Genomic DNA, 47,427 nt, shown 5'->3' on the forward strand with positions numbered 1-47,427 from the left:
AAAAAATGAAGTTAGTTTGAACTTTTATTAATTCTCGGTCTCAATAAATTTTTTATCTGTATGTTCAGAAGTAGGAATGCGAATTCTATGCCCTCTTCGGTCAAGTTCAATTTCTTCATGCTTAGGACCGATGTTATCTTCAGGATCTTCAGGATTAATATAGAGTGAGTTGACCAGTTCGTCATAAAATGACTGCATTGCTTCTTCATATAGGGCATCCTTTTCTGAAGTTGGAATAATTAAAGAATCGAATGCGGAGAGTGATGAGATAAAAAATGTACTAAGAACAAAAACTAATATACCTGTTACATATGCTTTCTTTTTCATATTTTTCTTTAGAAGAATTTATTTTTATGAATATATCGTCAAGAGAATTTTCCTTGTCAATAAAAAATAAAAAAAAACGGATTTTTGGATAAAAACCATATAAGTTACAAAATCGTTAACTATAGGAAAAATTTATTCCTCAACTAAAGCAATATCTTCTGCGTTAACCTCAACTGCAACTGCTTGTCTTATTAAATCTATATTGAGAACTAATTTATATGTTCCCCTTTTATAGGAAATCTTACCGATGTAATTTTTGAAAGGTCCCCGAACAATCCGTACTTTTCTTCCACGAGTAAGATATTTATGCGGAACAAGTTTTACTCCCTCATTTCGCACATTATGTATTTGTTTCAATTCACGGATGAGCAATTCCTGGTCTGGTGCAGGTATGAACGAACAGAGTAATCCTGTTCGATAAAGGTTGGTTTTTTGATCATGAGAACAATTACAAAAAATATAACTTGAGAATAATGGTTTAGTGAAAGTGATTACTCGATTCTGATAATATCGCACACTATCCTGCAAGGGTAGATAATATGAAATCCCATAGTCTATACAACTTGCAGCTACTTTCTTCTCATGCCGAGGTTTTGTATACACTGCATACCATACGCTCTCCTCGGTGAGTTTCAATTCGCCATATAACTCGCGAGTATCATTTTTATTACATGTCATATTAGATTATCCAGCATTTAAGAATGAGAACTTTTTCCGCTTGTTTTTCTGTCAATAATTGCCTGATAATTTCATTAAAATACGGCATGACCAATTCTTTGATCATGCCGCTTCTGTGACAATACGTGATTCTTTATCTTCTAAAGTTTCTTCGATTATCTCTTTTAGGTCGTGCTTCATCGATTTTCAGGGATCGACCTTTAAGATCTTTTCCGTTCAAATCATTCATTGCATTTTCAGCTTCAGATGATTCTGACATCTCAACGAATCCAAACCCTTTTCCGTCAATGACAGTAACCTCAACCACTTCACCAAACTCAGAAAACATTTCTGAAAGTTCGTCTTTTGTGACTGAATAATCAAGATTACCTACATAGAGTTTCTTGCCTTGCATTCTTTCTATTCTCCTATGTTATTTGTTCTCATATTAAATCATGAAGAATAGATGATACAAAGATCTACTTTCACTATTATAATATGTTGAACGTATCGTATTTTTACGATTAAGACATTCATAATTTTCCTAATAATAAAGTCAAGAAGTGTAAAAATATTATTACAAAATGGCGGAGAGAGTGGGATTCGAACCCACGGTCCGCCTTGCGACGGACAACGGTTTTCGAGACCGCCCCGATCGACCGCTCCGGCATCTCTCCATTAAAAAAATGGCGGAGAGGGCGGGATTCGAACCCGCGGTAGACTTGTGATCTACACACGCTTTCCAAGCGTGCTCCTTAAGCCGGCTCGGACACCTCTCCGTTGTTCTTTGTTCGTTTCTGTTGAAAAAATCTACTTAATATCTCCCCACACTTATCAGCTAAAATCCCACTCGTAACTTCGGGATTATGGTTCAACCGCGTATCATAAAGAATATTATATAAAGAACCGCATGCGCCATTTTTTTCATCGAATGCACCAAAAACTACTCTATCGATACGTGAAAGAACAAGTGCTCCAGCGCACATTGTGCAGGGTTCGAGGGTTACATACAGCGTGCATCCCTGTAGCCACTTACCAAAAACTCTTTGAGCACTTTCGATAGCACATTTTTCTGCATGAGCAAGTCCATCTTGCAGATGTTCGGTCGAATTATGTGCTCTGGCTATGATTTGACCATCTTTAACGATCACAGCACCAACAGGAATTTCATTCTCACGATATGCCTTTATCGCTTCTTCGAGGGCAACCCTCATCCAGTCTTCATCACTATGTGCTTTCATCGAATGTGCTTGTTTATTTTGAGGTGGTTTTCATTGTCAATTTTTCCTCATTCACACCAAAAACCCAACAAGCGAATAAAGATATTGACCAATTTTAAACTCATTTTCCAAACTAACAAAAACTTTTTCAAAAGGATGTTCAATGTCATCTGTATTTAACTGGCTCACCACCTCATTTGAATTCATCATGACTGCGATCCGTAACCTGGTGAGTCACCACATCCTTTTTGCAATCGGCATCGTTCTCATCGTTGGTTACCTTCTTGGAAAATTAGCCGATAGGCTCAAACTCCCCGTTGTTACAGGATACATTATTGCTGGTATTCTCCTTGGAGAATCAATTGGGAATGTGATCGAACTGAAAATGGTTCACGCATTGCGTCCCATAACAGAGATCGCACTCGGACTTATCGCTATAGCGATCGGAGGTGAATTCTCACGATCTAAACTAAAATCAATCGGCAAAGAAGTGATCATCCTGACCTTTTTCCAGATAGGACTCACTTTTGCACTCGTTTCCGGTGCATTAATGCTTTTTGGTTTTAAATATGAGTTCTCACTTCTCCTTGGTGCAATTGCAACTGCTACCGCACCGGCTGCAACCGTAGCGATCGTGCAGGCACTGCGTGTAAGAGGAAAATTCATTGATTATCTCTATGGACTTGTTGCGCTCGATGATGCTGGTTCGGTTATTCTTTTTGGACTTGTATTTGCCTTTGTTGGTCTGACATTACCGAATATCAGTGGTATAAAAAACAATCCGATGATAATGATATTCACTGCACTTGGTGAGATATTCCTCTCGATAATTATTGGTATCGTTGTTGGATTTATCCTTCATAAGACAACACATAAAAAACAAAATAAAAGCGAGATCATGATTATTGCACTGGGTATCATTTTTATTGTGATCAGCCTCGCCCATCCGCTTCATATTTCTCCTTTGATAACAAACATTATTATCGGAGCGACACTTGTAAATCTCTCACCAAAAAATCAAAGAATATCCAGGATACTCGAAGGATTGACCCCGCCGATCTATGCTTTATTTTTTGCAATCGCAGGTACTGAACTCCAGCTTGGTATTTTTACCCAACCGGGTATTCTTATTCTTGGGGTTATCTTTGTAATTGCACGTATGATAGGGAAATATTTTGGTGTGTATCTCGGTGCCATGACCTCTCATTCTGATGAACCGACAAAGAAGTATCTCGGTATATGCATGTTCCCGCAAGCCGGTGTCGCTATCGGTCTTGTTCTCATGATCCAAGCTTCTCCAATCATAGCAAATGCAACCTTTGAGATGCAGCACCTGGCCATCAATATGGTCAATATCGTTATTTTCTCGGTGTTCATAAACGAACTTATCGGACCTGTGCTTTCAAGATGGGCAATCATAAAAGGCACAGGTATAAAGTTATAGTGTGAGGTAAAAAATGTTTTTACTAAGTAAATTATGCAGAGAAAGTTGTGCAACCTCTTTTTATACGAAAAACAAGGAGGAGGTATTGCGCGAACTCGTTGTTCTCGTTAAGAAATGCCCGAAACTAAAAGATATTGATTCGGCAAAAATATATACAGCATTGAAAGCGAGGGAGAAGCTTGGAAGCACAGGATTGGGCGGCGGTATTGCCATTCCACATGCTAAGATCGAAGGACTTGATGACTTTGTCCTTGCACTTGCCACATCCAAGAAGGGTGTTCCTTTTGAAGCAATTGATAACAGGAAAGTGCATATATTTTTTGTGCTGCTCGGTCCATCAAATTCACCCAATGAACATCTTAAAATGCTCTCGGCAATTTCGCGAATGCTCAGAGATGAAGATGTGAAAAATGAACTTATCGCAGCCCGTTCCGGAGAATCCATCTATGAAACGATCGCTATGTACAGCGGTGAAGAAGCTAGAAAGGACCTTCCCCAAGAAAAAAAGAAGCTTCTCATGATCATTCTTTACGAACAGAAATTTCTTGAAGATATCATGGAACTCTTTCTTGAACTCGGCGTGAAAGGTTCAACGGTGATCGATTCACAGGGCATGGGTGGAATTCTCACAAAAGTCCCGCTCTTTGCCGATTTTATAAATTTCCTTGGTGAAAATAAAAATTACAGTAAGACCATCTTTGCAATTATCAGCGAATCTGAGCTTCACACGATCATACGCAGTGTAGAAAATCTGCTTGGAGACCTTGATAAACGCGGAGGGGCATCCATCATTGCGCTTGACATTCATTTCGTCAAAGGCACGATGGAATATATGTAAAAAAAAAATAGGAGCGTCATGAAAAAATTATTTCTTATTGCAACCTTAATACTCATACTACAACCCTTGCAAGCAGATCCACCTGCAACATACGATCTTCGCGATGTGAATGGGCAAAACTATGTGACTACTGTAAAAAACCAGACCGGCGGCACGTGCTGGACACATGGTGCAATGGCATCCATCGAAGGAAATCTTTTGATAACAGGCATCTGGGCTGCACACGGTGAAGTGGGAGAACCGAATCTTGCAGAATATCATCTCGACTGGTGGAATGGATTTAATCAGTTCAATAATGATGACCTTATCCCACCATCCGGAAGTGGATTGGAAGTGCATCAGGGTGGTGACTATCGAGTGACAGCAGCGTACCTTTCACGCGGTGAAGGGGCAGTGCGTGATATCGACGGTCAATCCTATTCAACTGCACCGTCGCGCTCCGAACCAAGTTACCACTTCTACTACGTAAATGATATCGAATGGTATGTTGCGGGAAGCGATTTGAGTAATATCAATACGATAAAAAATAAAGTGATGGAATATGGGGTCATGGGCACCTGTTTATGTTATGACTCACAATTCATAAGCAGTTATATACATTATCAACCTCCAACATCCTCTCTCGATCCGAATCATGCAGTTGCTATTGTCGGCTGGGATGATAACAAAGTAACGCAAGCTCCTCTTCCAGGTGCATGGCTGATAAAGAATAGCTGGGGTGCAAGCTGGGGACTCAGCGGCTACTTCTGGATATCCTATTATGATAAACATTGCGGACAAAATCCCGAAATGGGCGCAGTCTCACTGTACAATGCCGTACTTCAGCCATATAATAGAATTTATTATCATGACTATCACGGATGGAGAGATACGCTCACACAGTACAATCAAGCATTTAATAAATTCATAGCGCAAGATGACGAAGTACTCAAAGCTGTTTCCTTTTTCACCGCAACCGATGATGTCGATTATACGATAAAAATCTATGATGATTTTCAGAGTGGAATCCTCCAAAACGAACTCACATCTCAAATAGGAAATATCGAATATACCGGCTTTCATACTATCACATTAGACACACCAGTCATGCTCGAAGATGCTGATGATTTCTATGTTTATATCATGTTTTCAGACGGCGGACATGCTATCGACAGAACGTCAGAAGTTCCGGTTCTTCTCGGAGCAGATTACCGAACAATTGTTGAATCCTCTGCAAATCCCGATGAAAGCTATTATCATGATGGATTCAGCTGGCAGGATCTTTATAATTACAATTTTACGAATCCTTCATGGGATGAGACAGCAAACTTCTGTATTAAAGCGCTGACAAAATCGAGAGGTATAAAAGTAATTCCCGAAGAATCATTCGACTCATCAGGTCCGGAAGGCGGTCCCTTCTCCCCTGTTGAAAAAACATATTCTATAATAAATAATGAAGCCACAACGATCTCTATCGAAGTTACTCACGATCTCTCATGTGACTGGATAACACTTTCGGGGGACATCTTCTGCATAGTTGCCCCAGGTGATACCGCAGAAATAACAGTTCAGATTAACACTAATGCAAACATGCTTCCGAGCGGTGTTCATTCAAAGGCACTATACTTCACGAATCTGTCTAATCATTATGGTGATACAGAGCTCGAAGTGAAACTCGCAGTCGGTGAACCAACGCTCCGATACAGCTGGTATATGGACCTTGATCCGAATTGGAACATGGAAAATCAGTGGGCATTCGGACAGCCAACTGGCGGCGGTGGTCAATATGGAGGACCCGATCCGACAGCAGGATATACCGGCAATTATGTGATGGGTTATAACCTCTCCGGAGACTATCCAAATAATCTCCCGGAAACAAATCTAACAACTACTGCAATTAATTGTTCGGACATGTATGGTGTGACATTGAAGTTCTGGCGATGGCTCGGCGTCGAACAGCCGCAGTATGATCATGCATACGTGCGTATCAGTAATGATGGAATGAACTGGTATACGATCTGGGAAAATGAGGAAACGATCGAGGATGAAGCTTGGTCACAGATGGAGTTCGATATCTCCGAATATGCAGATGACCAACCAACAGTATATCTCCGCTGGGTTATGGGTCAAACAGATGGCGGTTGGCGCTACTGCGGATGGAATATCGATGATATCGAGATATATGCGTATGATGAAGTATTTTCCCCAATAGAACTTTCATCCTTCGAAGCTGCATATGCTGACTCAACAGGATCGGTTCATCTAACATGGGTCACACTCAGTGAAACCGATATTGTTGGCTATAATTTGTATAGATCAGTTACAGATGATTTTGCTACTGCTTACCAAATAAATACTTCCATAATTCCCGGTCATGCACCAACGACTAATCCTCATATATATGATTTCAATGATGAAACTGCAAGTATAACTACCCTATATTATTACTGGTTGCAAGCGCTTGGTTTCGGAGGATACAACGAAATCTACGGCTCATTCATCTATGAACCAAATGTCAGTAACGATAACGAACCGGAACAGCAATATCTGAGTATGAAAAACTTCCCAAATCCCTTTTCCGGTTCAACAGAAATATCCTTTGCGCTCGCAAGAACGGAAAAAGTTCAGCTTCAAGTTTATAATCTCAAAGGACAGCTTGTTGACATAATACTTGACGAAATCAAACCAGCTGGTAATCACACATGTGTCTGGAATGCAGAGAATTCTACATCAGGCATCTATTTCATAAAGCTCTCTTCAAAAGAAGTGTCAAAGGTTCAAAAAGTAATTCTGATAAAATAAAAAAATTGCCCTCGGGCAAAAGGGGTAACATGAACGTTAAGAAAACAAAAGGTGGTCTTGCTTTAATTATTTTCTGTGCACTTGTTATAACAATTTCTACCACCACTCTTTGTGCAGAAAATGAAATCGTAACTAAAATTACACGTGTCGATACCACACAAACATTGCAGAGTTTTGATCATATCGGCGAATTCCACACGATCGACTTTGTCGGTGATTATCAATATCTCCTCGATATTGTGAACAATTGGTTTGCAGACGGAAAAAATCAAAATACCAACAATTATTTCTGCAGTCTCTTCTCTGCACTCGGTAATGTAGATGAACTCCTCATGGGCAGGAATTTCGATAATCCCTATTGTGATATTCTCGTCGGTCGATATAATCCGCCTGATGGCTATTCAAATATTGCTCTTAACCGTTTGGCAGACATCGGGCTTCCTGCTGGAACGAATTTTCAAAATCTTTCATACAACCAAAGCCTGAGGTTGCTCTTTTCTCCCTATTTTGCTGCAGATGGCGTGAATGAAGCTGGTCTCGCCATTGGTATAGCATACGTGCCGGGTGTTCAAATCCAGGTTGATCCAACCAAGGAAAGTGTATGGGTAACTCGTGTTATTAGAGAAGTGCTAGACTATGCAAGTACGGTCGATGAGGCACTGGCAATCGCAAACAGCTATAATGTCTTTGATACCGGAACAAATAATGACATCCTTTCACACCACTACATCGTAACCGATGCAAGCGAAGCATCATATATCCTCGAATATGTTGTCGACCAGTTCGTAGCGATCGTGCCGACAGTGGATTGGCAGGTACTGACGAACTCACACATCTATAACATCCCGCTATACCAGCTTTTAAATGGATGTTGGAGATACAATATCCTGTATACATCTCTTCAAAATTACGGTGGATGTGTTGATTTTCGTGAAGGTTTTGAATTGCTTTCCAATGTTTCATGGGGTAATCAAACAAACGGAACTCAGTGGTCAACAATGTACGATATCAATAATTGTGGGACATTCATCTCAACATATCGAGATTTTGAAAATCTTGTGTATGTCGACGTTGCAAATTTCGAATTTCTCAACTACAGCGGATATGATATTTTGAACTTCTCGTATCAAGACGATAATGCTAATTACATAATCGAATCCGAAGAATCAGCAGAATTCTATCTCATGTTCGAACCTGCCTTTACAAGTACTGGCGTAACCGGTATTCTGCATACAGATGATCCCGATGTTGACATTCTTAATGATGAAGTCGATTTTGGAACGGTCAACGCAGGTAATTTCGGATATAATGGTGGTGATCCTTTTATTATCCAGGCAGTGACTGACATGACACCGCACACCGTTGATTTTTCAATAACACTTGTAACAGATTATGATTTCGAATACGTATATGACTTCTCTGTATTCATTGGTTCAGGAAACTTACTGCTGGTAAATGATGATCCCGAAAACAACTACTCCTCATTCTATCAGGACGCACTCACTGAGCATAGCAGGACAGGTCATGAGTGGGATACATCCTTTCTTGGAGAAATTCCTATCGCTCTTTGTGATGCCTACGGATCACTCATCTGGTTCACCGGAGATGCTAGCGAAGATATACTGAGTCCGGTTGAAAAAATGCTGCTCAAAGATTTTATGGATTCAGGTGGAAATGTATTTCTCACCGGGCAGGATGTGTGTGAGTGCATCAATGGCACTGACCTCTTTTCTGATTATTTTCATGCCCAGCTCGAACTCGAAGCATGGCCATTTTATGACGTTTCCGGATTGGATGCCGATCCGGTCGGTGACGGAATAACATTCTCTATTTCAGGAGGTAATGGCGCGAATAATCAGATTACACAAAGTGCAATTTGTGCTGACGCACAAGCAGTAACCTGTTTGACATATGATGGATGTCCGGTCAGTTGCGGTGTTCGATATGATGGATTATATAAGAGTGTACTCATGAGTTTTGGCTTTGAGGGTATTTCAACCCTTGCAGACAGAGCAGAAGTAATGAATAGGATCATGGAATACTTTGAAGTTCCCGTCAGCAATGATCCTCAGAATCCTGAACAGGATATAGTTTCTCTTTCACCTGCTTTCCCCAATCCCTTCTCATCCTTAACAAATATCTCTTTTTCTCTCCCCCATCCCGAAAAAGTGAAAATTCAGATATATAACTTAAAAGGACAGCTTGTCGAAACACTCCTCGATAAACAAAAACCTGCAGGAAATCATACAATGGAATGGAATGCGGAGCAAATGAGTTCAGGGATATATTTTATAAAATTAATAACAGAAGATAAACATATCATACAAAAGGTGGTTGTGATAAAATAACATCTGCACCATTACGGAGGTCTGCGACCATCCGTAAGGTTTTTAACCTTCGCAATGGTTAAGGAACGAAACCTTGCGAATGGTTATCCGATATATCATTTTGATATACAATATATCAATCAAAATAGGTAAAACACATAAATCCTACAATTTGATTTTCTGTAAATTTAAGCTAACTTACACTATGCATGTAGATTATAGAATTTGCGGAAATTTTTGGCACAGAACTTGTAAAGTATAAAAGGAAAAAGTACATAGAGGTGTTCACATGAAGCATAGTTCAATTATTTTAATATGGAAACATAGAAAAAAGCTATATAACCTCCCTAAGAAATAACATAGCTTCACATAGGGAAGCACCTCTTCCTCTCAAACGGAAGAGTCCCCCGCTTCCCTCCCTTTTTCAAAAAATTCGTATTAACGAAAGGAGAAACAAGATGAAAAAGTTAAGTGTTATCCTGGTTGTATTGCTCCTTGGAGCAACAACCATACTCAATGCAGACCATCCATTTACGTATATGGTTGATGGATGGGGACAAGAAGATGTTGACATCAACATTGACCTATCTGAACTCAAGGACCTCAAGAAATTGCAGGAAGAACAAATCAAGAAATCAATCCAGATCTCAATGGGAGATTATAGTGAAGATTCACCACTTCTTGGTGTTTACCTTGCAGATTTGACATTCAAAGAAGCCTATGAAATGCACTATGATTATAATTATGGTGTTCTTCTTTCTGGTGTTGTTCCGGGTGGAGCAGCTCAACAAGCAGGTTTGATGAAAGGTGACATAATTATGGAATTCGCCGGTCAAAAACCACGCTATGAAGCTCAGCTTTCAACAATGATCAAGAGCCAAAAAGTCGGCGATGCAGTTGATATTGTCTTTTTCAGAAATGAACAAATTTATGAGACTGTTGCAGTTCTTCAATCACGTCAAAAACCTAAAGTTGATGAAACAACAGGCCAGATGATTATACCCCAAAAGCCAAAATTGGATGCAGGTGGAGGCGGTGGCAGCTGGATACCTATGTGGTTCGTTGACAAAAATAAATTTGAAGACGTAAACAAAATCATCAAAGCATTCGGTTTTGCACCTCTTCGAGAAGACGGCATGTTCCTGAATGGCTTTGGTGGTAAGGGTAATATTGGCAAGAATTGGTTCCTTGGCGGCTTGGGTGAGTGGTATGATATCGACAGAAAGATGATCGATACTACTGGTGTAAAACGCATGAAATATAGTCTTGGATTTGGTGGTGTTACACTTGATAAGCGCTTAATGCTCAGCAAGAACCTTGCTACATCCCTTGGCTTTATGCTTGGCTGGGGAGGTCATACACTCGAACTTTCTCATGTTGGTGATAACTATGATTGGAACCAGCTGAACACTCAACTTGCAAGTTCTAATAATAACTATGTAAAACTTGAGAAAAATTACATTCTGTTCCAACCAAAATTTGAAGTACTATATCGCTTAACAGACTGGCTTGGTATTCGTGCAGCAGTTGGATATATGCTCAGCTACTCATACCATAGCGGCTGGAATGCAAATATCTGCGATGACATCTTTGAAGTGAAGAATTCACCTGAAACCAAACTTGATGGCCTAACGATCAGCGTTGGTCCATGGTTCGGATTCTAAAAGGTTTATATAAAGCCCCGCCATTATCGACGGGGCTTTTTTAAGGAGTCATTCATGAAAATAATTAAGCTACTCATCGTACTTATACTCATTCCTCTGCTATTCGCATCCTGTGAGATCCGCTTCGATGGCGATAAAATACGCGTGAAAGGCATTACACTTGAACATTCTCGAGTTATCACGCTTACAGATAGTAAAACATATGATACATTCACTGTTGAAGCTCACTCGGGAAATATTTCTCTTAAAGGCGATTCATCCTATCAATTAGAAGTAAAAGTATGGGAACGATATGAGAATGATGTAATGTTGTCATTAGAAAATGGTAAACTAGTTGGCGAAACAGCTTCAGGAAAACCATTTGCCATTGCATCGATCGAAGGAATCATACCTTCAAAATCTTCTATTGATATAGAAACAGGTGCTGGAAATATCCTGATTGATAACATCGAAGGAAAAGCCTTTGAGGTAGAATCCGGTGCAGGAAATCTGAATTTCAGTAATTGCACGTATCCGTTTATGGAGTTCTCAACGGGTGCCGGGAATATAATGGTTACCAACGCTGAAACCGATGCAATAGAAATGAATACAGGTGCTGGAAATATCCTTATTAAATCCCTTATCACAGAAAGACTTGATTGCAATACAGGAGTAGGTAATATTGATGTATATAACTCAACGGCAAAAGTGGCAGAGTGCAACTCAGGTATTGGAAATATATCCGTATCAGAATCTCAATTTGAAAAACATGACCTTAATACAGGCATTGGCAAGATTAACTATCGTAATAATGGGAGTTCTGTCGAACTATAAACATAGCAATTGAAAGAGGATAGGTTCCAACCAAACTTATCCTCTTTTTTTATTATAAACTTGCCATAATTTTATGAATAGCCAGGAATGTAAACACGTAATGTCAGGAGTATACTAATGCTCGGATCTTTATCGAAAAAAATAACATCTTTAGTCATAGCCGCCAGCTCATTGTTCTCTTCGCACCTAACCCCTATATTCGAAAACTGCACCTATCGCCTGCAGGATGATGTGTTGATATTCACAGGACAATTATCCAATTGCTATAATAAAGATATTGAACAGATCATGCAGTCCGGGCAAAGAATTTTGTTGGAATTTACCTACAGGATACATGAGCAGGGTAACAATATCCCGCTTCATGTCAACTCAGAAACACATGTCATCACCTATGATGTTGTGGACAGGGTTTATACTATTGATTTTACTGAAAATGGGGAAAGTACCATTTATCTTGATTTCCTGGAAGCAAAAAGACATTTCGTCCGGCTTGAAGAGTTAGCTATCCAGCATATTGATTTTTTTGAAGAGGGAAGAAGGTACTTTTTTGAGATCACTGCTACTCTAAAACCGGTGTATCTTGAGGAAATGGAAAATAATATCGAGTTGATGAAATACTGGAATAATTCACCTCCCTCATATTCTTCACCATCCTTTTCCCTACGCGAACTCGAATCATGAAACTTCCTTCTTTTAAAATACAGATCATTGTTATCATGTTCATCCTTCTGGTGCTGTCCGGGCTTTTCACCAGATATTTTTTCATGACTCAATTCAATGACTATTCTAAGGATATCACCTCACTCAAACTGTATGATCAAGTACATAATCTATACAGCAATCATAAAGATAGTATAGACAAAGAAGAAGTCTCCAAGATCCTAACTGATATTAACAAAATCGAGCTAACAACCTATCTTTTCCAAAAGGATATGACCCTTTATTCTACCCTGTATGTTGTTATATCAGGACTCGTCGTACTTATTATTATGCTCATTGTGCTTACGCTTATTACCAGACCGCTCAACCGGCTGCAGACAGGAACTAAAAAGATCGCTGGTGGAGATTTGAAAGTAAGAGTTCGTGAATCTCGTTTTTCTCCTATTAATGGACTGATCGTTTCCTTTAACAACATGGTGGAAGAACTCGAGAGTAATAGAGATAAATTAGTCCAGGCGGAAAAAGATATGATGTGGCGTGAAATGGCTCAGGTTATGGCGCATGAAATCAAAAATCCACTTACCCCGCTTCGGCTTTCTGCCGAACGAATGGAGATGAAATATTGGGGAAAAAGTGAGAACTTTGATAAAATTTTCCAAGATTCGATGGAAGTTATCAATGAGGAAATTAACAATCTTCAGCACCTTGTGAAGGAATTCTCGCGGTTTGCCCGAATGCCCTCCGCAAATTTCGAACATTACGACATCAATGAGCAGATACGCGACATCATCGCACCCTATCGCACAAAAGCAGATATCACACTCTCCCTCGATCCGGAGCTCCCTGAATTCTATGGAGATAGAATGCAGATGAAGCAGGTTTTTGTGAATCTAATCCAGAATGCGATCCAGGCATCTTCCTCTCGAAGTATTATCGAAATATCTTCAAGGACTGATGGTGCTTTATTCATATTTTCCATCAAAGATTCAGGTGAAGGTATTTCTCCAGAGGATATGGAACGTATCTTCCGCCCCTATTATACGACAAAGGAAAAAGGAACAGGACTGGGGCTTTCAATTGTGAAGAGGATGATAACCCAGCATCAGGGCACGATTGAGGTTGACAGCAAAAAGGGTGAAGGTACAACATTTACAATAAGAATTCAGATACAAAAGAAACATAAAGAAGCAGAAAATGAAGATTTTAGTTATTGACGACGAAAAAAATATTCGACGCACACTGACGGATATTCTTGAAGATGAGGGCTATACTGTCCTCGATGCTGTATCGGGGGAAGAGGGATTGCAGGTTCTTGCCCGGGAAAACATCGATCTCCTTCTTCTCGACGTGAAACTCTCAGGTATGGACGGCATTGAAGTGCTGAAAAAAGTACGTAAGGATTTCCCCTCTCTCGACGTGATCATGATTTCAGGTCACAGTACGATCAAAACTGCAGTTCAAGCAGTACAGATGGGTGCTTATAACTTCCTCGAAAAACCGCTTTCTCTGCATAAAATTATTGTATCAGCTCGTAATATCGCTGACAAGATCAAACTCTACAAGAAATATAATGAAGAACAAAAGGATATTGAATCCCATTATAAGATGATCGGCATCTCACCTGAATTTGAAAGAGTGAGAAGTCTTATAGAGAAGGTCAGCAAGACGGACAGTAAAGTCTTGATACGTGGTGAAAGCGGAACAGGTAAAGAGCTGGTTGCCTATGCAATTCATAATAAAAGCGAGCGTAAGAATGGACCGTTCGTAAAATTTAACTCAGCTGCTATTCCAAACGAACTGGTCGAGAGTGAACTTTTCGGTCATGAGAAAGGTGCCTTCACCGGCGCTGAGGATAAGAAACTCGGAAAGCTTGAAGTTGCACATGAAGGAACCCTTTTCCTCGATGAGATCGGAGACATGAACCTGAATGCACAGGCAAAAATGCTTCGTGTGATCCAGGAAGGAAAATTCGAGCGCATCGGGTCTAACAACATCATCGATATCGATGTACGTATCCTTGCTGCAACAAACAAAAACCTCGAGCAAATGGTGCAGGATGGTACGTTCCGGGAAGACCTTTTCTACCGACTCAATGTGATCCCCATCATCATCCCGCCGCTGCGGGAAAGAATATCGGACATCCCCGTTCTCCTTGAGTATTATCTTGATTACTATGCAGTTGAACTAAAAGATCATCCAAAGAAATTTTCATCGCAGGCGATGCGGCTTCTGCAAAGTTATCCATTCCCGGGAAATATCAGGGAATTGAAAAATCTTATTGAGCGACTGTATATTATTTCACCAGAAAAAATTATTACCGAATCAGATGTCGCACCCCAGATAAAAATGCTTCCTGCAAAGGCAAAAGCAGAGACGCATCTTTTTGAAATCAATAATTTTACAGACGCCAAAAAACAGTTTGAAATAGATTATTTGAAAGAACAGCTTGACAAATATAATTGGAATATAAGTCTTACGGCTGAAAATATCGGTCTTCAGCAATCAAATCTTTCACGTAAATTGAAGGATCTCGGGATCGATAAAGATTAGAGGCTATGTAGGACTATGTATGAATTTTGAGATATTGAAGCTTATCTTTCTATCGATAGCTGGTTACCTGATCGGCTCTCTCTCTTTTAGCGTGATCGTCACGAAATTAGTTGCAGGACGGGATATTCGAAATATCGATTTTAAAAATGCGGGTGCATACAATGTTTTCAAGAACATCGGCAGCGGCTGGGGATGTGTCGTCGCTGTACTGGATGGTCTCAAGGGATTTTTCCTTATCTGTATTGGTTTTCTTCTTAAAATGGATGTCCCCCACATCATAATTGCTGCATCCTTTGTGATAATCGGGCACTGTTTCCCTGTGTATTATCATTTCTATGGCGGTCGAGGTGGAGCTCCGGTCATTGGTATTTTACTTCCATTTCTGCCCATCGAGCTCGCAATCTGGTTCATACCTGCTATCCTGCTCGGATTATTCATCAAACGGCTTGGATTCTTTCCTGTTTTCTGGCTCTTTTTCGTTTTGATGACCATGCTGATCTTTAACTGGTCGAATCAAACACCTGCTGCAGTTAACGCACTGCTCTATGTTATGCTCCTGACCGGTGTGCTGAATACTGTTATTATCCTCTCCCGCAGAGATGCCAGAGTCGTAGAAGAATAACATTATGCTAAGCATTCACCTTCGATTCTACGAAGAGCTGAATGATTTTCTCCCTGAAGAAAAAAGAAAAGTTAGATTTATTCACACAATTCCTATTCGAACCTCTATAGAAGACCTTATCGAATCGTTCAATATACCCCATACTCAGGTTAGTATGATACTTGTGAATGATGAACAAAAAGATTTCTCCTATCTTATTGATGATAATGATCGAATAAGTGTGTATCCTTTCTTTCATTCTTTTAATGTAACGTCTGTAACCCGCATTCCTCATAACGTTCCTAAGAAAATTCGCTTCATCGCAGATCAGCATCTTGGAAATCTTGCCCGGCATCTCAGATTGTGTGGCATCGATACAGAATTCAATGAAGGTTTTCACGGACATGAGCTTGTTGAAATTGCAAATAAAGGTGACAGGATTCTCCTTACAAAAAGTCATAACATCCTTAAAAGGAATGACCTCAAATTTGGTTATTTTGTTTATGCTTCTGATCTAGAAGAACAACTCGATGAGGTTATTCTACAATATAATTTGAAAGATGGTATTGTACTTTTCTCGCGATGCATTGAATGTAATACTCTTCTTATACCTATTGATAAATCTGTAATCGAGGATCGGCTTCCTGAAAAGGTAAGAAAGCTGCATGATAATTTTACCTATTGCAAAAAATGTGATAAAATCTACTGGCAGGGCTCTCACTATCAGAAAATGAAACAGAAGATTAATACTATATTATAAACCACGAAAAACATAAAATAAAACAAAGAAAGTTTTTAGGGAGGTAAAATGCAAAATGCAAGTAATTTGAATATTGGAGTGGTTCTAAGTGGATCGGGATGGAAGGATGGGTCGGAGATCCATGAAGCAGTATGCACACTGCTGGCTCTTGATAAAGCACATGCCGGAATTATCATAATGGCTCCGGATAAGGAACAACTTGATGTTGTTAATCATTGGACCAATCAACAAGTAAAGAATGAAGAAAGAAATGTCATTATTGAATCTGCTCGAATTGCACGTGGTAATATCCGAACAATTAAAGATTTTAGTGCAGGTGAACTGGATGGGTTGATCTTACCCGGGGGTATCGGTGCAATGAAAAATCTGTGTAACTTTGCAGTAAAAGGGATGAACATGGAAGTTGATCGTGATCTTGAAAAACTCCTCATAGAGATGCATTCTCAGAAGAAACCTCTCGGTTTTATGTGTATTGCACCAATAATCGCTGCAAAAGTGTTCGCTCAAGAGCATCCTACGTTAACTATTGGAAATGATTCCGGTACTGCAAGCAAGATCGAAGCCTTTGGAGCAAAACACGTGGATTGTCCTGTAGATGATATTGTGTTCGATGATAATACACTTATTGTAACGACTCCAGCATACATGTTAGGTCCAAGTATTTCGTATATTGCAGTCGGTATAGAAAAATTGGTTAACAAAGTTCTCGAACTTGCAGATTCAAGGAATGGATAATATGCAGATCACAATAAACAAAACAGCTGTAACGATACTTCAGGGAGATATTACGGTTCAGGATACGCAGGCAATTGTTAATGCAGCGAACTCTTCACTTATGGGTGGCGGAGGTGTGGATGGTGCAATTCACCGAGCCGGCGGATACGAAATACTAGAACACTGCAAACGAATTCGCAAAGAGCGTGGCAAACTACCACCAGGCAATGCAGTTATCACAACTGCAGGTAATTTGCCTGCGGAATTCGTGATACACACTGTCGGTCCAATATGGAGAGGTGGAACAAACAAAGAGTCAGAAGTTCTAAGAAATTGCTACCGGAATGTACTCTCACTCGCTCAAAAAGAGTATATCAAAAGCATTTCATTTTCTTCGATCAGCACGGGCATCTATGGTTATCCAATCGAAAAAGCGAGTAAGATCGCATTAACCACCGTAATCGAATACATTGAGAAACACGGTTATTTTAAAGAGATACGATTTGTGCTTTTCTCAGACAATGACCTTAAAATATATCAAGAAACCATAAATAAATTGACATCCTGAACCATTCATTGTGTGGTAAATTTAATTAAACAAAGGAGTATACATGTATAAAAAAAATATGAAAAAAATCGTGAATTTATTCATTGCCGGTGTAATGATCATAAGCCTGTTCGCCTGCAGCAATGCCTATAAAAAACTGATCCCCTACACTTTTAATGACAAGACCGTGGCAGCAGTGATCACTTCAACGCCGTGGGGTAATGTTTCAACAAACAGCTATTTTACGATATCAACCGGAACCAGTAAAAAATCCAGTTCGGAAGACATATTAAGCACGGTTCTGAATGTGGCAACAACTGTGATAAATAGTGTTGAAGCAAGTAAAGCCCAGGCAAAAATGGATAGTGCCATGAAGCATGTCGATGTGTCAAAGATCATCAAAACTCAAACCCTGAATCAAGGTTCAGCTATTCTTCATTTTAATCCAATCGATGATACCCATACTGCAGACTTTCTTTTCAGCATCACAATAAACAGCTATGGTATCAGCGCTAATTCATGGGCATCTTCTGTAAACTTCAATATGGATGTAACTCTCAAGATCTATGACAACCATACCTCTGAATTGATCTGGAAAACAGGAGTTTCCGAGTCGGATCCTGTTTCATCTGCCTTCTTCTTTGGCAACACTGCCGCAGGAAATGTACTTACTGCATTGCAACTTTCTCAACTGAGTCAGGATCAGATGAAAGCAGGTTTCCAGCATATGGCTGAATATGCCGCAAATAAACTTGTCGAAAAATTGCAAAAGGACTATTCAAAATCCCGAAACCAATAATAGATAATATTAATAGAAAGAAGCCCACAGATTATACTATGGGCTTTTTTTGTTATAATTAATTAGTTCAACGATTTTGTAGCGAACAGATCGATGATCGTATTAAAGGTGATGCTTGGACGCATTGCCTTGGCAGCTTTCAATTCGTCCGGTTTATAATATCCACCAAGATCGACCGGTTTACCCTGAACTTCGGAAAGTTCCTTTAAAATCTGTTCTTTATTTTTTTTTAGATGCTTATACAATTTCAGGAAACTGTGCTGCATTCTTTTATCCTTTTCCTGATTTGCCAGAGCTTCTGCCCAATAATAAGTCAGATAGAAATGACTTCCACGATTATCCAATTCCTTAACTTTGCGAGAAGGTGACTTTCTATTTTCCAGGAATTTCTCAGTTGCCTGATCCAGTGTCTCGGCTAGAACTTTAGCTTTCTCGTTTTTAGTTTTATCGCTCAAATGTTCAAGTGAAGCAGCCAGAGCCAGGAATTCTCCTAAAGAATCCCAACGCAGATGTCCTTCTTTAGTAAACTGTTGCACGTGTTTGGGTGCAGATCCACCTGCACCGGTTTCAAACAACCCGCCACCCTGCATCAGAGGTACGATTGAGAGCATTTTGGCACTTGTTCCCACTTCCAGGATCGGGAAAAGGTCTGTCAGATAATCTCGTAATACGTTACCGGTTACAGAGATGGTATCCTTTCCTTCTTTCATTCTTTCCAAGGAAAAACGGGTTGCTTCGATGGGCGTCATGATGCGAATATCCAGACCTTCAGTATCGTGCTTCTTCAAATACTTTTCTACTTTTTTGATCAGTTCACGATCGTGAGCACGGAATTGATTTAACCAGAAAACTGCCGGAGCACCGGTTTTACGAGCTCTATCTACAGCCAGTTTTACCCAGTCCTGAATTGGCAGATCTTTAACCTGGCACATACGCCAGATATCATCTTTTTCCACTTCATGAACCAACAATGTTTGTCCATTTTCAGCTGTAACCACAATTTTCCCATTACCAGGACACAGGAATGTTTTGTCGTGAGAACCATATTCCTCAGCTTTTTGAGCCATCAAACCTACGTTTGGAATATTTCCCATCGTTTGAGGATCGAGTTCACCATGCTTTTTACTGAACTCGATAACTTCTTTATACACACCAGCATAACTGCTGTCTGGAATCACAAACATGGTATCATGCAGTTCACCGTCCGGTCCCCACATTCTGCCGGAATTTCTAATTGCTGCTGGCATAGAAGCATCGATGATAACATCACTGGGAACGTGCAGATTAGTGATACCTTTATCGGAATCAACCATCGCCAATTTAGGACGTTTTTTGTAAACGGCTTCGATATCTTTTTCTATCTCTTTTCTTTTATCTTCAGGAAGTGTATCGATCTTATGATAGAGATCACCAAGACCATTGCTGGGAACAACACCCAATTCTTCAAATATTTTGGCATGCTTTTCAAAAACATCTTTGAAGAATACAGAGACCACATGACCGAAAATGATCGGATCGGATACTTTCATCATTGTTGCTTTCAAATGCACGGAGAAAAGCACATCTTCTTTTTTAGCTTCTTCGATTAGACCTTCTAAGAATTCACGCAGAGCTTTGTTGCTCATTACTGTTCCGTCGATGATCTCACCTTTAACAAGGTTTAATTTGTCTTTGAGAACGTTTACTTCACCTTGCGGATTGATGAATTCAATTCTGCAGTTTCCAGCAGTTTCTTTGGTTATTGTGCGGGATTTTTCGTTGGAAGCCAGGTCTCCACTGCTCATATGAGATACGTGAGATTTGGAATCGGGAGACCATTTTCCCATGGAATGGGGATTTTTCTTGGCGTAATTTTTTACTGGAGGAGGAACACGTCGATCGGAGTTACCTTCTCTGAGTACAGGATTCACCGCACTTCCTTTGATCTTATCAAAGGTTGCTTTTATCTTCTTTTCTTCTTCTGTCTTCGGTTCTTCAGGATAGTCAGGAATAGCATATCCTTTTTGCTGAAGTTCTTTAATAGCGGCTTTCATCTGTGGAATGGATGCGCTGATGCAGGGAAGCTTAATGACATTTGCTTCCGGTTTTTTTACCAGCTCACCAAGCTCTTCCAGATCGTTCGTTACACGTTGTTCTGCTGTAAGATATTCCGAAAAGTTAGCAATAATTCGACCTGCCAGAGAAATATCTCTGGTTTCCACTCTTACGCCAGCTACATCGGCAAAAGCTTTGATTGTGGGCAACAAAGAATAGGTAGCCAAAGCAGGAGCTTCATCTACTTTAGTATAAATTATTTTATCTGTTTCTTGTGGAGTAGTCATTTTTTCTCCTTATTTTACTTCTTCGGGATGATCGGGAACGTCATAAAGAATGTCATCCCAGGGATGTCTGTAAAGTGGTGTTTTCAATCTTTTCTGATCAAAGTAATGTCCCATGAATCCCATTGTTCTTCCAATAATGAAGAAGGCATTGAAGAATCCCATATCGATCATTTCCTTGATTTCATCGTCTTGGTAGTTCAAGCTCTTTAAAAGGTCTACAAAGAGTACACCGATTGTTCCGTCAACGTTCAATATCAAAGTACCTTTTTTCTTTGTAGTCACATCTTGTACAGCCAGCGCATAATCAAGAAGTGGATGTTTTGGGAAATGTTCTTTGGCAAAGTTCATCATGATCTCACATCTCTCATCAGGATTATCGATACTGTGAATTCTGTGGCCGATTCCCTGGATCATCACATTCTTCTTTTTCATTTCAGTCACAAAATCACGTGGTTCAAGATTGTTCTGAAGTCCCCAGGTGAAATGATTTGCAGCACCATTTACCGCTCCACCAAAACGTGGACCGATCGTAACGATACCGCTGATGATCGATTCGATCAGACCTTTGCCGGCTCGTGCTGTCACAATGGTATTGTGTGCACCGGAAACAGCAGGTCCGTGATCTGCAACGATCTGAATAACCAGTTCAATGAAATCTCGAGCATACTGAGGAAGCTTCTTTTTAAACCAGAGCAGTCCCAGAACTCCACCGATACCATACCCTTCTTTGATTACCTGGTCGATCGGAACTCCACAATAATTATGAATTTCACCTGTTTCATCACAAATAGTGGAGATGAAGTTTGTTGGTTTTCTTACCAGCCCTTCTGCAACTGCCTGAGCATAATCCATTGGAATATTTGGAGTATCAGGTTCCACGATCTCTTCGATCTTACCTTCAACTTTCAGTTTATCAAATGTTTCTTTGATCTTTTGATCGTAATCTTCAAATGAATCAGGAACGATAACTCCAGCTTCTCTAAGAGCAGCATTTTTTGCTTTGGCTGTGTCTGCTTCGCTATCTGCTTTTGCTCCGGCATGTCCAAACTGAACACCACCAGGAAGCATCTCTGCACACGTTCCTGTTACCCACATTACCAAAGGTTTCGTGAGTTTCTTATCTTTGATGGCTTGGATGATCTGATATTCATCTTTTCCACCAACCTCACCCAGCGCAACCATCATTTTGATGTTTGGATTCTGCTCGTAGCGCAGTAAATGATCGATGAGGGTAGTGGCCGGGTAAACATCTCCACCTACAGCGTATCCTTCGTAGATTCCATCAGTATTTCTGGCAACAATGTTATACCCTTCGTTGGAAAGTCCACCGGAAACAGAAACGAATCCAACTGAACCAGGACGATAAAGTTTTGTGTCTCTGATGTTATCAATAGTTCCAGCAGCATTACCGATCTTGAAACAACCAGGCTTAAGCCCACCAACTGTTGCCGGTCCGATGATCCATTTGCCTTTTTCTTTGGCAATTTTCGCGATCTTGCGTACATCTCTTTGCGGAACACCTTCTGCGATCATCACGATCGTTCGAATGTTGTCTGTTTCCAGCGCTTCCATAGTAGATTCTGCACAGGAACGCTCGGAAGCAAAATTCACCATTACATCAACTTCGGGATGATTTTCCAAACCTTCTGCAACTGTTTTGTATCTGGGAATTCTAATCTCTTTTGTTCCCCAAAAGAGCTTGTAATAACCAGTTCCTGTAGGAGTAATAAAAGCTGCCACAGATGGAGTTTCTCTTTTGCAAAGATAATCGAAATCCAACATTCTCTGTGCTGCTTTCTGCTGTGCCCCATAAATGAAGGAGCGTGTATTTTTATCGAAGAGTTCATAGTTTTTCATTATGCACCTACCTTCTGACCAAGTGCCAGAGATACGATTTTTGTCATGTGCGTTTCAGGACCATACACCTCGATTGGAATACCGAGTTTTTCACCCAGTCTTTTCATAATGTTAAGACCTTCCACATAATTAGGTCCGCCACGACGAACATATATTTTTACGTTAGTTTCTTTTATTTTATCTTTGAATTCTGTGATCGCCTGCACGATTCCGGTAAATGTTTTTGCCACGTCGGTAAAGTTGGCAATTCCACCACCGATAAGCAGGAATTTTGGTCTGCCCTGTGGATCTTTCCTGCGGGTCATCAGATCAAGAACAGTCTTTGTGTAAACGTAAGTATCCTCGGTAGAGGGATTTCCACTATATTCCCCATAATTTGCCAGTTCCTTGTGATATCCAAGATCTACAACTGTATCAGCATAAATAACAGAAGCACCACCACCGGCTACCAGGTTCCAGATGCGTCCTTCAGGATTGAGAATTGTAAGCTTGAGCGAAGCACCGGTTCTTTCATCGATCTCATCAATCTTCTCTTCTTCCAGAGTTTTCTCCAAGCCAAACGGACTTGGGAACTTAAGATCTCCCCAATATTCTGCACACTGATAGGACGCATAATCATCAACTTTTGCCACAGCATCCAGTGCAACCGGAACACCATCTACAAAGGTGAATGGATTAAGTTCAAGATATACAAAATGATATTCTACAACCATTTTGTAGAGGGCAGTAATGAATTCAGCAACTGTTTGCTTTCTTTCTCCAAGTTCAGCAGGAAGGAAACCTTCCACATCCTGATCTTCGATATCTTCTATAATGGGAATATCAAGCGTAACAACTGTATCCCACACCTCTTCGATATTCACTCCACCCTTTGTGGAAAAGTGAATTGTATCATTATCGCGGGAAGTAGTGATTGCAATGTAATACTCTTCTTCGTGCGGAACGAATTTTTCTACTAGAAACTGATTCAGTTCACCGGTAGTTTCACCTGTTGTCTGTTTTATCGTAAAGGTTTTGTTCATGCGCTCTTTGATCCAGGATTGAACTTCTTCCCAGTTTTTGTTTACGAAAAGCAGGTTATTCAAACCTCTTTTACCAAAAAGCTGATCTGGTTTTGCCACCAGCTTGGTTGTTTTGAGCCACTGGTTTTCGTCTGCCAGTTTCTGCAGATCTGTGTTGGGTCCGATCAAAACTTGAGAGGCTTCAAACTTGATCTTTCCATGAGAAAATTCAGGAAGAGCTTTCGACATCATTCTTTTGGCATCGAATTCCCTGATTCCTTTTTGTGCCATTATCACGTTCTCCTATTTAATTTCTATGAATTATTTTTTCATCATTGCCAAAGTACCGCCAGCCAGAAGGATCTTCTTCTGACGATCGGAAAGCGAGTATTTTGCTTCGATCTCGATACCTTTAGATAGATTTTTAACGATCAGATTTTTCCCTTCTTTCAGGGCTATCTTAATATTGGAAATTTCCAGTTCATCTGCCTGATCGATCTTGTCATAATCTGCTTCATCCACAAAGTTCAAAGGCAGAATTCCAAAGTTGATAAGATTGGCATTGTGAATTCTCTCCATCGATTTTGCCAGAACTGCTTTCACTCCCATGTACATTGGGCATAAAGCTGCGTGTTCACGGCTGGAACCTTGTCCGTAGGAAAGTCCTGCAACGATGATGTTATCTTTTCCGCTGTCCCTAATTTCTTCCGCTCTGTCGTGGAACGTAGGATCAACCACTTCAAATAGGAATTCAGAGTATTTAGGAACGTTCGAACGGTATTTCATTTTGGAGCCTGCTGGAATAATGTGATCTGTGGTGATCTTATCTTCTACTTTGAGTGTAACAACCCCACCGATTTTATCCTGCAGAGGTTTAGCTGCGGGAGGATCGCCAATGTTTGGTCCACGATAGATCTCTGTTTTCTCAGCATCCTGCGGGAAGATGAACATGGAATCATCAATGTAGAATTTTTCCGGCATTTTCACGTTGGGATATTCAATTCCCAGTTTTTCCAGATCTCTGGGATCAGTGAATTTTCCTGTGATTACTGCTGCTGCCGCTGTTTCCGGGCTAACAAGATAGGCATTGGCAGATTTGGTTCCTGATCTTCCCAGGAAGTTACGGTTACTGGTTCTCAAAGAAACTGCATCTGTTTTGGGAGACTGACTGTTTCCAATACAGAAACCACAAGCCGATTCAGCTATACGAGCTCCGGCAGAAACGATGCTGGCAAAACCACCATCTTTCATGATGTTTTCTATAACCTGTTTGGAACCAGGAGTTACTACGAAACTTGTATTTGGATGAAGTTTTCTGCCTTTCAGGATTTCAGCAACTGTCATCATATCTGTGTAGGAAGAATTCGTACAGCTTCCTAGGCAAACCTGATCTACATCTATCTCACCGATCTCTTTTACCGTGCTGATGTTGCCCGGACTATGAGGAGTGGCAGCCATTGGAACCAATTCAGAAAGATTTATTTCTACAACTTGATCGTACTTAGCATCTTCGTCTGCGATTAGTTCCGACCAATCTTCTTCTCTATCTTGAGCTTTTAGAAATTCTTTGGTAATCTCATCACTGGGGAAGATAGAAGTTGTAACTCCGCATTCAGCTCCCATATTTGTGATGGTTGCTCGTTCAGGAACTGTAAGCGTTTTCACGCCAGGTCCGCCATATTCAAATATGCAGCCCACGTTTCCCTTGGTTGTGAAAATTTCCAATACCTTAAGGATAACATCTTTTGCTGCTATCCAGGGTTGGAGTTCACCGGTCAGGTTGATCTTGATAACTTTGGGATAAGGCAGGAAAAAAGCTCCGCCAGCCATAGCTACTGCGACGTCCAAACCTCCGGCACCAATTGCCATCATTCCGATTCCTCCACCGGTTGGAGTGTGAGAATCTGAACCAAGCAAGGTTTTTCCTGGTTTACCAAATCTTTCCAGTTGAACCTGATGACAAATTCCATTTCCGGCACGAGAATATACAATGCCGTATTTGGCTGCAACAGACTGCAGATACTTATGATCATCAGCATTTTCAAAGCCGATCTGAACTGTGTTGTGATCGACATAACTAACAGATAGTTCTGTTTGCACTTTGGGAACTCCCATGGCTTCAAACTGAAGATAAGCCATTGTTCCTGTAGCATCCTGAGTAAGTGTTTGATCAATCTTGATTCCAACCTCATGACCTTTCTCAGGTTTACCTTCCACTATATGTGTTGAAAGAATCTTTTCAACAATATTCTTACCCATTATAAACCTCTTATGATACTATTTATTTTCAAGAATATTTAAAAAGTTCATATGAATAGTCGTAATTAGTTTTCTAATTCTGTAAGTGTTGAATTTTAATGATATTTGTATATTTAATTTTCAATGGTACAATAGTTAAAAGGAATATGTGTTTATAAATTATTCATGAAATTTGTGCAAAAAAAAAATCCATGCAATAGGTGTCAAAACTTTTAGTTAAATATTTATATCATCACATTCTATTTGCTAAAATTTATAAACTTGATTTAGTCGAATATAAATGTTTATGTCAATCTTCTAATTTTCCAAGTGTTGATATAAAGCGTAATCAGATGTGAAAGATATGTTGAAATGTTACAAAATGTTTATGTCAAATCACGTAATGAGTAACAATTAATTCTGCTAACTTACAAAAAAGTCCACGAGAAATAGTGGGCTTCTTTATGTTGTCATAAATTCTATTAAAAACTTCCGAACATGACAGCCAGACCAACTGAAAGATTGGATAGATCATTCTTAGCAAGATAACCGCTAAAATTATTCGGGTCAATGCCAGAAATATACCGATAGCTGATCCCAGCATTTATTCTGATGGTTGATGAAATATTTAACACCCCATCAATACCTGGTTCCAAGATAAATATCATGTCATTCTTGCCGGTATCGTTCCCATTCCTTGTACTCACCACACCAGTTCCGATCAGCGTATTGACCTGCCAGTGAATGATATTGTCTGACATCCCGATATACTCAAGAATAATTCCTCCGTATCCGAGATTAATAAAATTTGTGTCTGGCTGAGCAGCATTGATTGGAATATCGTTCATGAGTCCATAAGCTCCACCCCCAACAGAAAACATACTGTTGAAAACCCATCCTCCACGGGCACCAACAATCAGTGCATCCTCATTGTTGATCTTAGTATATTTAGCAATGGGTCCACCAAAAACTCCTGATAATGAACCGGATGAGAAAAGTGATTCAGCATGAGCATATATCGAAAACATAAATACTAAAACAAAAACAAAACTTATAATCTTTTTATTCATGAAACCTCTCTTTTGATGTATCAATTGTACGTTGAAAAATTTTTGTAAAGAATTTATGGTTTGACTGAGAATTTCTTGACATCAATATGTATGAAATAGTCAATATTTTCTGTGGTAAGTAATTCTATCAGCATCCTCAGGACTGGATCTTCAAATATTTTAAAACTTGGAGGTTGTATGGTTAAAAAAATAATAATCGTGATAAATATTCTTTTACTCGTTGCTTGCAGTTGTGTAAAAAGACCAACAAACATTACCCGAAACATTAAAGAGAAGGTCATCGCGGACCTTAATACTGATTTTTTTTCGGAATCAATTGTGGTCAGTCCTGATGGCAGGCATATTGCGTATATTGAAGATGTCTATTCGGGTTTAAGGGTAGTCGTTAATGATAGCCCAAAGGAACGGTATGACGACATCGGTATTGGGACACCAGTATTCAGTCCCACAAGTAAATTTGTTGCATATTTCGTGTATTATAAAGGTTATAGTGGGGGGATATTTGGATTGTTTGCAGAAGATTCCTACTGGAAAGTAGTTGTCGATTCTGATGAACATGATTACTCCAGATCGGGATTTGTAGATGCATCATTGATTATCAGTCCCGATGGAGCTCATGTTGCATATGGTGCATATCATGAATGGGGTTCTGATATGGTTTATGACTATGTGACACTACCCGGTATGATCCCTTCGGAATTGGATTCGGTTGATTCATTATATGTTTATGAGGTATGTCCTCCGTTTATCTTTAGTCCTGACTGCAAAACGTTTGTTTATGTAGGAGAAGAACTCAGCGGCGAAAGGTTTATCGTAAAAGACCAATTTGCAGGAAAATCGTATGACTATGTGTATCCCAATTCCCTCGTTTTTAGTCCCAATGGTGAGAAGCTGGCGTATATTGTTGTAGATTCAGGGCTTGAGAAAGTTGTGGTAAACGGGATAGAGTTAGCAGGATATACATCAATATCGGAGTCATCTATACGATTCAGTCCGGATAGTCAGCACCTTGCCTATTTTGCCTACGATGGGAACAATTGGCTCGTCATTAAAGATGGAGAGGAGAGTATGCCGTATGATGACCTCGGTCAAATCATTTTCAGTCCCGACAGCAAACACCTTGCTTATACTGCTAAGGATGGAAATAAATGGATTATCATAAAGGATGAGAAAGTAATATCCCAGCATTCAGCAATTTTAGAAAATACATTAACATTCTCACCGGATAGCAGGTATCTTGTATATGCTGTAGAAGCAGACAGCGGTATAGTGATCTATGAAAATTCAAAACCCACAGCGTATCATCAAGCTTTGGTAACGCCACCAATTTTCAGTTCTGATGGTCAATTCCTTGTATATACAGTAGAGAAAAATAAAACTCAATCAGTTGTGATAAATGGCAATATCGGCAAGCAATATCCTGCTATCATTTCACATAATGGGGGACGAGTAGCATTTGATAACAATAACTCAATCCACTATCTTGTCGTTAAAGATGATAATAACGTATATCTTGTGGAGGAGCAGATTTTTTATTGATCAACAAATAACACTTTTACAATAAATATCATCTTGTCACGATCAAATGATTTTGCTCTTGTATGAGAGGTTTTTTCAGTATGTAGAAATTATCATAAATGTATTGTGTAATCTCTTTCTTCTGGTCGGCTGTATAATCGTGGACATTAGGATAAAGAAGGATCATCCAGATCACTGCCATAAATTTCTCAAAATCATTAATAAAGAATTTCACTTTGTGAGTTTCTTGATGTATATGAGTATTTTGGAAAACAGGATTATGTCCCAACTTTTCACCGAATGCTCTCAGATCCTGATCATTGTGAACACCAAAAAACTTACCCGCAAAATGATTATATAACCAGGTAGTTGAATCCTTCTCTTCACATCGGGAAGACATCATGACAGCATGAATCGCACCTTTCTCTGACAATAAAATATCCTTTAGCGTATTGAAAAACACTTCCCAAACCGATGCGCTGCAATAGTACAAAGAGTGATGAAGAACGATCAAATCAAGTCTCTTTCCATCAAGTATATTCTTTTTAAAACTCTTTGCATCGATTTCGTGAAGAAGAGTTTTATTATAATCTGCTTCAACGGTCTGCACATGATCTATGGAAAGGTTTTTAATTCTTGCTTTAATGATCGAGAGTGGATGAGGATCGATATCCAACAAATACAATTTCCCTCGGAAAGCCGATTCAAGGATTTGGAATTGTGGCTCAGATCCTGAACCAATTGAAAGTGCTCTCAAATCATTGCCTGTAGATGAAAGTTTGAATTGTTGCCGCACCAGCTTCATAAGAACCTGGGCTATATCGACCTTATCGCTGCTATGCTGGCACCAGATCGCATTTTCCTCATTCATGTCGACATCACCAGCTGCCATACCCTTCTGTATCAATTCCTCAACAGAGCTTGAAACACCCATAAGATATCCTTACAAAGTTTTGGACTATTGTAGCAGGATCATCCTTTTTGTTTCAAGATTTTCACAATCAAGGAACAATTGATAGAAATACACACCTGACGGCATTCTTTCGCCATTTTCGTCAGTGCCATCCCAGTGCAAAACCTGTGAGAGTTGATTTCCGGAATACAAGGTTTTCACTCTCTGCCCGATGAGATTGTATACTGCTAATTCCACGTGACCTGATTGTATCAAAGAGTAAGAAATTTCTGTCGACCCATTAAAGGGATTCGGGGTATTCTGATGGAGATACGTTTGTTCTGTTCCAATGTGTGGATCTACTGAATAGATCGGTTCGATATTCCATAGATCGAGACTGTCTAGAACTGTGTTTGTTCCCACAGTTTGAAAATTTGTTACTTCATCTTCATCGATTCCTGGATTATAATTCACCCCAATGCAGCTCTGCTGGAAAACCGTTGCAAAGATCGTACACGCCATAAGATATGAACCTCTGAGCGATGGATGATTCCAGTCACTCATATGCAGGTAATGAAGTGGAAAATTAAGATCAACCAGTACTTTCTTCCATGACCATCCAACCGGAGCGATCTCGAAACCGATCATATTCGACCACTGAAGGGTATTATCATAAATATGATTCTGCATATCCACATACGTGTCCGTCCAACCAGGTACCCATGTCATACCATCCTCAAATGCCCATGGCATGCAAAATACCATCTTAGTGGAATCGCAGTTGTTTATGATCTTGTTCCGTAAGATCACCAACGCTGGATACACAGGATGCGCAGTATAATAATTCGGATATGCAGTTACACTTCCACACCCCTGGAGGATGACGTAATCCCAATCCTTCTCCTGTATCTTTGATTCAGTTACCATATTGTACGCATGGTCATAAAGATAGAGACCGTTGACAGCATAAATATCAAATTCAACCACAATACCAGCGCTGTCAGCAAGATTTTGAAGATGGTTTCTCAGGTTATGATAGTTAAAATAACTCGAGCCGATCAGGAGCATATCCAATGGATCCTTTTGTGACTGACCTGCAATCGAAGCACAATTTATAAGTAGCATGAAAAGGATAATACTACTTACAAAAACCCCTTTTCGTGTTTTCATCAAGACCTCCGAAAATAACGATGTTTCTATCTCAATAGGATCAACTTCTTTGTGTCAACTGTTTTTCCATTCATAACCATCTTGTAGAAATACACTCCACTCTCAATTTCTTTTCCTTGCTCATCCTTGCCATCCCACATAACCGTATGTTTGGATGTATTTCCTGAATAGAGTGTCTTTACGAGTTGTCCTTTGAGATTATAGATCGCAAGATCAATCAGTCCTGTTTCTGGGAGATTAAATGAAATTCGAGTTGATGAGATAACAGGATTCGGCTCATTTTGCAGCAATCCAAAATATTCTGGCTCAGCTATGCCACTATGTCCAGAATTTCCTTCATCTGGAATAGTGAGAACTGCTACATTATTGTAATGGTGAACCATTCCACTATAATCTATAGATTCTAACCAATAATAATAAGTATCACCAATTTCAGGATCCAGCATACTGTCTTCAAATACATAATTACTCTGTAAGGTTGTCGTACCCTGCCCCTCTATCATTTCTGAAATAACCTCTGCTGATGAAAAATTATTTTCTTCACTTCTGTAAATAAACCAACCCATATTATCAGTTTCGGTCTGGGTTGACCAGTGAATGGTTGGAGTGTTATTGATGAATTGAGCTGTGAACGTGGAGAGAACGATTGGCAGTGTTGTTTCAATTGTTCCTACACGAGCTGTACCATAACTTGAATTTCCCACGTCAGTATAGGTAAATATCGCATGTTTTGCATCCTGAGCAATTACATATAGATCTTCTGTTTGTCCACTATTAAAGTCACCTTGTTCTCCATAACTGATGGTAGTTCCATCAACAAAACCGACTCTTGCATATCCGGTTGTGTATCCAGGGAGTCCCTTACAAGCAACAATGAAATGAGTTGGTCCAAGACGAGCTGTTGTAGGATAATCAGTTCCTCCTGAAGGTTCTGAATGAAAAGTATACTCTGAACCGTAAGATATTGTACTTCCAGAAACGGTGCCAACTATTGAGTTTCCAGAACCATCATAATATGCTACAACGAAGGAAGTTGAGGTTAAGGCCGCTACACTAGGTTTTGAAGTGGAGCCAATATTAAAAACATATTCGCTTCCAAAAGTTATCGAATTTCCAGATATTGTTCCTATTGTTGCGGTTCCGCGTTCATAATTTCCATGATCCTTATAGGTAACAACAATGTGTGTGTCATCCAGCTTAGCAACTGATTTATCATCCGTTCTTCCTGAGTTAAATGTGGATGGTGAACCATATGAGATAGTGGTTCCAGATACAGTGCCAATTATAGCCCTACCATTACTATTATCACCATCATCTCTATAAACGATAACAAAGTGGGTGGCATCTAATTTTGCAGTACTTGTATGAGTTGTACTGCTTGAATTAAATGTGTAAGATGAACTAAATGAAATTGTAGAACCAGAAACTGTACCTAATACTGAAACTCCCGGATACACTCCACCCCTTTGTCTATAAGCAACAACGAAATGAGTTGCATCTAAAGCAGCTACACTCGGAAAATAAATATAATCTTCATCAAAAACATAATTTGAACCAAATGAAATTACATTACCTGAAACTGTTCCTATTACAGCTTCTCCCCCATAATCATTGCCATTATTATAAACAACAACAAAATGATTATCATCGAGTAATGCTGCACATATAAACATAGTGGCATCACTATGAAATACATATTCACTACCAAATGTTAAGTCACCCTCTGCTTTGCTATCATTTAAGTAATCCACAACATCTTCTGCAGTAAATGACGAATTTTGTTCTGAGGAAAAGTGATCTTTTAGAAAAGACGAATTGGCATAAAGAGTGAGCGACCAAAATATCAACAGAAAAAAAAGATAGATTTTTTTCATTTATACTCCTTTGAACCTCATAAGCAATTTTCTTCATTACTATCCAGTAGAGGATATACAGGAGTATCAAATACTCGAAAAATTAATATTTTATTACTTAAAAACTGTCAAGAAAAATTCCCAAAAACGATATGTTATTTCATCAGTATTAACTTCCTAATACCTTCAATTTTTCCATTTACTATCAATCTATAGAAATACACTCCGTTCTCGAGCTTTTTCTCATCTTCATCCTTACCATCCCACATCACGGTATGTTTGGATGTCTTACCAGAATAGAGCTTTTTTACAAGCTGCCCTTTGAGATTATATATCGCAAGATCAACCTTGGCAGTTTCTGGTAAGTTAAATGCTATTCGAGTTGATGAAACAACCGGATTCGGTTCATTTTGAAAGAGTCCAAAACGTTCTGGAACCGGAACAAGATTATTATTCGAACCATGTGTATCTGGAATCGTCAGTATCGCAACTCTGTCATAATGTTGTATTATTCCGCTGTAATCTACAGATTCCAACCAGTAGTAATAGGTATCTCCCACTTCAGGATTCTCAATATCATCTTCATAGGTATAGAACTGCTGTTGCGTGGTCGTTCCCTGTCCTTCGATCATATCAGATATCACTTCTGAGGATGAGAAATTGTTCTCTTCATTTCTATATATGAACCATCCCATATTATCTAATTCGGACTGGGTTGACCAATGGATCGTTGGAATGTTTTCTATGAATTGTGCGGTGAAAGTAGAGAGAATAACAGGAAGTGTTCCAGAGCCCCCACTTGCAACCACAAAGTCAGAGAATGAAGTAAATCCACTTGCTGCAGCAGCATATGGTCCTGTGCCACCCCAGGATGCTGATTTCGTTTCCCAATTCGTTCCAGAACCAAGATAGCGCCCCATTACAAGTTGATTTTCTATGTCAAAGTTACCACCTGTTTCTCCACCATTCCACTGAAGCATAAGTAATGCATCCGACCAGCCTGCAACATCTTCGGTGATCGTCCATGTTCGATTGACCACTCGCGTTGCATCTACGATACTACTTGGCGTTCCATCTGTAACTTTTACCGAGAAATTGTCTGGAATTCCACCGTTATTGATAATAACTGGATTGTAGGCAGCATTTCCAATCGGGAAGGTCACATTGCTTCCTCCAACGCTCTTTCTTTTCAGCACTCCTGTACTATTTGTAACAATATAACTATCCGCATCATAATTAGTAATAGAACCCGATGATCCAATGGTGAGTGTATTGCTGCCAAGAGTGACCTTTGAATCATTATTTAAATCTAGGGTGTGATTTACAGTATTAGAATTTCCGAGAACGACTCCGCTCGTATTGGTAACAGTCATATCATAAAAGGTTGTAGAATTATTACCATCAATCGTCTGGCTTGCAGATCCGTCAAACGTCACTTTATGATCATTGTGAGTGAAGGTTCCGTCATTATCCCAGTTACCACTCACGGTAATATTTCCGCTTAGTTCGAGGGTTCCATCAGCAGCTATATTTACATTCTTATAATACGATTTACTATAGAATATTCCATCAGTTACAGTAAGATTATTGTCGACTTGCAGCGATGTGGTCCACCAAGCACTCACTTTTTTATCCGAAGAAGAATTATTAATCACAAGATCATAAAAATCTAAACTCCCTACAAGAAACTGTGCGCCTGAACCTGCACAGGTGACTGTTTGACTGTTATGGGTTAGTTCTCCAAGCTCATATAAATTCCCATAGATGGAAAGACTAGAATTCAGGATAAGTGTTTCGAGCAATCCTATTACAAGAGATTTTGCTGAAGAACTGCTTCCTATTGTTGGAGTATGTCCAAGAGTCCATTTAAAGATACCGACATTTTCTGAATTATCCGGCACCCCTCTGCTCCAATTCTTTGAGTCACCCCATGAAGTGTCGAACCATCCGATCCAAGTATCGAATGCGGTACACTCTACCCAGTCTGCTGTTGGGTCCATATTGTAAAGTGTTCCGTTGTTTCTATTTGTAGTAATATCATACAAGGTGGTTTGTCCATCGGTGTTGAGTTGATCAAACCGATAGTATGCAACAAGATTATCTTCATCTCCATCAAGAGTACGGCACATATTATTCTGTATTTCTTCATCCGACCGGGCGTCATTCCAGATGCGTACTTCGTCTAAAGTTCCTGCAAAATAATCCATTGTTCCAGAAATTGTAGAACCGCCGATATGCCAATTACCGCCAAAAGATGTGGGTGAACTACACCCTACATTATTTTGATATATACCGTTAATATAAATACTTGCTGTGCTCCCATTCCAAGCAGCTGCAATGTGTATCCACTCAGTTGTTGAGACCGTTCCTGCATCACTGTATACTTCATGCCAACTCCCGTCATGAGCAGAAAACCGTAATTTATAATCACTGGTTACCCTTAGCGCTAATGATAAATTTCCTACAGCTCCATTACCTAAAATTGGATTTTCAGCATCAGTAGCATCGGGAAGAATCCACATTTCAATTGTACCTGAAGATGATTCTGCCAGATTAGGTATCTCAACATAATTATCACTCCCATCAAAATCAAGGCACCTTCTCGGACCGGCAAACGCTCCAGAATTTACCCACTCATCTCCGGACATATTTGTAAGTGTACCATCATTGTTCCCAGATGTTGCATCATTCAGAGATGTTCCACTACTTTCACTGAATTTATAATAACCCGTGAGACCTTGCTCGTCTCCATTCAATTCCCTATACATATTTTGACGAATTTCAGAAATATCTCTTACATCACTCCAGATACGCACTTCATCGATCAAACCATCAAAATATCTGCCAGTCATGTTAGTAGTATTTCCAATGTTAACCACTTCGTTGCTTGTATGAATATTTCCACCTTGATTACCTGACACCTCAAGTCTACCATTCAAATAAATATATAAATTGCTACCGTCTGCAACACATGCAATATGATACCATCCATTTAAAATACTCTCACTTAATTGTATTGAACCACCCCCAGTACTAAAATTAAGAAGCCCCCCAGAAGTAAATTGGATCCTCCAAGCATTATCTCCTTTTGTAACAACTCCAGTCCATTGAGATTGAACACTTTCTGCATATATCCAAGCTTCTATAGTCAAGGTTGAAGAAAAATCAAAATTTGATTCATTACTGATTGAAATATAATCATCCTCTCCATCGAAGGTAAGGCAATTATTTTGTGCGAAAATAAGAGATGTTAAAAACAAAAACAAAACAAAAGAAATTAATCTTTTCATGATCACTCCAGTTTTTTGCATTCTGATTGCATAATACATTATATTTTTTTATCTTCCTTTTGAACGTATAAAGATCCAATAATTTTTCGCCTTGCATGTCAAGAAAAACAGGTTGAAGAAGTATTAATCTGTAACATGTATTAGCAAATTCCAAAATTACCAATAAATTTTAATTCTTGACACAAAATCAATGCTGCAAAATTTGGTAACCAACAAATTGCATTCACGCATAACCCGTAAGGAGATTGGATAAGTAATTTGTTATTATCTGGAAAACTTCTATACTATAATAAATTTTAGTTAGACAAAACATCGTTATTCCACGAAAGGAACATCATGGTTAACAAAATTGGTCGCTTAACAGATAGAGATGAGAAAGAACTCAAGCTGGAAACTGAAAAAGCTCTTGAAATTTTTATTGAAAATGAAAAAAAGGGTACAAAGAAATTAGACGATCTTGCTGCATGCAAAAATTATTTCGGTAGAGAGATCGTAGGAAAAACCCTCGCAGAATCAGAGCAAAAAGATAAGCTCAACAAACTGATGAAAGGTCTCCTTGATTCTAAGAATTATGCCAAACGGGCAACAGCATTGTTCTTTTTTCTATACTACTATAAAAAACAACCCGAAGAGATGATCGAGATCGTCAGCGATTATTATGACTCCATCAAATGGGAAGCTGAAAATATCATGGATCAATTCTGGAAAGATTACCCGCAGCTCATGAAAAAAAACATGCTGAAATGGATTGAAAGCAAAGACGAACGCAAGCGATCCCTATCTTTCCATGGATTGGAAAACTTTTCTACAAAAGATCCGCATTTTGTTATGGAATTCATAACTAAGATCATCGATGATGAAAGCCTTGAGGTTCAAAAGAAGATTACCCACACCCTCATACAAATAGCACGATCGCGACCTGCTGAGGTTTATCCATACGTGCAGGAACTCCTTAAGGATGCAGATGACAGGCGTGTAAAAACGATCTGGGTATCAATGAAGAAGCTGGCGAATAGTCTGAAGAGCTCAAATTCAAAAGAGAAGAACAACGATTTCGCACTCCTCACAAAAAACACAATCAAAGACTGGCGTTCCGATAAAAATAAAAAAGTCCACACAATGGGTGATAAACTCTATCACATTATCAAAAACATATAACAAAAAGCATCCGGAGTGAATATGCAACACGTTGATATTATTATCAAAAATGGTTATATTGTAACGATTAATACAGGTATGGATATTATTGAAAATGGTGCAATTGCAATAGAAAAAGACACGATCGTTGCAATCGGGAAAACTAAAGAAATCCTCAAAGAATATACCAGTTCAAACATCATAGATGCATCGACAAAGATCGTCATGCCCGGTTTGATCAACGGGCATACACATATTGCAATGACCTATCTGCGTGGATTTGCAGATGATCTTTTACTGCAATCATGGCTTGAGAATCACATCTGGCCTGCAGAAGAGAAATTTGTGAGAGCACAGTTTGTGTATGATTCCTCATATCATGCTTGTGCAGAACTTATCAAGAACGGAATCACGATGATCAACGACATGTATTTTTATGAGAAGGAAGCTGCTCGAGCTGCCACAAAAGCTGGCATGAGAGCAATTTTCGGAGAAGCGATTCTCGACTTCCCTATGGCATTTCACAAAACTCCCGAGAGCATGATCAATTATTCTGTTGAAGCTTATGAAGAATTTAAAGGGAATGAACGTATCGATTTTGCCATGATGCCTCATTCAATTTACACCTGTTCGAAAAAAAATCTGATTACTGCAGCTGAAAAAGCACGCTCACAGGGAATGCTTATTCATACACATGTTTCTGAAACCAAGAAAGAGGTCGATGACTGTTTGAAAGAACACAATATTCGTCCTGTAAACTATCTTGACTCGATCGGTTTCTTAGGAAATAATGTCTCGATTGCACACGGTGTCTGGATCGATGATGAAGAACAGAAGATACTCGCAGATAAAGACGTCGGCGTTAATATCTGCACTGAATGTAACCTTAAACTCTCTTCAGGTTTTGCACCCATCAAAGGATATAAGGAAAATGGCGTAACGATCTCGCTGGCAACGGACGGAGTAGCGAGTAATAATAACCTCAGTCTACTTGATGAGATGGATATGACCGCTAAAGTTCACAAAGCCATCAATAACGATCCGACATTTCTTAATGCCGAAGAAGTGGTTCGAATGGTTACAATCGAACCTGCAAAAATATTCAATAAGGATAAGGAAGTGGGATCGCTGGAGATTGGGAAAAAAGCCGACATAATTCTTCTTGAAAGAAACAAGCTTGAAAACCTGCCAATGTATAATGTGTATTCACATCTAGTTTATGCAATGCACAGCGAATCCGTTCAAGATGTTATTATTAATGGTAAAATCCTCATGAAAGACAGACAGTTGCTCCACATCGACGAAGACGAAATATTCCAGAAAGCTCGATCGTATCAAGCAAAACTTCAGGAATCACTCAAGTGAATTATTTCTTCTAACCTTATACAATTCATTCTGATTAGAATAATAACGTAATAAATAATCAATACGTTAAATTTCCGTTAATTTTGACAAAGAAACCTCTCCAATTACATTTTAATAAAACTGAAAATTATTATTTAGGAGTATTCATGTATAAATATTTTACAGCATTTCTTGGTGTATTGCTTGTAGCTTTCAGCTTTGCACATGCAGCAAATGTAAATCTAGATTTCACTTTCGATAGACCTGCTCTTGTAGATAATCACATCATAACAGATTTTACGACAGCTGAGCAGATCCCAGGGGAGCCGCTCATGCCTTTTTATGGAGCTAAGATACTTCTCCCTTACGGAGAAAAAATCATTTCAATTAAAACAACTCATTCTGATTGGGAGCTCGTAGCAAATGATACTTACATCGACTTTGCCAGAACTCCGCAGCCAACAAGCGTGAAGGAGATCATTCCTACTCAAAGAAATGAAAAAGTATATTCATCAGATTCACCTTATCCTGCAATGGAATATAAACATGTCAGCACAGAAATGTACACCGGGCATTCAATCGCATTGATAAATATCTATCCGATTCGATACATCCCCAGTTCAGGAATAGTCGAATATGCTTCTGACTGGTCACTTGAGATTGAAACAACATACCACCCAGATCATGCGGTGTACCAATCAAAGATGCTGAAAAATTCCGACAAAACACTTTCCGAGCTCGATATGATGGTTGATAATCCATACGAAACTCAATCCTATCTTGGCAAGGAAACTCCATCATATTATCGTGATGACTTGATAGACCCATCAGAGCCACATGACTATATCATCATAACATCAGAAAACTTCCTTCCGACATTTACGTCTTTTAAGAACTGGAAGATCAACCGAGGTATGCTCGCAGAGATATACACGGTGGAAGATATTTTTGATAATTATGCCGGTTCAACCAATGCTGAGAAGATCAGAAATTTCCTCATCCTTGCATATGCATCATGGCTTAGTACGAGCAATCCTCTTGAATATGTTCTCCTCGGTGGCGATGACGAGATCGTACCTGACGTACAGTTCTATGTTGCAGCAGGAAGCACGATCGGATATATCCCGTCAGACCTTTACTATGGTGGGTTGGACGGCAGCTGGAACGCTGACGGGGATAACAGGTATGGAGAGATGAATGACAATCCTGATTTTTATCCTGAGCTTGCAGTTGGTAGAATTCCCGGTGACACACAGCAAGATTTTGTAAATGCCATATATAAGATTCAGAGCTATACCGATGTTCCAAAACCTGCGCTTGAAAAAGCCTGTATGGTCGGTGAAAATCTTAACTGGAATCCCGTAACCTGGGGCGGTGACTACAAAGATGATGTTGCAACTCGAATCCCAACAGATAATTATCATTTCTATACACTCTATCAGCGCGAAGAAACCTATTCTGGAACTGCTGTAAAAAATGCAATTAATTCAGGAATGGGTATCATAAATCACATGGGGCATGCCAACTACAGTATTCTCATGGGTATGAGCCCTAATACCCCGGATACTTTTACAAATGATGAATATGGATTCATCTATACACAAGGCTGCTATCCGGCTGCATTTGACGATGGAACAAGCAGTAGCAGTGAATGTGTGGGCGAACGCCTTGTTATAGCCGAACACGGGCCAATGGCATTTGTGGGAAATACCCGTTACGGCTGGTATTCTCCCGGTTCAATTGAGGGAACTTCTCAACAATTCGACCGTACTTTTTTTGATGCACTCTTTATTGAAGATATTAGAGAACTCGGTAAAGCTAACGATTATTCAAAAGTAGCGCTTGTCTCTACAGTAGATAATCCCTGGATGCGATGGTGTTATTATGAACTCATCCTTTTTGGAGATCCCGGAACGGAAGTCATCATGACAGATGGCGAATATCCAAACGTTGAGGTGACTAACGTTGATTTCAATGATACCTCTGGCGATAATGACGGTATTATCAATCCCGGCGAGCAGATCGAAATGGTAGTCGAAATCCAAAATTTACCGGACTGGCAGCTTGCTGAGAATATCATCGTTGAATTTATCTGCGACAGTAGCTTTATTTCTATTCAGAATAATACATATAATTTTGGAAATCTATCTCCAGGAAATACTATTAATAATAGCGCGAATCCATTTATTTTCTCTGTTAGTCCAAGCTGCGGATACGAACATATCGAATATCAGCTTCATGTGACTGCCAACCAATCTGCAACGTACTCATTTGATAAGACATATCATAGCACATTCAGCGTTTCTCTTCTTCAGAACAACTGGCCAACCTATCTCGGTGCAGAAGTAAAATCCTCTCCTATAGTGATAGACCTGGACAATGACGAAGTAGATGAGATCGTTGCTGTGGACAGATTGGGAAATATCTTTGCAATAACCACAGATGCGCAAACAAAACCCGGTTTCCCAATTGAGCTTGATGAAGAGATCTGGGCATCTCTTGCAGCCGGTGATCTGGATAATGATGGCGACCTCGAAATGGTTGTAGCTGGAAGAAACGGCATGGTCTATGCCTATCATCATGATGGAACACAGGCATTTTCTTATGAAATAGACGGACAGATCATAACCACACCGACACTTGCAGACCTAAATGGCGACGATTACCTTGAAACGATCATACCATGTATCGACAGTAAATTGTATGTGATCGATCATGAAGGTAATGATTATGGTTCATTCCCCTATGAGTTTTCAGCAGCACTCTGTTCTGATGTTGCAGTTGGTGATATTAATAATGATGGTGTTATCGATATGCTGGTTGGAGGAGTCGATGGAAAAGTACATGCCATCGATAATAATATGAATATTCTTGCAGGATTCCCGGTTCAGACCGAGTCACACATCTGGGCTTCGCCAATTATATTTGATAACGACTTGATCGCATTTGGTAATAGTAGCAATAAACTTTATATCATTGATGGCACAGGTTCAGTAGTTCATTCAGAAGACCTTCCTGCCAGTTTATTCTCATCACCAATCGCTTTTTCAAAGTATCCCGGCGGTGCATTTAATCTTGGATACTCATCAATGGACGGAGGAATCGGTATTCTTGATGCTAGTGGAACGATGATCGATGGATGGCCTCTGAGCATGAATTCAAATTCAAAAACTAGCCCTGTTGCTTCTGATATCAATGGTGATGGTAATGTCGAATTATTGGCTTCCACTCAAGACGGACAAATCTTCTGTTACTCATATGATGGTACAATGCTGCCCGAATTCCCGATTTTCAATCCAACCTCGGTTACTTCTCCAATCTCCCTGCACGATCTTGACGGGGATGGCGATTATGAAATCCTTGCTGGCACAACTTCCGGAATTTCCGTCTGGGATTATAAAGGTGAATACGGTCCATTCCACCCATGGATGATGTATCGTGGTAACATCCAACGAACAGGAAATTATGCGCACAATCAAACATATGCAGTTGAGCCAGAGATTCCTGCAAATAATTTCTCATTGAAACAGAACTTCCCGAATCCTTTCAATAATTCGACAACAATTTCATACAGTCCCGGAACCTATCATTTTGAACAAGCACAAGTAGCCATTTTCAACATCAAAGGACAGATGATCCGTCAGCTTCCTTTTGATACTGGTTCATATTCCGTGCATTGGGATGGAACTGATAGCAGCGGCAAAACCCGTGCAAATGGCGTTTATCTCTACAAATTATTGACAGAGAATTACGAGTCCGATGTAAAAAGACTCCTTTTGATCAAATAAATTTCAGGTGCACCCATAGCTCAGTTGGTAGAGCAGCTGACTCTTAATCAGCGGGTCCAAGGTTCGAGTCCTTGTGGGTGTACCATTTTTTTAATTCTTGGAGCGAATAATGGAAAATGATTTGATACAAGATTTAGAACAACTTTCCATGAATGCATGGCCGTCACTTCAAACCATGCTGTACGATGGCTGGGTACTTCGATTTGCAGAAGGTGTCGCGCGTCGATCAAATTCAGTTAGTCCCATCTTTGGATCAAGTATCGATGTTGAGAAAAAAATCTCCTTCTGTGAAAACCTGTATAAGCAGCACAATCTTCCAACAATCTTTAAGCTTACATCTCGTGTTTTCCCAAAAGATCTCGATGATATACTCACGAAGAGTGGATATCAAAAAGAAGCGGAAACCTCTGTACAGACCTGCGATCTCACTCATGCTCAGTTTGAAACAAAACCTGAAATCATTCTGAGCAATGAACTGAAAGAGGATTGGGTACAATCCTTTGTTGAACTGAATGAATTCAATACAGAAAAATCAGAGATCTATATGAGAATATTAGAGAATATCATTCCGCAAACCGTGTACGCAAGCTACAGGATCAGCAACCAGATCGTGGGATGTGGACTCGCTGTGAAACAGGGAGATCATATCGGGCTTTATGATATTATTGTCGACAAAGAGCATCGGGGTGTGGGATTGGGATACTATATTGTGACTGCACTTATGCAATGGGGAAAGTTAAAGGGAGCTTCAACATCATATTTGCAGGTCATGCTCAATAATGCGGTTGCACTTCATTTGTATGAGAAACTCGGTTTTAAGGAACAATATCAGTATTGGTATAGGATACAATCCTAATCGTCCGTATTATTTGTGTTCAAAAATCACATGTTGTAGAAAAAATTGACGCTCATGTGAATCATCCATTTTAGGTTTCATCAAACAAAACAACAGGAGTATCATGAAAAAGAGAACTCTTCTATCAACTTTCATTATCATCATATTAGCAATTGCTATAAACGCAAATCTTCTTGCCGAAGAAAATATTCAAAATAACGATGCCTGCATCTGGAAAATTGAATCCGACAACAATACCGTATATCTGATGGGTTCGATCCACTTCCTACAACAATCAGATTACCCTCTTGATGAGAAATATTTCCGCTGCTTTGAGGATGCTGAAAACGTGGTCTTTGAGTTGCACTATGACAGCACACAATCTCCTGCATTTCAACAATATACGGTTCTTAAAGCATTCTGTCCTGAAGGAGAAACCTTCCAGAGTATGGTGAGTGATTCCACGTATGACATTACAAGAAAAGCATTACTCGATTTCGGAACACCTCTTGCACAGTTACAGCAATTTGAGCCATGGTTCCTTGCTATAACGATGCTCAGTCTTAAACTTCAGTCTTTGGGATTTAACCCGGAGTTAGGTGTCGATCAGCATTTTTTCAATAGATCAAAAGAAGAGGAAAAAACCATTCTTGCATTTGAAACACCGGAACAACAGATGGACCTGCTTGAATCACTTGGTGGAGATGATCAGGAAAGTTTTCTACTCAAAACGATCGATGAACTTGATGAGATGGAAGCCGGCTTCAGTGACCTTGTGGATGCATGGAAAGCAGGTGATCTAGAGGAATTGAATGAACTTCTTAATAAAGGATTTGAGGATTATCCGGCTCTTAAGCAGTCATTATTGATACAAAGAAACCTTAACTGGATTGATGAGATCGAGGAATTTACTAAGGATAATGAAAATTATCTTATTATTGTCGGTGCAGGTCATCTTGCTGGTGATGAGGGACTGGTAAATCTTCTAACCGAAAAAGGATATTGTGTCGAACAGATTCAAGCAATGCATGAGGAAAATAATGAAAGATAAGATCGAACACTATGATGAAGAATATGACCACGAAGCCGAAGCAACGGGCTGGCTTGGACCGGAAGTATCTTTTGGGCTTTTATACAAGTTCTTAAAACCCGGACAAAAAGTTCTGGATATCGGGATCGGAACCGGTTTGAGTTCAGAGCTTTTTTATAAAGCAGGATTAAAGATATATGGTATGGATTTTTCTGATAAGATGCTGGATGCAGTCAAACAGAAAGGTATTACTGAAGATCTGGCACTGCACGATCTTACCGAGTTGCCTTATCCGTATTCAGAAGACTTTTTTGATATAGCGGTATGTGCAGGTGTATTTAATTTCTTTAAAAATCTGGGTGAAGTATTTACAGAAGTATCACGTATTTTAAAGAATAATGGGTATTTTTCTTTTGTCGTGGGACATCGACGATCAGACGAGGATTCCGCAGTACTAATCGGCTCGGAACATACAGGTTCGGATAGAACGGTGACGATGTATCGTCACTCGAGTGAACAGATACAAAACTGGCTTACTGAAGCGTCTCTGAAGGAAATACGCAGTGTGGAATTTACCGTATTCATGGATAAAGAGAGAACGCGTCGAATTCCTGCAAAGGCATATATTGTACAAAAAATGTAGGGTCAATTCCCCGAACTGATTATCTTTACATCAGCGGTTCACGCTTCGTTGTGAACCCTTCCAAGTCATAATTTTCACCCTTAACTCTCAGTTTGTGAGAGCAGTTTTACAAAAAGATGATTATCAGAAAAAATTATCATACATCATATTATTATTCATTCTCAATTAGATAAAAACTTATTCAAATTCTAATGATCTATTAATTTAAACGAGGAATAAACGAAATATGTTTGTAAATTAGAAATAATAACATTTGACAAAAAAATCCGAATCCCAATCGTTACAAAAATAGAAAATTTTTGTTAAATTGCATAGAATATGTATAATATAAAGTGTGAAAAGATGTATAAACATGATGTAAACATCAATATGTCTTTCTCGATTATGAAAATAAAATTCAGAAAGTTCAGGATTATAATATGAACAAGATTATGAAAAAGACCATTTTGTTAGCAGTGCTAATATTTCTCGGTACTGCTCTGTTTGCAGGAACTGTTGAACACGTGTATCATTTTGACACACCAGAAATATTTCAAAGTAATGAATACCACAAATTAAAGATGGGTGAACTTATATCCTTATCAAAACCTGGTGAACCCGAATTACCGTGTAAGTCCGTTACGTTGCTTCTACCCCCAGGAGAACAAGCTATCAGCATCTCAGTAATCTCTAAAATGAAAAATGATCTGCCCGGAGAATATAAGATTTATCCCAAACAAAAACCATATCCTACTAGTTATCAAGGAGAGGTTGAATTTACAGAACCATATTCGGTAATTTATAACTCTGATATGCTCTTTCCTGAAAAATTACATACACAATTTCAAACTCAATACTTCAGGGGTCATTCGATAGCGATTTGTAATATTTTTCCTGTCCAATATATACCTTCGTCCGGACAGGTTTCTTACTTCTCAGAAATGAAAGTTATAATTGAAACTGAAACAACTACCGAAGCAGAAAAATCATATAATAATTTCTATCGTTCTGATGGAATGACAAGAGTAAGAAATATTGTTGATAATCCAGAACAAATTGATTTATATGCTGCACATTCAAACACTCGAGATGGTGATAACAAATATGTTATTATTACGAGTAGCACATATTCATCAAGTTTCTCTTCTTTTGCTGAGTTCAAAACCAAACAAGGGTATAATGTTTTAATAAAAACGGTTGAGGACATATATTCTGACCCTGATTATAATGGAGTGGATAATCAAGATGAAATCAGGAATTTTATTATATATGCTTATCAAAATCTTGGAACTGATTATGTTCTTCTTGGTGGTGATGTTGAGATTGTTCCTCACCGTGGATTCTGGATAAACACTGGTTACGGTACAGAGGATTATGACATTCCAGCAGACCTTTACTACGCAGCCCTTGATAGGGTTGGATCCGGTGCTGGACCTGACTGGAATGTAGATAGCGATAGTAAATGGGGTGAGACTTCCGAGGCTGATTACTATGCCGAAATATATATTGGTAGAATCTCAGCTGATAGTGGAACTGAATTTAGTGCTGCTTTAAATAAACAGATGATGTACCAGCAAGATCCGGTAGAAACGGATTTAGAGAAAGCAATTATGGTTGGTGAAGAGTTGAATGATGATCCTCTTACCTATGGAGGAACTTATAAAGATGAAATACTAAATGGAAGTTCAAATAACGGTTATACTACAACTGGATTCTCTGGTAATTTCACAATTCAAACCCAATATCAGCGAGATGGATCTTGGGAGTGGGATGATTTACAAGGTAAAATGAACGCAGGAACTAATATTATAAATCATCTCGGACATTCAAACCCAAACTATAATATGAAATTTTCTCGCATTGATGTTACAAATAGTAATCTAACCTCTAATGGCATAAATCATAACTTTTATATAATCTATACACAAGGGTGTTATCCAGCAGCATTTGATAATAGATGGTCTAATGGCAGTTATGATTCACAAGATTGTATTGCAGAATATTTCACGACTATTAGTAATGGCTGTGTTGCTTTCATTGGTAACTCTCGTTATGGTTGGTACCATCCGGGGGGAACCGATTCTGGCTCTCAGTATATGGACAGGCAATTCTTTGATGCATTATTTGGTGAGAACATTTACATGCTTGGTGCGCTGAATGAAGATTCAAAGGAGGATGGGGCATCGCAATGTAATAGCGATCCCTGGTTCCGCTGGTCATATTATTGTGTTAATTTACTCGGCGATCCATCACTTGACGTCTGGACTGATAGTCCTTCAACCCTTACACCGAGTTATGCCAGTTCTATAGATGCAACTGAAACCCAGCTGTATGTTTCTGCTGGTGTTAGCGGAGCACTTGTTGGTTTGTCACAAAACGGAGATCATATTGGAAGAGGAATAACTGACGGAACTGGAAATATAACTATTACATTTGAAAATCCTCTTTCAGTGGGTACAATGGATATTTATATTACTACTCACAATTATAATTTATACATAGGTTCAATAGATGTTGAATCTACTGATCCAATATTTTACTTGAATCCAGTTTCCATTGATTATGGAATTGTCGTTGTAGGAGAAAATTCTACAGATCAATTCACAATAAAAAATAACGGTGCTGGAACTTTGACAGGTGATATTACTACTCCGAATGGATACACAGTTGCAGAAACAAGAGGAAAAATTTCTAAAGAGCAGTATTCTAAAATAAAAGATAAGGACTTTGCTAAAAACACAATCTCCTATAGTTTGACT

At 39.3% G+C, this 47,427-nt stretch carries 35 protein-coding genes and 3 tRNA genes; 23 read left to right on the forward strand and 15 right to left on the reverse strand.

Annotated features, from left to right (window positions below; all coding sequences use genetic code 11):
• Positions 1-27 precede the first annotated feature (27 nt).
• From JW794_00800 to JW794_00825, 6 genes are all read right to left on the reverse strand, one after another.
• Positions 28-327, reverse strand: coding sequence for a hypothetical protein (locus tag JW794_00800; protein MBN2016667.1), 300 nt, complete (start codon positions 325-327; stop codon positions 28-30).
• A 132-nt stretch (positions 328-459) separates the two neighbouring features.
• Positions 460-1,005, reverse strand: coding sequence for a hypothetical protein (locus JW794_00805; GenBank protein MBN2016668.1), 546 nt, complete (start codon positions 1,003-1,005; stop codon positions 460-462).
• Positions 1,006-1,138: 133 nt separating this feature from the next.
• Positions 1,139-1,399, reverse strand: coding sequence for an RNA-binding protein (locus JW794_00810; GenBank protein ID MBN2016669.1), 261 nt, complete (start codon positions 1,397-1,399; stop codon positions 1,139-1,141).
• 170 nt (positions 1,400-1,569) lie between these two features.
• Positions 1,570-1,661, reverse strand: a tRNA-Ser gene (locus JW794_00815).
• A 10-nt stretch (positions 1,662-1,671) separates the two neighbouring features.
• Positions 1,672-1,763: transfer RNA gene (locus JW794_00820), tRNA-Ser, on the reverse strand.
• Positions 1,740-2,225, reverse strand: a complete 486-nt coding sequence (locus tag JW794_00825; GenBank protein ID MBN2016670.1) for a nucleoside deaminase — start codon at positions 2,223-2,225, stop codon at positions 1,740-1,742. Before JW794_00825 ends, JW794_00820 begins: the two co-directional genes overlap by 24 nt.
• 142 nt (positions 2,226-2,367) lie before the next feature.
• On the opposite strand from JW794_00825, the gene JW794_00830 reads away from it, so the two are divergent.
• The 14 genes from JW794_00830 to JW794_00895 all read left to right on the forward strand — a co-directional run bounded on the left by JW794_00830 (position 2,368) and on the right by JW794_00895 (position 18,702).
• Positions 2,368-3,648, forward strand: a complete 1,281-nt coding sequence (locus JW794_00830) for a cation:proton antiporter (protein ID MBN2016671.1) — start codon at positions 2,368-2,370, stop codon at positions 3,646-3,648.
• Between the two features lie 85 nt (positions 3,649-3,733).
• The gene (locus JW794_00835; GenBank protein ID MBN2016672.1) at positions 3,734-4,486 is read left to right on the forward strand and encodes a PTS sugar transporter subunit IIA; all 753 of its coding nucleotides are present in this window, start codon (positions 3,734-3,736) and stop codon (positions 4,484-4,486) included.
• Between the two features lie 18 nt (positions 4,487-4,504).
• Positions 4,505-7,267: a T9SS type A sorting domain-containing protein gene (locus JW794_00840; protein ID MBN2016673.1), complete on the forward strand. Its 2,763-nt coding sequence runs from the start codon at positions 4,505-4,507 to the stop codon at positions 7,265-7,267.
• 29 nt (positions 7,268-7,296) lie between these two features.
• Positions 7,297-9,615 carry a T9SS type A sorting domain-containing protein gene (locus JW794_00845; protein MBN2016674.1) on the forward strand — a complete coding sequence of 773 codons (2,319 nt, stop codon included), beginning with the start codon at positions 7,297-7,299 and terminating at the stop codon, positions 9,613-9,615.
• Between the two features lie 437 nt (positions 9,616-10,052).
• Positions 10,053-11,258, forward strand: coding sequence for a PDZ domain-containing protein (locus JW794_00850; GenBank protein ID MBN2016675.1), 1,206 nt, complete (start codon positions 10,053-10,055; stop codon positions 11,256-11,258).
• Positions 11,259-11,312: 54 nt separating this feature from the next.
• Positions 11,313-12,071, forward strand: a complete 759-nt coding sequence (locus JW794_00855) for a DUF4097 family beta strand repeat protein (protein ID MBN2016676.1) — start codon at positions 11,313-11,315, stop codon at positions 12,069-12,071.
• Positions 12,072-12,188: 117 nt separating this feature from the next.
• Positions 12,189-12,752, forward strand: coding sequence for a hypothetical protein (locus JW794_00860; GenBank protein ID MBN2016677.1), 564 nt, complete (start codon positions 12,189-12,191; stop codon positions 12,750-12,752).
• 83 nt (positions 12,753-12,835) lie between these two features.
• Positions 12,836-13,945 carry a GHKL domain-containing protein gene (locus tag JW794_00865; GenBank protein ID MBN2016678.1) on the forward strand — a complete coding sequence of 370 codons (1,110 nt, stop codon included), beginning with the start codon at positions 12,836-12,838 and terminating at the stop codon, positions 13,943-13,945.
• Positions 13,926-15,281, forward strand: coding sequence for a sigma-54-dependent Fis family transcriptional regulator (locus tag JW794_00870; protein MBN2016679.1), 1,356 nt, complete (start codon positions 13,926-13,928; stop codon positions 15,279-15,281). The genes JW794_00865 and JW794_00870 overlap by 20 nt, the downstream gene beginning before the upstream one ends.
• Positions 15,282-15,300: 19 nt before the next feature.
• Positions 15,301-15,903, forward strand: a complete 603-nt coding sequence (locus JW794_00875; GenBank protein ID MBN2016680.1) for a glycerol-3-phosphate acyltransferase — start codon at positions 15,301-15,303, stop codon at positions 15,901-15,903.
• 4 nt (positions 15,904-15,907) lie between these two features.
• A complete protein-coding gene (locus tag JW794_00880; GenBank protein MBN2016681.1) occupies positions 15,908-16,642 on the forward strand; it encodes a Mut7-C ubiquitin/RNAse domain-containing protein in 735 nt (244 codons plus the stop codon).
• Between the two features lie 48 nt (positions 16,643-16,690).
• Complete coding sequence (elbB, locus tag JW794_00885) at positions 16,691-17,377, forward strand: isoprenoid biosynthesis glyoxalase ElbB (GenBank protein ID MBN2016682.1); 687 nt, start codon at positions 16,691-16,693, stop codon at positions 17,375-17,377.
• 1 nt (position 17,378) lies between these two features.
• Positions 17,379-17,924 carry an O-acetyl-ADP-ribose deacetylase gene (locus JW794_00890; GenBank protein MBN2016683.1) on the forward strand — a complete coding sequence of 182 codons (546 nt, stop codon included), beginning with the start codon at positions 17,379-17,381 and terminating at the stop codon, positions 17,922-17,924.
• A 43-nt stretch (positions 17,925-17,967) separates the two neighbouring features.
• Complete coding sequence (locus tag JW794_00895) at positions 17,968-18,702, forward strand: hypothetical protein (protein ID MBN2016684.1); 735 nt, start codon at positions 17,968-17,970, stop codon at positions 18,700-18,702.
• 62 nt (positions 18,703-18,764) lie between these two features.
• On the opposite strand, the gene JW794_00900 is transcribed toward JW794_00895, so the two are convergent.
• The 5 genes from JW794_00900 to JW794_00920 form a co-directional block, all read right to left on the reverse strand.
• Positions 18,765-21,023: an NADP-dependent isocitrate dehydrogenase gene (locus JW794_00900; GenBank protein MBN2016685.1), complete on the reverse strand. Its 2,259-nt coding sequence runs from the start codon at positions 21,021-21,023 to the stop codon at positions 18,765-18,767.
• 9 nt (positions 21,024-21,032) lie between these two features.
• Entirely contained in the window at positions 21,033-22,880 is a 1,848-nt protein-coding gene (locus JW794_00905) for an ATP citrate synthase (protein MBN2016686.1), read from the reverse strand.
• Positions 22,880-24,172, reverse strand: a complete 1,293-nt coding sequence (locus JW794_00910; GenBank protein MBN2016687.1) for an ATPase — start codon at positions 24,170-24,172, stop codon at positions 22,880-22,882. Before JW794_00910 ends, JW794_00905 begins: the two co-directional genes overlap by 1 nt.
• A gap of 30 nt (positions 24,173-24,202) precedes the next feature.
• On the reverse strand, positions 24,203-26,140 hold the full coding sequence (locus JW794_00915) for an aconitate hydratase (protein ID MBN2016688.1): 1,938 nt from the start codon (positions 26,138-26,140) through the stop codon (positions 24,203-24,205).
• A gap of 461 nt (positions 26,141-26,601) precedes the next feature.
• Positions 26,602-27,147, reverse strand: a complete 546-nt coding sequence (locus JW794_00920; protein ID MBN2016689.1) for a hypothetical protein — start codon at positions 27,145-27,147, stop codon at positions 26,602-26,604.
• A gap of 219 nt (positions 27,148-27,366) precedes the next feature.
• Between JW794_00920 and JW794_00925 the strand changes: the two genes are divergently transcribed.
• A complete protein-coding gene (locus JW794_00925; GenBank protein ID MBN2016690.1) occupies positions 27,367-28,728 on the forward strand; it encodes a PD40 domain-containing protein in 1,362 nt (453 codons plus the stop codon).
• Positions 28,729-28,756: 28 nt separating this feature from the next.
• Here JW794_00925 and JW794_00930 read toward each other — a convergent pair whose 3' ends face one another.
• The 4 genes from JW794_00930 to JW794_00945 form a co-directional block, all read right to left on the reverse strand.
• Positions 28,757-29,641 (reverse strand): class I SAM-dependent methyltransferase, encoded by an 885-nt coding sequence (locus tag JW794_00930; GenBank protein MBN2016691.1) that lies wholly within the window; start codon positions 29,639-29,641, stop codon positions 28,757-28,759.
• A gap of 24 nt (positions 29,642-29,665) precedes the next feature.
• Positions 29,666-30,769 (reverse strand): T9SS type A sorting domain-containing protein, encoded by a 1,104-nt coding sequence (locus tag JW794_00935; GenBank protein MBN2016692.1) that lies wholly within the window; start codon positions 30,767-30,769, stop codon positions 29,666-29,668.
• A 26-nt stretch (positions 30,770-30,795) separates the two neighbouring features.
• Positions 30,796-32,643 carry a T9SS type A sorting domain-containing protein gene (locus JW794_00940; GenBank protein ID MBN2016693.1) on the reverse strand — a complete coding sequence of 616 codons (1,848 nt, stop codon included), beginning with the start codon at positions 32,641-32,643 and terminating at the stop codon, positions 30,796-30,798.
• A gap of 134 nt (positions 32,644-32,777) precedes the next feature.
• Positions 32,778-35,912 carry a T9SS type A sorting domain-containing protein gene (locus JW794_00945; protein MBN2016694.1) on the reverse strand — a complete coding sequence of 1,045 codons (3,135 nt, stop codon included), beginning with the start codon at positions 35,910-35,912 and terminating at the stop codon, positions 32,778-32,780.
• Positions 35,913-36,248: 336 nt separating this feature from the next.
• Between JW794_00945 and JW794_00950 the strand changes: the two genes are divergently transcribed.
• The 8 genes from JW794_00950 to JW794_00985 all read left to right on the forward strand — a co-directional run.
• On the forward strand, positions 36,249-37,070 hold the full coding sequence (locus JW794_00950) for a DNA alkylation repair protein (protein ID MBN2016695.1): 822 nt from the start codon (positions 36,249-36,251) through the stop codon (positions 37,068-37,070).
• Between the two features lie 21 nt (positions 37,071-37,091).
• Positions 37,092-38,414, forward strand: coding sequence for an amidohydrolase (locus JW794_00955; GenBank protein ID MBN2016696.1), 1,323 nt, complete (start codon positions 37,092-37,094; stop codon positions 38,412-38,414).
• 146 nt (positions 38,415-38,560) lie between these two features.
• A complete protein-coding gene (locus JW794_00960; protein MBN2016697.1) occupies positions 38,561-42,181 on the forward strand; it encodes a VCBS repeat-containing protein in 3,621 nt (1,206 codons plus the stop codon).
• Positions 42,182-42,190: 9 nt separating this feature from the next.
• A tRNA-Lys gene (locus JW794_00965) sits at positions 42,191-42,266 on the forward strand.
• Between the two features lie 24 nt (positions 42,267-42,290).
• A complete protein-coding gene (locus JW794_00970) occupies positions 42,291-43,037 on the forward strand; it encodes a GNAT family N-acetyltransferase (GenBank protein ID MBN2016698.1) in 747 nt (248 codons plus the stop codon).
• Positions 43,038-43,140: 103 nt separating this feature from the next.
• Positions 43,141-44,067 carry a TraB/GumN family protein gene (locus tag JW794_00975; protein MBN2016699.1) on the forward strand — a complete coding sequence of 309 codons (927 nt, stop codon included), beginning with the start codon at positions 43,141-43,143 and terminating at the stop codon, positions 44,065-44,067.
• Complete coding sequence (locus tag JW794_00980; GenBank protein ID MBN2016700.1) at positions 44,057-44,689, forward strand: methyltransferase domain-containing protein; 633 nt, start codon at positions 44,057-44,059, stop codon at positions 44,687-44,689. Before JW794_00975 ends, JW794_00980 begins: the two co-directional genes overlap by 11 nt.
• A gap of 419 nt (positions 44,690-45,108) precedes the next feature.
• Positions 45,109-47,427: hypothetical protein (locus JW794_00985; GenBank protein MBN2016701.1), on the forward strand; the 2,319-nt coding region annotated here is incomplete at its 3' end.

The sequence above is a fragment of the Candidatus Cloacimonadota bacterium genome (assembly GCA_016932035.1).
In the GTDB taxonomy this organism is placed as follows: Bacteria; Cloacimonadota; Cloacimonadia; order JGIOTU-2; family JGIOTU-2; genus Celaenobacter.

Coding starts and splice junctions, on each gene's coding strand:
- JW794_00855 (MBN2016676.1), top strand. CDS start 11,313: ATGAAAATAATTAAGCTACTCATCGTACTTATACTCATTCCTCTGCTA.
- JW794_00845 (MBN2016674.1), top strand. CDS start 7,297: ATGAACGTTAAGAAAACAAAAGGTGGTCTTGCTTTAATTATTTTCTGT.
- JW794_00915 (MBN2016688.1), bottom strand. CDS start 26,140: ATGGGTAAGAATATTGTTGAAAAGATTCTTTCAACACATATAGTGGAA.
- JW794_00960 (MBN2016697.1), top strand. CDS start 38,561: ATGTATAAATATTTTACAGCATTTCTTGGTGTATTGCTTGTAGCTTTC.
- JW794_00920 (MBN2016689.1), bottom strand. CDS start 27,147: ATGTTTTCGATATATGCTCATGCTGAATCACTTTTCTCATCCGGTTCA.
- JW794_00865 (MBN2016678.1), top strand. CDS start 12,836: ATGACTCAATTCAATGACTATTCTAAGGATATCACCTCACTCAAACTG.
- JW794_00935 (MBN2016692.1), bottom strand. CDS start 30,769: ATGAAAACACGAAAAGGGGTTTTTGTAAGTAGTATTATCCTTTTCATG.
- JW794_00830 (MBN2016671.1), top strand. CDS start 2,368: ATGTCATCTGTATTTAACTGGCTCACCACCTCATTTGAATTCATCATG.
- JW794_00950 (MBN2016695.1), top strand. CDS start 36,249: ATGGTTAACAAAATTGGTCGCTTAACAGATAGAGATGAGAAAGAACTC.
- JW794_00940 (MBN2016693.1), bottom strand. CDS start 32,643: ATGAAAAAAATCTATCTTTTTTTTCTGTTGATATTTTGGTCGCTCACT.
- JW794_00895 (MBN2016684.1), top strand. CDS start 17,968: ATGTATAAAAAAAATATGAAAAAAATCGTGAATTTATTCATTGCCGGT.
- JW794_00805 (MBN2016668.1), bottom strand. CDS start 1,005: ATGACATGTAATAAAAATGATACTCGCGAGTTATATGGCGAATTGAAA.
- JW794_00825 (MBN2016670.1), bottom strand. CDS start 2,225: ATGAAAGCACATAGTGATGAAGACTGGATGAGGGTTGCCCTCGAAGAA.
- JW794_00890 (MBN2016683.1), top strand. CDS start 17,379: ATGCAGATCACAATAAACAAAACAGCTGTAACGATACTTCAGGGAGAT.
- JW794_00850 (MBN2016675.1), top strand. CDS start 10,053: ATGAAAAAGTTAAGTGTTATCCTGGTTGTATTGCTCCTTGGAGCAACA.
- JW794_00910 (MBN2016687.1), bottom strand. CDS start 24,172: ATGGCACAAAAAGGAATCAGGGAATTCGATGCCAAAAGAATGATGTCG.
- JW794_00870 (MBN2016679.1), top strand. CDS start 13,926: ATGAAGATTTTAGTTATTGACGACGAAAAAAATATTCGACGCACACTG.
- JW794_00800 (MBN2016667.1), bottom strand. CDS start 327: ATGAAAAAGAAAGCATATGTAACAGGTATATTAGTTTTTGTTCTTAGT.
- JW794_00930 (MBN2016691.1), bottom strand. CDS start 29,641: ATGGGTGTTTCAAGCTCTGTTGAGGAATTGATACAGAAGGGTATGGCA.
- JW794_00875 (MBN2016680.1), top strand. CDS start 15,301: ATGAATTTTGAGATATTGAAGCTTATCTTTCTATCGATAGCTGGTTAC.
- JW794_00905 (MBN2016686.1), bottom strand. CDS start 22,880: ATGAAAAACTATGAACTCTTCGATAAAAATACACGCTCCTTCATTTAT.
- JW794_00840 (MBN2016673.1), top strand. CDS start 4,505: ATGAAAAAATTATTTCTTATTGCAACCTTAATACTCATACTACAACCC.
- JW794_00900 (MBN2016685.1), bottom strand. CDS start 21,023: ATGACTACTCCACAAGAAACAGATAAAATAATTTATACTAAAGTAGAT.
- JW794_00975 (MBN2016699.1), top strand. CDS start 43,141: ATGAAAAAGAGAACTCTTCTATCAACTTTCATTATCATCATATTAGCA.
- JW794_00945 (MBN2016694.1), bottom strand. CDS start 35,912: ATGAAAAGATTAATTTCTTTTGTTTTGTTTTTGTTTTTAACATCTCTT.
- JW794_00980 (MBN2016700.1), top strand. CDS start 44,057: ATGAAAGATAAGATCGAACACTATGATGAAGAATATGACCACGAAGCC.
- JW794_00925 (MBN2016690.1), top strand. CDS start 27,367: ATGGTTAAAAAAATAATAATCGTGATAAATATTCTTTTACTCGTTGCT.
- JW794_00810 (MBN2016669.1), bottom strand. CDS start 1,399: ATGCAAGGCAAGAAACTCTATGTAGGTAATCTTGATTATTCAGTCACA.
- elbB (MBN2016682.1), top strand. CDS start 16,691: ATGCAAAATGCAAGTAATTTGAATATTGGAGTGGTTCTAAGTGGATCG.
- JW794_00955 (MBN2016696.1), top strand. CDS start 37,092: ATGCAACACGTTGATATTATTATCAAAAATGGTTATATTGTAACGATT.
- JW794_00970 (MBN2016698.1), top strand. CDS start 42,291: ATGGAAAATGATTTGATACAAGATTTAGAACAACTTTCCATGAATGCA.
- JW794_00860 (MBN2016677.1), top strand. CDS start 12,189: ATGCTCGGATCTTTATCGAAAAAAATAACATCTTTAGTCATAGCCGCC.
- JW794_00880 (MBN2016681.1), top strand. CDS start 15,908: ATGCTAAGCATTCACCTTCGATTCTACGAAGAGCTGAATGATTTTCTC.